The following is a 44754-nucleotide window of genomic DNA, read 5'->3' as shown; positions in this document are numbered from 1 at the left end:
CCGGGCACGCCCACCCACCCCACCTCACCGGGCACCTCGCCGGTCAAGGGCGGTCAGACGCCGATCGGTTCCGTGCACGTGAACCAGCCCGGTGCGCGGTCCGGCGTCCAGTCCCAGGGCGGCGCCCAGCTCGCGCACACCGGCAGCGAACTGCCGCTCGGCCTCGCCCTGCCGGTCGGCGCGGGCGCGCTGCTCGCGGGCGCGGTGCTGTACCGCAAGGCGCGGGCCTCGGTGTGACTCCCGGGCACATGTGACCCGGACCATGTGATCTGCGCAACGGAGGGGCCCCGCACTGTCGGGGCCCGCTCCGTTTCGCCCGGCTCAGCTCACCACGTGGCGCGCACCTGGCGGATGATCCGCCGGCGCAGCCGCACCCTGCGACTGCCGTCGCGCAGCAGGCTCAGTCGGTCCAATTCCCAGTGTCCGTACTCGGCATGGTCCGTCAGCAGACGTGTGGCGTCCTTGCGGGAGACCCCGCGCGGCACGTACACGTCGACAAATTCGTATTCCGGCATCGCATCTATTGTGCGGGCAGAGCCCCGGTACGGATAGCGTCTGCACTATGTCTGATGCTGCGCAGCCCACCGCTGCCGAGGTACGCGCCGCCGCCGAGGCGGTCAAGACCGCGCTCGACCGCCACCTGGCCGCGGTCGAAGCCCGGTCGGGGGAGGACGACCCGGCCGTCTACGAGGCGTTCAACCAGCTCGCCGCGGCCGCCGAGGTCTACGACGAGCTGCTCTACGACCGTTATGACGAGGTCACGCCTTTCGAGATCCCCGGTACGGACGACTCCCTGCCGCCGTACACCGGCCCGGAGGAGCCGAACGCGGTGAGCGTGCTGATCCGCCGTGACTACGCCGTGGCGGAGCCGCAGCGGCTGCTGGCCCAGGCGCAGCGGGTCGAGGCGGCGGTCGGCGACGGCACGGGCACGGAGGCCTCCGGCACGATCCACGGTGCGCTCGGCATCCTCTTCGACGAGTTCGAGGCGGACGAGATCGCCTCCCGGCCCAAGGAGTTCGGCCTCGAAGAGGGCGACTCCACGCTGTGGGTGACCGCCGCTGACGAGACGGCCGAACCCGGCGCCTGGCTGGAGGCCCCCTTCGAGGGCGTCGACCCGCAGCGGGTGGTGTGCCGCTTCGACGTCAGCGCGGTCTTCGACGACGAGATCAACGACGAGTTGGACGACATCGACGAGGTGGACGAGGCCGAGGACGAACTCGATCCCGACCTGGACGCCGATCTCGACGAGGACGAGGACCTGGAGGCGCTGGAAGCGGACCGCTGATCCGCACCGCGCCCAGCTTTTGGGACGCTGATCCGCACCGCGCCCAGCTGTCGGGACAACGACGGCGGCGGTCGTCGAGGGACTCCCTCGGTGACGGCCGCCGTCTGTCGTCCGCTGCCGTCCGGGCTCAGGCCTCCGCCGGGACCTGCGGCCGCAGCAGGACCGGCAACCGGGTCGTACGCGGCTTGGCCGGGACCTCGGCGACGGCCCGGGGCAGTGCCCGGTCCACGCCGTGCACCACGGAGAGGTGACGGTCGGCCCGGCTGAACGCCGTGTACACCCACGGCCGGCTGAGCGCCTGCGCCGCGTCCCCGGGCAGCACCACGACCACCGCGGGCCACCGCACCCCCACGGCCTGGTGCGCGGTCAGCGCCCACCCGTGCCGCACGGACTGCTCGACCCGCTCCTTCGGTACGACGACGGGGCCGCCGGCGCACGCCAGGTGCAGCCCCTCGGCGTCGGCGTTCACCACCCGGCCGGGAACCGTACGGCCCGGGGCGGGGGAGTACGCGATCCGGTCGCCGGGGTCGAAGCCGCCGAAGCGGCCGGGGCCGGGGTTGAGCCTCTCCTTCAGCGCCACGTTGAGGGCACGGGTGCCGGCCGCGCCGCCGTGGCCCGGCGTGATCACCACCGTCTGCTCGGCCGGGACACCGATCACGCGAGGTACTGAGTCGGCGACGAGCTGCACGGTCCGGTGCACGGCCTCACCGGCGTCGCGCACCGGCACGATCACGACTTCCTTGCCGGGAGCCTCCACCTGGTTCAGCTCACCGATGCCGATGCCCGAGACCAGCTCGCCCACGGGACCGGGATCAGGCCGCCGCGAGACGACCTGGGGGCAGGCCTTCGACGCGAGCAGATCCGCGAAGACCCGCCCAGGACCCGCCGACCACAACACTCCCGGATCCCCGGCCAGTACCAGCCGGGCCCCGTCCGGCAACGACTCACTGACCAACGCCGCCGTCTCGACGTCCAGTTGAGGCGCGTCGAGCACGACGAGCAGATCCAGATCGAGGGCACCGTCCGTGTCCCGCCCGGGGCCTTCGGCACCGGACAGCAGTCCGGCGACGGTGGCGGCACGGGGGCCGCCATCCGGGGCGGGGCTGTCCGACTCGGCGGAGGACGGGCTTTCCGATTCCGTGTTCCGGGTCAGCAACGCGGCGAACCGGTCCCGCCCCACCGGGCTGTGGGCGGCGGCCCAGGCTCGCAGCCCGAACCCCGCCGCCGCGCGGAGCAGTGCCGCCGGTTCCTCCAGGGACGCCTCCCCGCCGGTGTGGAGCACCAGGCCGTGGCCCGCGACCGCGCGGATCAGCTCGCCGGTGGAGCTCTTGGCGGCGCCGGCCTGCTCCCAGTCCGCCGCCGAACCGTCCTCCTTCGGGACCGAGTTGATCAGCTTGGCGAGTCCGTCGGCGAGGCTCTCCTCGGCGAGCGCGTACCGCTCCAGGCCGATCAGCACGCGAACCGGACGCTCCTCGGCCTCCGTGTCCTCGTCGGACGCGTCGTCCGTGCGCTGCACCGGGACCGCGGGCTCGTCCAACGCGTCCTGGAAGCCCAGCACTTCACCCTCCGCGATGGCGCTCTGCGTCGCCGCGTCCGGGTCGGGCACCCCTTGCTTGGCCAGCGCGGCCGTCAACGCCGACGCCTCCAGGGCCGTATGCCCGGCCAGAGCCGCCTGTTCCAGGAGCCAGCCGACGAGCGCGCGGCCCCGCCGCTCGTCGTCCGGCGCGCACTCGGCGCCGAGCAGTGCCCGCGCGAACCCGTCGGCCTGCTCGGGCCGTACCCCCGGCACGCGCAGCAACTGCCAAGGATCCTCGCGGAGTTGATCGTCCCCGCCCTCGCCGAGCGCCGCCGCGACCTGGGCCGCGAGCGTCTCGGGCGCGCCGCCCTCGGCCAGCACGAGCCGTACGGACTCGACGGTCTCGGTCGCGGGGAGGCCGGGCTCGGTCGGGACAGGCTGTGGCCGGCGCGCCGCTTCGGGGTCGGCGGGCCGGCGCGGGGTGGGTTCCGGCTTGGCGAAGGGGGCGGTCACGGGCTTCTCGCCGCTCTCCACGGCGCGTACCGCCGCGAGCAGATCGGCGGCCGTGCCGCTGAGCTTGGTCCCGGCCACGATGGGCCCGGCCTTCTCCGCCTTCCGCCGCTCGATCCGCTCCCGCTCCAGCTTCTGGGCCAGCAACTCGGCGGCGGCCTCCGACAGTTCGGGGGCGGCGGCCTCGGCCTTGGCCTCACCGGTGCCGTCGGTGCCTTGCGCGGCCGTGTCCTCACCGATGCTTTCGGTGCCCTCAGGCTCCGTGCCCTCGGCGCCTGCCTCGGCCTCCGCGGTCACATCCTGCCCCGCGCCCTCGGCGCCCTCCCCGGCGTCCGTGCCCGTGTCCTCGGACGGCGAGGTCTCCGTGGTCTCCGGGTCCGTGCTCACAGCGTGCTCCAGTCGTGATCGGGATAGCGGTGCAGAGGCGCCGACACATCGTCGAGCGCTCGGCAGATCTCGTCAGGAAGACTAAGGGCCTCCACTGACAATGCGGCCGTGAGCTGCTGCGCGTTGCGCGCGCCGACGATCGGGGCGGCCACCCCGGGCCGGTCGCGGACCCAGGCGAGGGCGACCTGGAGGGACGTCACGGCGAGCCCGTCCGCTGCGATGGCCACCGCGTCGACGATGCGGGTCGCCGTGTCGTCGAGGTACGGCGCGACGAAGGGCGCCATGTGCTCCGAGGCGCCGCGCGAGTCGGCCGGGGTCGCGTGCCGGTACTTGCCGGTGAGGACCCCGCGCCCGAGCGGCGAGGAGGGCAGCAGCCCGATGCCCAGGTCGAGCGCGGCCGGCAGCACCTCGCGCTCCACGCCCCGCTGCAGCAGCGAGTACTCCAGCTGCGTGCTCGCCAGCCGCGTCCGCGTGCCCGGCGCCGCCAGCTGCCAGGTCGCCGCCTTGGCCAGCTGCCAGCCGCAGTAGTTCGAGACGCCCGCATAGCGCGCCCGCCCGCTGCTGACCGCCAGATCGAGGGCCTGGAGGGTCTCCTCCAGCGGGGTGTACGGGTCGAAGCCGTGGATGTGCCACACGTCGACGTAGTCCGTGCCCAGGCGGGCCAGCGAGGCGTCCAGCGCGGCGAGCAGATGGCCGCGCGAGCCGTCGAAGCGGCGGTCGGGGTCGGGTACGCTCCCCGCCTTCGTCGAGATGACCAGGTCCCGGCGCGGCACGAGCCCCTCTATGAGCTGTCCGAGCAGGTACTCGGCCTCCCCGTCGCCGTACACGTCCGCCGTGTCGACGAGGGTGCCGCCGGCCTCCCAGAACGCCTTCAAGAGGTCCGCGGCGTCATGCTCGTCGGTATCGCGCCCCCACGTGAGGGTGCCGAGTCCGATCCGGGACACACGAAGGCCGGTACGGCCGAGATGCCTCTGCTCCATGAACGCCGAGATTACTGGCCTGAACCTGCCCTGTGGTTGCCTGTGGATAACCGATTTCCACGATGATCCACAGTCCCTCGCACGGCACGCTCCGTGACCGCTCACCGGCACCCGTCCTGTCCGCCCGGACCACCTCGCGCTAGGGTCGGCACAACAGCGACGTTACTGATGGGTAAGGGGTCTGTCATGCAGCTCGGGATCAACCTCGGCTACTGGGGTGCCGGAATGGACGGCGACAATCTGGCCGTGGCCCAGGAGGCCGACCGGCTCGGCTACTCGGTGTGCTGGGCCGCCGAGGCCTACGGCTCCGACGCGGCCACGGTGCTCACCTGGGTCGCCGCGCAGACCGAGCGCATCGACGTCGGCTCGGCCATCTTCCAGATCCCGGCCCGCCAGCCCGCGATGACCGCGATGACCGCCGCGACCCTCGACTCCCTCTCCGGCGGTCGCTTCCGCCTCGGCATCGGCGTCTCGGGCCCGCAGGTCTCCGAAGGCTGGTACGGCGTCAAGTTCGACAAGCCGCTGGCACGCACGCGTGAGTACGTCGAGATCGTCCGCAAGGCGATGACGCGCGAGCGGCTGTCCTACGACGGCGAGCACTGGACGCTGCCGCTGCCCGGCGGCCCGGGCAAGCCCCTCAAGCTGACCGTGCACCCGGAGCGCGAGCACATCCCGCTCTACATCGCGGCGATCGGCCCGAAGAACCTGGAGCAGACCGGCGAGATCGCCGACGGCGCGCTGCTGATCTTCCCCTCCGCCGAGCATCTGGAGGACACCGCCATCAGGCACCTGCGGGCCGGGCGCGAGAAGGCCGGGAAGACCCTCGAAGGCTTCGACATCGTCCCGACGGTCCCGCTCGCCTTCGGCGAGGACAAGGACGTCGAGAAGCTCGCCGACACCTTCCGCCCGTACACCGCGCTGTACGTCGGCGGCATGGGCAGCCGGCAGCAGAACTTCTACAACAAACTGGCCCAGCGCATGGGCTTCGAGGCTGCCGCCGCCGAGATCCAGGACAAGTACCTGGCCGGCGACAAGGAAGGCGCCGCGGCCGCCATCCCGCACGACCTGATCGACAAGACGACCCTGCTGGGTTCCGTGGACCGCATCGCGGACCGGATGAAGGAGTACGCGGCGGCCGGTGTCACCACCCTGACGCTCTCCCCGGCGGGCTGGACCCTGGAGGAGCGGGTCGCCGCGCTCCGCGCCGGAACCGAGGCACTGGAGCGCGCGGGTCTCGCGTGACGCGGCTCTGCCGTACGGAAGTTTTCTACGGCCGTGGTGGGGGCTCGGGGGGTCTTCCCCGCCACGGCCGTCACGGGGAACAACGCGCGGCGGGCCGTGCGGTTACGCCCCCGACGGGACATCCGTGGTCCTCCTTTTGGCGGAGTTGTCCGACACTGCTGTTGCAGCACCTCTGACGTCGCATTTGACTCGTTCTTTGCGGAATGCGGCGGAATCCTGCATGGAGGTGCCTTCAGATGCTTTCGGCCAAGAGCTTGTTCCAGGAGATCCTCGACAACGACGAGTCGTTCCGGCTGTTCTGCTCCATCGCGGCCGGCGGCGAGTCCCAGGGCGGCTGGGAGAACGGGCGCATCGCCGTGCTCGTCCCGCCGAGCGCACGCGACCTCGCTCCCAAGATCAGCCGGCACGGCGCCGACGAGGACAAGCACGGGCGCATTTTCAACGCCCTTCTGAAGAAGCGCGGCCTCGAACCGGTCCAGGTGCCCGCCGACACCGACTACACGATGCTCCTGGAGCGGCACGGCATCGGTCTCGCGCACGAGAAGCTCAAGGGCGAGGCGGCACTGACCGTCCAGGACGTCGTCACCTACCTCGCGCACAGCCGGGTCACCGAACAGCGCGCCTCCGAGCAGATGGACCTGCTGCGCAGGCACTTCGCCGACCACCCCGACCTCGGTCGCGCGGTACGCATGATCTCGAACGACGAGGACAACCATCTCGCCTACTGCCACGAGGAGTTGCTGCGCTTCGCGGCCGCCGGACACGGCCGCGCCATCCAACGGACGCTGCGCGAGTGCGCGTTGGCGGAGATCCGCGTCTACCGGGACGTCAGCCTCGCGGTGATGGCCCACATGGGACGCGTCCTCGGCTGGCCGCGCGCCAAGTCGGCCGCGCTCGCCGCGGGCATCCACACCGTGTACGCGTACGAACGGCTCGGCGGCTGGCGGCGGATGGTGTCCCTGAGGATGCCGGAACGACGCGACGCCCTCGGCGGGCCGGCCACCGCGGCTCCCGAGTTCGCGTGAGCCCGAGCGGGGGCCGCTACAGCCAGCCGCGCCGCTTGAACGTCCGGTACAGCAGCACCTCCAGGGCGGCCATCAGCAGGATCACCGCCGGATATCCCCACAGCCAGTGCAGCTCCGGCATGTGGTCGAAGTTCATGCCGTAGATCCCGGCGATCATCGTGGGGACCGCGGCCATGGCGGCCCAGCCGGAGATCTTCCGCATGTCGTCGTTCTGCCGGACGCTGGTCTGCGCGAGATGCGCCGACAGGACGTCCGAGACCAGCCGGTCGAGGCCCTCCACGGACTCGTTGACCTTCATCAGGTGGTCGTTCACGTCACGGAAGAACGGCCGCGACTTGTCGTGCACGAACGGCACCCGGTCACCGGCGAAGCCGACGCCCGCGAGCCGGGCCAGCGGCTGCGCGAGCGGTCCGGTGGCACGGCGGAACTCCAGGATCTGCCGCTTGAAGGTGTAGATGCGCGACGCCGTCGTGCGCGAGCCGCCGCCGGTCGGCGAGAACACCGCCGCCTCCAGCTCCTCCAGGTCGGTCTGCAACTCGCCCGCCACGTCCACGTAGTGGTCGACGATGGCGTCCGCGATCGAGTACAGCACCGCCGTGGGCCCGTGCCGCAGCATCTCCGACTCCTCCTCCAGACGGTGCCGTACGGCCGCCAGCGGGGCCTCCTCACCGTGCCGGACGGTCACTACGAAGGAGTCGCCGACGAAGACCATGACCTCGCCGGAGGTGACCACGTCGCTGTCGGCCTCGTAGCCCACCGGCTTGAGGACCACGAAGAGCGAGTCGTCGTAGACCTCCAACTTGGGGCGCTGATGTGCGGTCAGGGCGTCCTCGACGGCCAGCGGGTGCAGCCCGAACTCCTCGGTGACCTTGTCGAACTCCTTCTCCGTGGGCTCGTAGAGGCCGATCCAGACGAAGGCGTCGCCCACGCGACGGCAGTGGTCCAGGCCGTCGGAGAAGTCGCCGGGCCCCTCCGTCCGGCGTCCGTCACGGTAGATGGCGTAGTCGACGATCACGGTGCGTATTCTCCCGCCGCCCGGCCACGGGCGCACGTTGACATTTTTCGCCTCCGGGCCGCCCAAGCCGGCGTCGAGGGGCCGACCGTGCGCAACCCTTCGGGCCTCCGCGCGCTCGGCCCCTCGACACCGGCGCGGCCCTTCGGCGGCGTACGCCTACCCTTGGCGGCATGCCCACGTTGATCCTTGTCCGGCACGGACGTTCGACCGCCAACACCGGGGGAGTGCTCGCCGGCTGGACGCCCGGTGTCGCCCTCGACGAGCGCGGCAACGCCCAGGCCGCCGCGCTCCCCGGACGGCTCGCCGCGCTGCCGATCGCCGAGGTCGTCACCAGCCCGCTGCAGCGCTGCCAGGAGACCCTCCAGCCCCTCATCGACGCCCGCTCCGACCTGCGACCGCACACCGAGGAGAGGATCGGGGAGTGCCACTACGGCGACTGGTCCGGCCGCAAGCTCGCCGAGCTCATGGACGAGCCCCTGATGGAGGTCGTCCAGACACACCCCTCGGCGGCGGCGTTCCCCGGCGGCGAGTCGATGCGGTCGATGCAGACCCGCGCGGCCGAGGCCGTACGCGAGTGGAACGCGCGCGTGGAGCGCGATCACGGCGCCGACGCCGTCTACCTCATGTGTTCGCACGGCGACATCATCAAGTCCCTTGTCGCGGACGCACTCGGACTTCATCTCGACCTCTTTCAGCGGATCTCCGTAGAACCGTGTTCCATCACCGCGATCCGTTACACGCGTCTCAGGCCATTTCTCGTACGGCTCGGGGACACGGGTGATCTCGCGTCCCTGGCGCCGCGCGAGGAGCCCGCGGGCGGCGACGCCACGGTCGGGGGCGGCGCGGGCGCACCGTGATCGTCGGCCGCAGTAGGGTGAAGCGGTCGCAGTAGCGCCGCACTTGTCAGCAGTCGATTCCCATGGAGACAGGACGTGTCCCGTCAGGTGTTCCTCTACGACCCGCCGGACCGCTTCGTAGCCGGCACGGTCGGACTGCCCGGGCGCCGTACGTTCTTCCTCCAGGCCGCCTCCGGTCCGCGAGTGACCAGCGTGGCCCTGGAGAAGACGCAGGTCGCCGCGCTCGCCGAGCGGATGGACGAGCTTCTGGACGAGGTCGTACGGCGCAGTGGCGGCATCGCGGCCGTCCCGGCCGTCACCCCCACCGAGATCTCCGACACCCGTCCGCTGGAGACGCCGGTCGAGGAGGAGTTCCGCGTCGGCACCATGGCGCTCGCCTGGGACGGTGAGGAGCAGCGCATGATCGTCGAGGCGCAGGCCCTCGTCGAGCTCGACGCCGACACCGACGAGGACCTCGCCGAGGCCGAGGAGCGCCTGCTCCAGGACGAGGAGAACGGACCCCCGATGCTGCGGGTCCGCCTCACGGGAGCCCAGGCCCGCGCCTTCGCCAAGCGGGCCCTGGACGTCGTCAACGCCGGCCGTCCGCCCTGCCCGCTGTGCAGCCTCCCGCTCGACCCGGAAGGACACGTATGTCCGCGCCAGAACGGATACCGCCGCGGAGCGTGACCACGGCCGAGCTGCTCGCCAAGGGTGAGCTGACAGTACGCGGACGCATCCGCGAGGCCTCGAACGCGGTGCTGTTCTGCTCCGTGACCTACGAGGGCCGCGAGGCGTCCTGCGTATACAAACCCGTCGCCGGGGAACGCCCCCTGTGGGACTTCCCCGACGGCAACCTCGCCCGGCGCGAGGTCGCCGCCTACGAGGTGTCCGAGGCGACCGGCTGGGGCCTCGTGCCGACCACCGTCCTGCGCGACGGGCCGTACGGCGAGGGCATGTGCCAGCTGTGGATCGAGACGGCGGCCGAGTCCGAACTGCTCGCCCTGGTGGACGCCGAGGAGCCCGAGGAGGGCTGGAAGGCCATCGGCTTCGCCGAGGTCGGCGAGGGGAAGACGGCCCTCCTGGTGCACGCCGACGACGAGCGGCTGCGGCGGCTCGCCGTCCTGGACGCCGTCATCAACAACGCCGACCGCAAGGGCGGTCATCTGCTGCCCGCCGACGAGGGGCGCCTTTACGGCATCGACCACGGTGTCACCTTCAACGCCGAGAACAAGCTGCGCACCCTCCTGTGGGGCTGGGCGGGCGAGCCGCTCACTCCGGAGGCGGTCGACGTCCTCCAGGCGCTCAGAGAGGCACTGAGGGACGGCGGAAGGCTCGCCGAGAAACTCGCCGAGCTGATCACCGACGTAGAACTCGACGCCACGCGCGCGCGTGTCGACGCGATGCTGGCGGACGGGAAGCATCCCGAGCCGAGTGGGGAGTGGCCGGCCATCCCGTGGCCACCGGTCTAGCAGCACGGGAACGGGAGGGCGCGCAAGAGCGTCTCACCGGCCATACGGCCTGGTCCGGTTCGTAAACGGATTATCCGTCCGGTTACGCTCATGACATGTATGCCTGGCCCGCTTCTGAGGTCCCCGCCCTGCCCGGCAAGGGCCGCGACCTCCGGATCCACGACACCGCGACCGGCGGTCTGGTCACCCCGGACACCGGTCCCGTCGCCCGTATCTACGTGTGCGGCATCACGCCGTACGACGCCACCCACATGGGGCACGCGGCGACCTACAACGCGTTCGACCTCGTGCAGCGCGTGTGGCTCGACACCAAGCGGCAGGTTCACTACGTCCAGAACGTGACCGACGTCGACGACCCGCTCCTGGAGCGCGCCGAGCGCGACGGCGTCGACTGGGTCGCCCTCGCCGAGAAGGAGACGGCGCTCTTCCGCGAGGACATGACCGCGCTGCGCATGCTGCCCCCGAAGCAGTACATCGGCGCGGTCGAGGCGATACCCGGCATCGTGCCGCTCGTCGAACGCCTCAGGGACGCCGGTGCCGCCTACGAACTCGAAGGCGACACCTACTTCTCCGTCGGGTCCGACCCCAACTTCGGCAAGGTCTCGGGCCTCGACGCCGCCGCGATGCGGCTGCTGTCCGCCGAGCGCGGCGGCGACCCGGACCGCCCGGGCAAGAAGAACCCGCTCGACCCGATGCTCTGGATGGCCGCCCGCGAGGGCGAACCGAGCTGGGACGGCGGCTCGTTGGGCCGCGGCCGCCCCGGCTGGCACATCGAGTGCGTGGCCATCGCCCTGGACCACCTCGGCATGGGCTTCGACGTGCAGGGCGGCGGCTCCGACCTCGCCTTCCCGCACCACGAGATGGGCGCCTCGCACGCCCAGGTCCTGACCGGCGAGTTCCCCATGGCCAAGGCGTACGTCCACGCCGGCATGGTCGGCCTCGACGGCGAGAAGATGTCGAAGTCCCGGGGCAACCTCGTCTTCGTCTCCGCGCTGCGCCGCGAGGGCGTCGACCCGGCCGCCATCCGGCTCGCCCTGCTCGCCCACCACTACCGCTCCGACTGGGAGTGGACCGACGGGGTACTGGCGGACGCGGTCGCCCGGCTCGGACGGTGGCGTGCCGCCGTCTCCCGGCCCGACGGCCCCTCCGCCGTGACGCTCGTCGAGGAGATGCGCGAAGCCCTCGCGAACGACCTGGACGCCCCGGCCGCGCTCGCCGCCGTCGACCGCTGGGCAGCTCTCCAGCGGGACCGGGGCGGCAGCGACGAGGGCGCCCCCGGCGTCGTGTCCCGCGCCGTGGACGCCCTGTTGGGCGTGGCCCTGTAGCAACAGCGCACAGAACAGGGGCGGTTCCTCCCACCCGGGAGGAACCGCCCCTGTTTCACGCTCTGTCGACCGCCGGACTCACTCCTCGGAGGAGTCCTCGTCGTCCGCGTCGGCCTCCGGCTCCGTGTCCGGTTTCGCCGGTCTCTGCGGCTTGGGACGGCCACCGGGGTTGTCGCGGAGATAGGTCGCGCTGTCGCTGCCGTCCGCCGTGGCGTGACCGCCGGGCGTCGGGTTGCCACCGCCGTCACGCCTCCGCAGATAGCGCTCGAACTCACGCGCGATGGCCTCGCCCGACGCCTCCGGCAGCTCCGCGGTGTCGCGGGCCTCCTCCAGCGTCTGCACGTACTCGGCGACCTCGCTGTCCTCAGCGGCCAGCTGGTCCACGCCGACCTGCCAGGCACGCGCGTCCTCAGGCAGCTCGCCCAGCGGGATGCGCACGTCGATCAGGTCCTCCAGGCGGTTGAGCAGTGCCAGGGTGGCCTTCGGGTTGGGCGGCTGCGACACGTAGTGCGGTACCGCCGCCCACAGCGACACGGCCGGTACGCCCGCGTGCGTGCACGCCTCCTGGAGGATGCCGACGATCCCGGTGGGACCCTCGTACTTGGTCTCCTCCAGGTCCATCCGCTGCGCCAGGTCCGAGTCCGACGTGGTGCCGCTGATCGGCACCGGACGTGTGTGCGGGGTGTCACCGAGCAGCGCGCCCAGGATCACCACCAGCTCCACGCCCAACTCGTGGGCGAAGCCCAGCAGTTCGTTGCAGAACGAGCGCCAGCGCATCGACGGTTCGATCCCTCGGACGAGCACGAGATCGCGCGGCTTCTCGCCGCCGACCCGGACCACCGAGAGGCGCGTCGTCGGCCATGTGATCTTTCGCACGCCGGCGTCCATCCACACGGTGGGCCGGTTGACCTGGAAGTCGTAGTAGTCCTCGGCGTCCAGCGCCGCGAACACCTCGCCCTTCCACTCTCTGTCCAAGTGCGCGACCGCGGTGGAGGCGGCGTCGCCGGCGTCGTTCCAGCCCTCGAACGCGGCCACCATCACTGGGTCGATCAGCTCGGGAACCCCCTCCAGCTCGATCACCCAGCGCCTCCTTCCGATCTGCCCTCGCCTACGCCCCAACCTTACGGCGTCCGACGGGGGCGCCCGCAGCCCCCTTGCACGGGGGAGTGAACCCATGCCTGCCCCGTCCGGGACGGTCGGACACACAAGATCGCCATCCTGTGCGGACCCGCCCCGGCCGGTCACTCCTCCGATGGATCAACGGGGCGTATCACTCGATCACAGGGTCGAACGCAGCCACTGCTCAACACTCGCGATGTGCACCGTCGCCCACGACCGCGCCGCCTCCGCGTCCCGGTCGCGCAGCGCGCCCAGGATCGCCCGGTGCTCGTGCAGCGTCCGGCTGACCGCGTCCTCCTGCGTCAGACCGCGCCAGATCCGGGCCCGCGTGGTGGGCCCGGACAGACCGTCGAGGAGCGAGCACAGCACCGAGTTGCCGGAGCTCTGCACGATGCCCCGGTGGAACTCCAGGTCGCACGCGACCAGTTCCTCCACCGAAGGGGCACCGCCCAGCGCGTCCAACTGGGCGGAGAGCGCGTCCAGTTGCTGCTCGCTGATCCGCAGCGCCGCCATCCCCGTGGCCGCCGGCTCCAGAATCCGCCGTACGGCCAGGAATTCGAGGACCGTGTCGTCGCGGTGGAAGTCGACGACGAAACTCAGCGCCTCCAGCAGGAGTTGAGGATCGAGGCTCGTGACGTACGTGCCGTCGCCCTGCCGCACGTCCAGGATGCGGATCAGCGACAGGGCGCGCACGGCCTCCCGCAGGGAGTTGCGGGACAGGCCCAGTTCGGCCGCGAGTTCGCTCTCCTTGGGCAGCCGGTCCCCGGGACGCAGCGCGCCGGAGACGATCATTCCCTTGATTTTCTCGATCGCCTCATCGGTGACTGCCATGGCCGGCCTCCCTGTTGCTCAGACATCCGATGTATCACGTGCATTATGGGGGTTCAGTGGGCTGAACGGGAGGGAAATCCACAGCTCAGACAAGTGCTTCGAGCTCCGCGAGCACGGCTTCCTCGTCCAGCGTGCCCAGTGTCCGGTTCCGCATCAGCACCCGGCCGTCGACGACCGTGTCCCGTACGTCCGCCCCGTGCGCGGCGTACGCTAGCGTCGACCACGGGTCGTGCAGCGGCCGCAGATGCGGCGCGTCCAGGTCGAGCACGACGAGATCGGCCCGCTTGCCGACCTCCAGCGAACCCAGGTGATCAGCCAGGCCCAGCGCCCGCGCGCCCTCGATCGTCGCCATCCGTACGGCCTGTTCGGCGCCGACCGCCGTGGGGTCGCCGCCCGCCTTGTGGACGAGAGCCGCCTGCCGTACGGCGCCCAGCACGTCCAGCGTGTTGGAGCTGACGGCGCCGTCCGTGCCCAGGCCGACGGTGACGCCCGCGCTCAACAGCCGTGGCACCGGCGCGATTCCGCAGCCCAACTTCAGGTTGGACACCGGACAGTGGGCGACCGACGTGCCCGTGCGGGCCAGCGCCGCGATCTCCGGGCCGGTCAGGTCCACGGCGTGCGCGAGCAGCAGATCGGGACCGAGCAGCCCGAGCGAGTCGAGCAACTCCACAGGGCGTTTCCCGTACTTGACCTCGACGGTCGCGACCTCGGTCGGATTCTCCGCCGCGTGGATGTGCAGCAGCGCCCCGAACTCCCGTGCCAGCGTGGCGATGTCGACGAGCTGGTCGGGGGCGAGGGTGTAGGTCGAGTGCGCGAACAGGACCGGGCGCAGGCCGGGACGTGTCTCGCTGCGGGCCGCCAAGTCCCTTCGCGCCCAGTCGAGTCGGTCCTCGTAGGCGATACGGTCCGGCGGTTCCGGTACGTCCATGAAGGTGGGGCCGGTGTGCAGTCGCCAGCCCGCCTCACGGGCCGCCTGCTCGGCCGCCTCGTGGAACCAGTACATGTCGAGCGCCGACGTCACCCCGGCCCGCAGGCTCTCGGCCACCGCGAGCCGCACCGCCGCCGCCACGTTCTTCGGCGTCAGCAGCTCGGCCTCCCACTTCAACACCCGCTCCAGGAAGCCCTGGAGCGTGACATCGTCGGCCCGGCCGCGCAGCAGCGTCATCGCGAGGTGGGTGTGCGTGTTGATCAGCCCGGGCAGCACGAGACAGCCCGAGGCGTCAACGGACTCCGCCGCTGTGAACCGAGTTGTCAGCTCCTCGGCCGGTCCCACGGCGACGATCTCACCGTCGTGGACGGCAACCGCCCCGTCCCGTACGACCGTTCCGGCCTCGTCCACGGTGAGGACGTCACCGCCGTGCACCAACAGGTCGATGTTCAAGGTGCTCACGCCGTCAACTCCTCGGCCTCCGCGAGCAGTCGGAGCGCCTCCAGCGAGACGACCGCGCCCCGCTCGACGCCCGCCGCGACGACCTCCCGGTGCGGGTCGTACCCGCCGGTGGTCTCCGCGTCGACGAGTTCGTCGGCGTTGGCGCCGTCGATGACGAGCACCCCGCCCGCGACAAGACCGCGCAGCGAGGCCGTCACCAGCAGCGCCGACAGCTCCATCTCGATCGCCGCGAGCCCGGCGCCGTCGTAGGAGAAGAGGGGGAGGAGGCCGGGCTGGAAGGCCGCGCGGGTCCAGACGATGCCGCGGTGGTGCGGGGCGTCGGCCTCGCGGGCCGCGCGCTGGAGGGCGAAGACGGCTTCGGGGGAGGAGACGGCCGGGTACTCCGGGGGGAGGAGCTGCTGGGTGACACCGTCGTCCCGTACGGCCGCCTCCGCGATGACGAGGTCGCCGTCGCCGATGCCGGGCTTCATCGCGCCCGCCGTGCCGAAGCGCAGGAAGGTGCGGACCCCCGCGTCCGCCAGTTCCTGGAACAGCAGGATCGCGCCCGGTCCGCCCACCCCGTGCGAGGCGACGGTGACCGGCAGGCCCTTCCAACTCCCGCTGAACACACGGTATTCGCGGTGGTACGACACCTCCTCGGCACCGTCCAGCAGCGCGGCGACGGCGGCGGCGCGCGCCGGGTCGCCCACGACGACCGCGTGCGCGGGAAGTCCCGTGCGGGGTATGCGGGTGATGGGCAGCAGGTCCTGCGTCATGTGGTGGCTCCGGAAGGGGAGTTGGCGGTACGGCGACGGCGACGGGCCGTCGAGAGGAAGAGGGCGACGAGCGTCACGACGTACGGCGCGGCATCCGTGGCCTGTTGGGGCAGGCCGACGCCCTGGAGGCGGAAGCCGGCGGCCTCGGCGAGACCGAAGAGGAGCGCCGCGAGCAGGACGCCGACGGGTGCCGCGCGGCCGAGCATGACCGCGACGACGGCGATCCAGCCCCGGCCCGCCGTCATGTTCTCGGAGAACAACGTGACGTTGCCGAGCGCGAGTTGGGCCCCGGCGAGCCCGCACAGGACACCCGAGATCAGCACGGCCGCGTACTTGTACTTCGCCGGACTCACCCCGAGCGTGGCCGCCGCGTCCGGCGCCTCGCCGACCCCGCGCAGCCGCAGCCCCCACACATGCCGGGACAGCATCAGCGCGGCCACCGCGACCGCGACGAACGCCAGATACGCGAGCGGGGTGAAGCCACCGACCAACGGCAGCCCGGCGAGTGACGGATCGTCGAAAGTGCCCTGCACACCGAAGACCGTACGCAGCAGGAAGCTGGTCAGGCCAACTGCCAGGAGATTCATGGCGATTCCGAGAACTACCGCGTCTCCGCGCAGAGTTACCGCACCCACGGCGAGGATCAACGAATACGCGGCCGCCGCGAGCGCCGCCGCCAGGACGCCGAGCCATGCGCTGCCCGTGAACCAGCTCGTGGCCACCGACGTGAAACAGCCCATCAGCATCATGCCTTCGAGGCCGATGTTGAAGACCCCCGCCCGCTCGCACAGGGCACCGCCGAGCGCGGCCAGCAGGATCGGGGTCAGCGCCCGCAGCGCCGACATCAGCAGATCGGAGTCGAAGAACATCACATGGCCCCGCTTTCCTGAGTACGCCTGCTGAACCACTTGGTCGGGAAGCGGAGTCGGGCCGCGAGGAACACGATCACGATGGCCTGGAGCACCTGCGTCAGCTCGCGCGGCACCTCGGTCGTCCGCTCCATCGCCAGGCCGCCGACCGCGAGGACGGCGAAGAAGAAGGAGGCGATGACCGTGCCGAGCGGCGCGGCGGCTGCCAACAGCGCCGCCGTAAGTCCCGTCCAGGTGTAGCCGGGTGCGGTGAGCGAGCCGTCGACGAAGCGGTACGGGAAGCTCAACACCCCGATCGCGCCCACGAGTCCGGCCAGTGCGCCCGAGACGGACATCAACTTGAGGGTGAGGCCCCGGCGTTCGACGCCCGCGTAGGCGGCGAAGCGGGAGTTGAGGCCGGTCATGCGGATCTCGTAGCCGAACGCCGTGCGCTTGTCGGTGAACCAGTAGGCGGCCGCCGCGAGGGCGACGAGGATGAGCCCGATGGTGACCGTCGAGTCGCCGAACGCGGGCAGTGCCACGCCGTCCGGCATCGCCCGGGTCTGGGGGAGGCTGGAGCCGGGTTCCTTGAGCGGGTAGCGCGCCAGGTAGGAGGCGAGGGACACCGCCGGGTAGCTCAGCAGCAGGCTGCTGACCAGCAGGGGAACGCCGAGGCGGTTCTCGCACAGGGCGGCCAGGGCAGCGTATGCGGCCCCTGCCGTCATGCCCGCGAGCAGCGCGAGTACGACGGTGAGCGGCGCGGGCAGCGGGGAGTACAGACCGGTCACGGCCGCCGTGATGCCGCCGAGGACCATCTGTCCGTCGCCGCCGAGGTTGATCAGCCCGGCGCGCAGCGGGATCGCCAGCGCGAGCGCCATGCCGAGCACGCTGGTGCCGGTGCTCAGCGTGGAGCCGATGCCGTCGGCGCCGAGCGAGCCGGTGAGGACGGCGCCGTACGCCGTGAACGGGTCCGCTCCGGTGCCGACGAGGAACAGGGCGCCGATGACCAGGCCCGCGAGCACGGAGAAGGTGATGGGGGAGCGCAACACCCCTGATATGCGCGGTATCTGAGTGTGCGTCATGTCAGTCGACGGCCTCCGTCGGCACTACGGCTCCGCCCGCCATGGCGAGTCCCAGTGCCCGTTCGTCCGCCTCGTCCTTCGTGTACGTCGCCGTGACCCGGCCCTCGTACATCACGAGGACGCGGTCCGCGAGGCCCCGGATCTCGCTCAGTTCGGCGGAGACGAGGAGGACGGCGTGACCGGCGTCGCGGTAGGCGACGATCTGGTCGTGGATGTTCTGGATGGCGCCGATGTCGACCCCGCGTGTGGGCTGCTCGACGAGCAACAGCGGTGCCTCATGGGCGAGTTCGCGGCCGATCAGCAGCTTCTGCAGATTGCCGCCGGACAGCGCGGACGCGGGCACCTCGGGGGTGGCCGCCTTGATGCCGAATCGCTCGATCAGCCGCCCGGCGTGGGCGCGTACGGCCGCGGGCGGCAGAAGTCCCTTGCTGGACAAGGACGTTCGGTGGTGGCCCATCGCGAGGTTGTCCGCGACGGAGGCCGCCGGTGCCGTACCGACCGCGTGCCGGTCCTCGGGGACGTAGGCGAGGCCCTGGGCCCGGCGCTCGGTGGCCGAGGCGTGGGTGATGTCCTGCCCCTTGAGGCTGACCTGTCCGGACGCAACTGGCCGTAGCCCGGCCAGGGCCTCGATCAGCTCGCTCTGGCCGTTGCCGGCGACGCCCGCGATCCCGACGATCTCCCCGGCGCGGACGGTGAGTCCCACATCGTGGACGGCGTCCGTGGTGAGGTCTCTCACGTCCAGGACCACGTCACCGGGTCTCCCGGGCGCGTGCACACGGTCCAGGTCGACCGCGCGGCCGGTCATCGCGGCGGCGATCTCGTCGGCGGAGGTGTCCGCGGTGACCAGGCGGGCGACCACCCGGCCGTCCCGCAGCACGGTCACGTTGTCGCTGCCTTCGAGGACCTCGCGCAGCTTGTGGGTGACAAGGATCACCGTACGACCCTGCGCGGCCAGCGACTTGAGGACCGCGAACAGGGCGTCGGCCTCGGCAGGCGTGAGCACGGCGGTCGGCTCGTCCAGGATCAGTGTGCGGGCACCGCGATGCAGCAGCTTCAGGATCTCCACGCGCTGCCGCAGCCCGACCGGCAGCTCGCCGACCCGGGCGTCCGGATCCACGGCCAGCCCGTGTTCCTCCGCCAGCTCCCGCACCCGGCGGCGGGCCGCGGCCCGGTCCGCCAGACCGAAGCGGCGCGGCTCGGCGGCGTAGACGACGTTCTCGGCGACCGTCAGCGAGTCGAACAGCTTGAAACTCTGGTGGACCATGCCGAGCCCGGCGGCCATCGCGGCGCTCGGGTCGCCGAACGTCACCTCGCGTCCGTCGATCCGGATGGACCCGGCGTCGGCGCGCTCCATGCCGTAGAGGACCGACATGAGGGTGGACTTGCCGGCGCCGTTCTCGCCCATGAGGGCGTGGATCTCGCCGCGGTGGACGGTCAGGTCGACGGAGTCGTTGGCGAGGGTGCCGGGGAACCGCTTGGTGATTCCCCGGAGCTCGACCGCCGGGTCAACTGGCGGCCGGGTCATCGACCTTGAGCTTTCCGGAGACGATCTGGTCGCGCAGCGCCTTCACCTTCGTGAGGACGTCCTTGTGCTGGGCGATCACGCACTTCGACGAGTCGACGCCCGCTTCGAGGCCGGTGAGGCTGATGCCGCCCTCCTTCAGGCCGTACGACACCGAGGTGCCCGTCCTGCCCGCGAGGACCTGCTCGACGCCCTTCTCCACGGCGACGTCCGTCTTCTTGATCACGTTGTCGACGACCGTGCCGGGGGAGGAGACGCACTGGTTGACGTCGACGCCGTACGCGAACGCGCCCTTGGCCTTCGCGGCCTCGAAGACACCGTAGTTGCCGGCCGCCGCGGCCGCCATGATCTGGTCGGCGCCCTTGGAGAGAAGGGAGTTGGCCTGCTCCTTGGCGCGCGCCGAGTCGTCGAAGGGGGACTGGCCACCGACGAAGCGCGTCGACGCGGACGTCTTGGCGGCGACCTTCTTGGCACCGGCCGCGAACGGGTCGCTGTAGCGCCGGAATTGAGGAGTGTCGAGCACGTCCACCGCGCCGACCTCGCCGCTCTTGCTGAGCAACCCGGCCTCGGCGCCCGCGAGATAGACACCCTCGTGCTCACGGAACACGGCGCAGGTGACGTTCTTGTACGTCTTCGTCGTGCACGCGTCGATCATCAGGAACTGCTGCTTGGGATGCGCCTTCGCCTGCTGCGCCACGAGGTCCGCGAACTCGAAGCCGACCAGCACGATGACGCTCGGGCCGGCGTCCACGGCGGCCTGCACGTTCTGCTGCTGGGACGCGGTGTCCGTCGACTCGTAGACCTTCTCCGTACCGTCGTGCGTCTTCGCCGCGGCCTTCACACCGGTCACGGCGAGCTTCAGGAACTCGTTCTGTCCCACGGCGTCCGGCGTGACCAGCGTGAACGACTTGCCGCTGCCGCCGCTCGCGCTGTCCGAGGCGTCGGTCTTCGCGGCGGCGTTGCAGGCGGTGGCGGCGGTGACCACGAGCGTGGTGGCGGCGACGAGCTGCAGGGTGCGACGTGATCTGCGGAGCATGAGGACCTTCCGGGGTACGGCAAGGCGCGCTCCGGCGGGAGCGCGTGCGACCAGATGGTGAGACAGGATGAGACGAGGGGTGGACGCGAGAGGGACAGGTCAGCGTCGACAGCAGTCGCTCGCGCAGCGGCCGTGATCGAGGAAGCGGCGCATGGTCAGCAGCACACGCCCTCCTTCGTCTCGGCCTACGGGCTGCGGGTGCTGGACTTTAACATTCGTTTTGAGACACCTGCTCGACTGTCTCGAACTGTGGTTCTTCCAGGTCATGTACGGTGACCGACACCATCGGAACAGCAGGAGTGTCCCGTTATGTCCCAGGAACTGCGCGCGGTCGACTGGACCGGAACCGGTCTCGCGCTCATCGACCAGACCCTGCTCCCGCATCGCAACGAGACGGTGGATGTCCACGATGTGGACACTCTGGTCGACGCGATCCAGCGCCTCGTGGTGCGCGGCGCACCCGCGATCGGAGCGGCGGGCGGGTACGGCGTCGCGATCGCGCTCATCGAGGGCGAGCGGAAGGGCTGGACCGAGGGCGAGACCCGTGCGGCCGTCGCCCGCGTCCGCGAGGCCCGCCCCACCGCGGTCAACCTCATGGTGTGCGTGGACCGGGTCATGACCCGCTTCGACGAGGGCCTCGACGCGGTGCTGGAAGAGGCCGCCGCAGTTCAGCGCGAAGACGTCGCGGCCAACCGCGCGATGGGCGCGTTCGGCGCGGACTGGCTGCTCGAAAGGCTCCAACAGGTGGGCGTGGAGCGGCCGTTGAGGCTCCTGACGCACTGCAACACGGGCGCGCTGGCGACCGCCGGCTGGGGCACCGCGCTCGGCGTCATCCGCGAACTGCACGCGCGCGGGCTGGTGGAGGTCGTCTACGCCGACGAGACGCGCCCCCTGCTCCAGGGATCACGCCTGACCGCTTGGGAGTTGGTCCAGGAGGGCATCCCGCACTACGTCCAGGCCGACGGCGCCGCCGCCGGCACGATCCTGCGCGGCGAGGTCGACGCGGCCATCGTCGGCGCGGACCGCATCGCGGCCAACGGCGACACCGCGAACAAGGTCGGCACGGTCGGCGTCGCCCTCGCCTGCGCCGACGCCGGCATCCCGTTCCTGGTGGCGGCCCCGACGACCACGGTGGACCTCTCCACCAAGACCGGCAACGAGATCCACATCGAACTCCGGGGCGAGACCGAGGTGTTGGAGTGGTCGGGAGTGCGTACGGCTCCCGCCGAGTCCCGCGGCCACAACCCCGCCTTCGACGTAACCCCGGGCCGCTTGGTGACCGGACTGGTCACGGAACGGGGCGTGTTGGAAGTGTCGGCAGGCGAACTCCCGGGCGACCGCCTGAAGTAGCAGTGCTGGCGAGCCTTCGCGCCCCTGCTTTTGGCTTTTAGGGGCGCGGGGCTGTGTCGATTTGCGGCTCCGCCGCGGGGCGCGACCAGCCCCCACCGGCCGCCACTGTGACTACAACGCTCAACGCTGCGTCAGTTCCAACTCCAGCAACCACTCCACCACTTCAGTGTGATGCCGCGCCTGCCTCGCATCCGTACCCCACACGTACAACCCATGCCCGGCCACAACCACCGCCGGCATCCGAGAATCCCGCGCCGCCTCCAGGCGATCCCCAAGCACCTTCATATCCTGGCTGTTGGCGATAACAGGCAGCGTCACCTCGACATCATGCGCAGGCTGCCCAACACCCTTGAGCATCTCGACATCCTTGAACACGATCCCACCCGGCTCCCGCCGCCCCATGGCAACGGACGCCACGGTGTGCACATGGACGACAGCCCCCGCACCCGTCAACGCAGCGACGCGCGCATGCAGTTCGGCCTCGGCAGACGGCTTGCCACCCCGGACGGCCGCACCACCCGCGTCCACCAACACCACATCGTCAGGCGTCAGTTCACCCTTGTCATGCCCGCTGGCCGTCACCGCCAGCCGCAGGGGATCCCGACCCACCACCACGGACAGGTTCCCGGAGGTCCCCCTCATCCAGCCGAACGAGGCGAACCGGGCGGACTCGGCGGCGAGTTGAGCCCCCGCCTCCCTCAGGTCGAGGTCACTGATCTCGGTGGTCACGTGGTGCTCCTTGAACTGGTGATGCCGATCTCGTCGAACGCCCCCGCCTGCGCGTGGTCGCCGACACCTTGCTCGAAATACGGTTCGCCGGGCCGCCGTACGCCCACCGCGTGCCAGCCCGCGGCCACGGCCGCGTCCAACTCGCCGGGGCGGTCGGAGAGAAAGAGCAGCCGGGACGGTTCGACGTCGGTCGCGTCCGCGATGCGGCGGTACGACTCCGGGTCCTGCTTGGGGCCGGCGTTCTCCGTGTCGTAGAGACCGGAGACCAGCGGCAGGAGGTCGCCCTCCGGGCTGGACGTGAACCACGCGCGCTGCGCGGCCACCGAGCCGGAGGAGTAGACGTACAGCCGCAGGCCCGCCGTGTGCCAGGTGCGCAGGGCCGGTACGACGTCGTCGTAGAAGTGCGAGACCAGGTCGCCGCGGGCGAAGCCCTCCGACCAGATGATGCCCTGGAGGGTCTTGAGGGGCGTGGCCTTGCGGTCCTCGTCCAACCAGGTGTTGAGCGTTTTCTCGATCTGTACGGCGTCGGCGTGCGGGTCGCCGGTCAGCTCGCGCACCTGCGCGACCGCCCGGGCCACCGCCGGATCCTCGCCCCGCTCGGCGAGCAGGGCGGCGAAGCGCGAGCGGGAGTACGGGTAGAGCACGTCGACGACGAAACCCGTGGCGCTCGTGGTGCCCTCGATGTCGAGCACCACGGCGTCCACGTCGTACCGCAAGGTCACGCGGCGGCCTTGTCCTGCTGGAAGCCCGCGTGGATCGTGTCGTAGTCGGGGAAGCGCGAGGCGATGGTCGAGCCGGTGAAGTTGCCGATCCAGCCGTCCTCCTCGTGGAAGAAGCGGATCGCGGTGAAGGCCGGCTTGGTCCCCATGTCGAACCAGTGGGTGGTGCCGCGCGGGACGCCGATGAGGTCGCCCTTCTCGCAGTAGACGGCGTTCACTTCACCGTTGACGTGCAGGTAGAAGATGCCCGAGCCGGAGACGAAGAAGCGGACCTCGTCATCGTCGTCGTGCGTGTGCTCCTGGAGGAACTTCGCGCGGGCGCCCGCCGCCTTCGCCGGGTACTCCGGGTCGTCGCTGGGGTGCAGGCCGAGGACGTCGACGGTGGTGAAGCCCTCTTCGGCGTTGAGCTTGTCGATCTCCGGGCCGTAGGCGGCGAAGACGGTGTCGCTGTCGGCGTCGGCCGGGACGTCCTCGCGGATCGGCCACTGCTCGAAGCGCACACCGATCGGGGCGAGCGCGGCGGCGATCTCGGCGGGGTCGGCGGTGCGGCGCACGAGGGTCTCGGGGCCGGACTCGGCCCAGGTGGTGAGCAGCGTCATGGAACAACTCCGAAAGGTGGGAGGGATGTCCGGATGCTGGGACGAGCGCCGGACGGGTGGGGGAGAGAAAGAACGGGCGGCGGGGCGATGACGGCGGACAGTCGGTCAGCCCGGACAGCGCGCGTCGGGACAGCACCGCGTGCAGCTCATGGGGGGTGTCGTCGCGCGAAGTGTCTTCATCGGGGCCTCACTGTGCCGGGTCGGGAGCCGGTCCCGTGATGGTAACCGCCGCCGGTGAACGGACCGGGTGTGACGTAGTCGTTGTCTCATCTGTTGAGAAACCGCTTCCATCCCTTTGACCAATGGCCGAAAACGTTCTCATGATCTCCTTATGAAGACGCTGCTGCTCGTGCGGCGGCTGTACGTGGACTTGCTCCGGTCGACCACATCCAGCTGTCGCTGACCACACCCGGAGCCATTGGCGCGCCCCGCATCGCGGGCCGTCCGCCGCCTGTCCCGCCGCTCGTGCGGTGGCGCACGCCTCGTGCGATGGCGCGTTTTCGCCCCCTGCTCCGGGTGAGCACTCCGTCCTTCTCTCATCTCGCTCTCATCTCGGCAGTACCCCGCACCTGGAGCCCCTCATGTCCCGTATCCGCGTCCCCCTCGCCGCGCTCTCGCTGGCCTCCGTCTCCGCGCTTCTGCTGGCGGGCTGCTCGCAGTCCACGGACGCCTCGAAGAGCGGCGACGACACCGCGGCCTCGGCCTCGGCCGCCACGGGCAAGAAGCCGGCCCCCTTCAGCAAGGGCGCGGTCAAGGTGGCCCTGGTGCGGCAGAGCGGTGCCGGCGACTACTTCGAGCAGTGGGGCAACGGTGCGAAGGCGCAGGCCAAGGCGCTCGGCATCGACCTGACGGTGTACGACGCGCAGGCCGACAACGCCAAGCAGGCCACCGACCTGTCCTCGGCGATCAACTCCGGCGCGCAGGCGATCATCGTCGACCACGGCTTCCCCTCGACGATCCAGCCCGAGATCGACCAGGCCGTGAAGAAGGGCATCAAGGTCGTCGTCTACGACGTCGACCAGACCAACAAGTCCGTGATCAGCACCGAGCAGGACGACGCCAGCATGGCGAAGGCCGTCCTCGACGTGATGGCCAAGACGGTCGGCAAGAACGCCAAGGTCGGTTACGTCAATGTCGCCGGTTACGCGGCCCTCGACAAGCGCGACTCCGTCTGGAAGACCGCGGTCGACGCCAACGGCTGGAAGCAGCAGTTCAAGGTCGGCAAGGTCACCGACTCCACGGCAACGGACAACGTTCCCCTCGTCTCCGCCGCGCTGACCCAGCACTCCGATGTGGCGGGCGTGTTCGCCCCCTACGACGAGCTGGCCAAGGGCACCGTCCTCGCCGTGCAGAACAAGAAGCTGCAGAGCAAGGTGAAGGTCTTCGGCGCGGACGTCTCCAACGCCGACATCCAGAACATGACCGCCGCGAACAGCCCGTGGGTCGCCACGGCAGGCACCGACCCGTCGGCGGTCGGCGCGGCCGTCGTCCGTACGGCCGCCCTTGAGCTGGCAGGACAGTTGAACAAGACCTCGGTCGACTTCCCGGCCGTCGCCATCACCCAGGACTTCCTGCGCAAGAACAAGATCGAGAACATGGACCAGCTGCGCGCGGCCCTGCCCGCCCTGAACCTCTCCAAGGTGAGCACCGCGGACTGGATCCCCAATGTCGCCCACTGACAAGGCGGTTGACGTGGCGGCCGCTGACGCCGCGGTCTCCCTCCGCGACGTCAGCATGGCCTTCGGCGGCAAGACGGTGCTGGCCTCCGTCTCGCTCGACATCGCACCGGGCAGCGTGGTCGCGCTGCTCGGCGCGAACGGCGCGGGCAAGTCCACGCTGATCAAGATCCTGTCGGGCGTGCACACGGACCACGGCGGGGAGGTGCGGGTCGCCGGGGAACCCGCAGCTCTCCAATCCCCGTCGGCCGCCCGGCAGTTGGGCATCCAGACGGTCCACCAGCGGATCGGCGAGGGCATCGTGCCCGGCCTCACGGTCGCCGAGAACCTGGTCTTCGAGGAACTGGCCCAGCGCCGCGGCAACCCGTTCCTCAACGGCCGCCGCGTCCTGGCCCGCGCCCGCGAGATCCAGGCCGGTCTCGAACTGGACTGGAGCGACGCCGTGTTGCGCCGGGACGTCACCGAACTGGGCATCTCCGACCGCCAGTTGCTCATCCTGGCCCGCGCCCTCGCCACCCGCCCCCGGCTGCTCATCCTCGACGAACCGACCTCCGCGCTCTCCGCCGCCGAGGCCGAGAGGCTCTTCGCCCTCGTCGAGAAGATGCGCGACGACGGCATCGCGGTCCTCTACGTCTCCCACCGCCTCGGCGAGATAGACGCGCTCGCCGACCGCCTGGTCGTCCTGCGGGACGGCGGCCTCACCGACGACCAGGTCAAGCCCTTCGACTGGGACAGCGCCCTGCGCGCGATGCTCGCCCAGGCCCACGAGGCGACCAGCGCCCGCCCGCAGCGCAGCGGCGAGCACGGGGACGTCGCCCTCGCCCTGCACGGCGTCCACCTCTTCGAGGGCCGCGCACCCCTCGACCTGGACCTGCGCGCCGGTGAAGTCACCGGCGTCGTAGGCCTGTTGGGTGCGGGCAAGACGGAACTGGCCCGGGGCCTGTTCGGCGCCGAGCCCTTCCCCACCGGCAAGGTCGAACTCGACGGCAAGCCGTACGCACCCCGCCGCCCGTCCGACGCGATCCGCGCCGGCGTCCACCTCGTGCCCGAGGACCGGCACGCCGACGCGCTCGTTCCCGGCTGGTCGGTGGCCCAGAACATCTCGCTGCCGTTCCTCAAGTCCCTGTCCCGGGCCGGGCTCGTGAACACGACGAAGGAGGACGCCCTCGGCCGCGAGACCATCGACGCCCTCGGTGTCGTAGCCCGCGACGAACACAGCACGGTGGAGGAGCTCTCCGGCGGCAACCAGCAGAAGGTCGTCGTCGGCCGCTGGCTGGCTGAGACACCCCGCGTCCTCATCCTGGACGAGCCGTTCCGAGGCGTGGACATCGGCGCCCGCCGAGACATCGGCCGCCGGGCCCGCTCGCTGGCCGCCGAGGGCGCCGCAGTCCTCGTCCTCTCGGCCGACGTGGACGAGGTCCTGGAGATCGCCGACCGGGTCGTCGTACTGGCGGCCGGCGAGGTCCACCTCGACGCGTACGGCGAAGACGCGGAACGCGACCGCGTGATCCAGACCATCTCGGCGTCCGTGTGATGCCGGCCCCTTCAGGAAGCACCCGATGACCACCACCCAGAGCTCCGAGGCCGCACCGAAGGCACTGGCCCCGCCCGCCGTCTCCACCGCCGTGCTCGTCCAGAACGCCGTCATCAAGTACGGGTTCATCTTCGTCACGGTCGCGCTCTTCCTGTACTTCGCGCTGAGCGAGGGCTCCTTCCGGGAGTCGGCGACGATGCTCGACACCCTCCGGTACGTCTCCGTCGCCGCGATCCTCGGTCTCGGCGTCACCCTCACCATGGCCGTCGGCGGGATGGACATGTCCGTCGGCGCGGTCGCCGGGCTCGGGGTCACCGTCGCCGCGAAGACGATGGTGACGTACAACCAGGTCGGCACGGTCGCGATCCTCGCCGTGATCGCGGCGGGCGCGCTCGCCGGACTCCTGAACGCCCTGCTCATCGTCGTGATGAAGATCCCGGACATGCTGGCCACCCTCGGCACCATGTTCGTCATCCAGGGCACCAAACTCATCCTGGTCGACGGCCAGTCCATCTCCGCCGGCATGACCGAGTCCGACGGCAGCACGGCCCCCGGCAAGTTCACCGACGGCTTCCTGCGCATCGACCGCGGCACCCTCCTCGGTATCCCGATCTCCGTGCTGATCTTCGGCGCGCTGACCGTCGTGGCATGGGTCTTCCTGGCCCGCACCCGCTGGGGCCGCATCCTGTACGCGATCGGCGCCAACCCCGAGGCCTCCCGCCTGGCGGGCATCCGCGTCGGCGCGTACCGGGCCCTCGCCTACGTCCTCTCCGGCGTCCTCGCCTCGATCGGCGGCCTGATCCTGGCGTCCCGCATCGGCCAGGGTGACGTGTCCGCCGGAACTTCGCAGCTGCTGGAGGCGGTCGCCGTCGCCCTGGTCGGCACGTCGGTGTTGGGCCGTGGCCGCCCGAACGTCTGGGGCACGGCCCTCGGAGCGGTGTTGATCGGCATCATCACCACCGGCCTGACCATCAAGGGTCTGCCTTACTACACGCAGGACGTAGTCGAGGGCGCGGTCCTCATCCTCGCCCTGGTCTTCAGCTTCACCCTGTCCAAGCGCCGCACCGCATAAGGAAGTTCGAGGAGTTCGTACGATGGGCTACCGCATCCTGGAGACCGAGGACATCCCGGCCTACCTGCACGAGCGCGGCCACTGGGCGGACGTGACCGACATCCACGTCCGTGAGGTGTCGGACGGCAACATGAACCGGGTGTTCCTCGCGTCGAACGCCGACGGCAGTCACAGCCTCGCCGTCAAGCAGGCGCTGCCCTGGGTGCGGGTCGCCGGTCCCTCCTGGCCGATGAGCCCCGAGCGTGCCGACGCCGAGGCGCGGGCGTACGAGCAGGTTGCGCGGGTCGCCCCCGACAAGATCCCGGCGATCCACGGCTACGACGCCGACAACTACGCCCTCGTCATGGAGGACATGTCCGACTTGGAGGTCCTCCGCACGGTCCTCAACGAGGGCGCGTCCTACGGCCCGGACACCTCGGCCCGGATCGGCGAGTTCGTGGCCCAACTCGCCTTCGCGACCAGCGACTTCGGCATGTCCTCCGCCGACCGCAAGGCGCTGATCGCGACCTCGGTGAGCCCCGAGCTGTGCAAGATCACCGAGGACGTGGTCCTCTCCGAGCCGTACATCGAGCACGAACACAACCACTGGCTCCCGGAGTTGACGGACCTGGCCGCTTCCTTCCGCGCGGATGCCCATCTGCGCACGGAGGTCGCCGATCTCCGGTACACCTTCATGACCAGCGCGCAGGCCCTGCTCCACGGCGACCTGCACACCGGCAGCGTCATGGTCGGCGAGCGCGAAGGCGCCCCGGTAGTACGGGTCTTCGACCCCGAGTTCTCCTTCGTCGGCCCGATCGGCTACGACCTCGGCCTGTACTGGGCCAACGTGCTGGTGTCGGAGCAACGGGCCCGCGAGCTGGGCACGTTGTCCGACCACGCCGACCAACTCCGCCTCTCCTGGGCGGCGTTCGAGACCGAGTTCCGCCGCCTGTGGCCAACGCGCGTCGACACCTTCTTCGACGACACCTACCTCGACCGCTTCCTCTCCCGCGTCTGGACCGACTCCGTCGGCTACGCGGGCACGGAGATCGTCCGCCGCATCATCGGCTTCGCCCACCTGACCGACCTGACGACGCTGCCGGATCCGGTTCCGGCGTCGAGGCGGGCGTTGCTGCTGGGCCGTGAACTGATCGTGCGGCGGGAGGAGTTGGCGTCACCGGACCACATCAGGGCGCTTGTCTGAGAGGCGTCACTCTGCTGAGCCTCGTCATTCCGCGTCGAACCACTCCTTGCCTGCGGCCCAGTGAGACACCCAGCCGGCGAACCCCGGCGCGGAGGTCGTGAACCCGAACTCCGCGCCGAACGGCATGGCGCCCACGTCGGTGACGTGCCAGATGTGCCCCCGCTGGGGGCCGGTGACGACCAGGTGCCAGTTCATCGCGCAGCCGTCGGTCCCGAGCACGACCGAGCCGTGGTTGAGGACCTGCCCGACGACCGCGTCGGGGTCCTCGTAGGGCCCGTCGTCCTCCTCCCACAACCACCCCACGGCGAGCGGGAACGGCTTGCCCAGGTCCCGGTCCTCCTCGCCGTCGCCCCAGTCGTCCGGCAACTCGGCCAGCCCCACCAGCCCGTACTCCGGCGGCCCTTGGAACGACCCGTCGGACATCTCCGCCACGAACGTCCGGTACGGCTCCGGCAGCACCACCCCGTGCTCCGCCTCGAACGCGCGCACCGCGTCCCAGCCGAGCGCCGACTCCCCGCCGTCGTCCACGCCGAACGCCGCCCGCAGCGCGGCGAGTTCATCGGCGGAGGCTTGATCGTTGTTCATAGGCCCATGTAAGCACCCGGCACTGACAACCGGGCACGCCGAAGGGGCGGCTCCCTCGATGAGGAACCGCCCCTTTCACGCTGTGGCAGAAGCAGCCGTAGCGACCGGCGTGTTAGCCGTACCGCCTACTTCTTGTCGAGCAGGTCCTGGACCTTCGCGCGGATCTCGTCCGTGGCCAGGCCGCGGATCGTCAGGGTGGTGCGGCGGCGGAGGACGTCGTCCTGGGTCTCGGCCCACTCGTGGTCGCGGGCGTAGACGACCTGGGCCCAGATCTCGGGGGCGTCGGGGTGCACGCGCTGGCCCAACTCGGGGTTCTCGTTGGCGAGTCGGGCGATGTCGAAGGCCAACGAGCCGTAGTGCGTGGCCAGGTGCTTCGCCGTGTCGGCCGCCATGCGCGGGCCCGGCGCCGGGTTGTCGACCAGGAGGCGGTGGGCGACCGCGCGCGGGTTGGCGACGCCCGGGAGCGGGAGCTTCTTCGGGAGGGAGGAGATCGGCTCGAAGTCCTCGCCGAGCGGGCGGCCCGGGAGAGCCTCCAGCTTCTGCATGACCGTACGGCCGATGTGCCGGAACGTCGTCCACTTGCCGCCCGCGACGGACAGCATGCCGCCCTTGCCCTCGGTCACCACCGTCTCGCGCTTGGCCTTGGCCGTGCTGCCCGGGCCGCCCGGCAGCACGCGGAGACCGGCGAAGGAGTACGTGATCAGGTCACGGGAGAGCTGCTGGTCGCGGACCGAGAACGCGGCCTCGTCCAGGATCTGGGATATGTCCTTCTCGGTGACCGAGACGTCCGCCGGGTCGCCGTCGTACTCCTCGTCGGTCGTGCCGAGCAGGAGCATGTCCTCCCAGGGGAGGGCGAAGGTGATGCGGTACTTGTCGATGGGGGTCGCGAGTGCGGCCTTCCACGGAGCCGTCCGCTTCAGGACCAGGTGCGCGCCCTTGGACAGGCGGATGGACGGGGCCGAGTTCGGGTCCTCCATCTTGCGCAGGTGGTCGACCCACGGGCCGGTCGCGTTGAGCACCAGGCGGGCGCTCACGCCGAACTCGTCGCCGGAGGTGGTGTCGCGCAGCTCCGCTCCGGTCACCCGGCCCTGGGTGAAGCGCAGGCCCGTGACCTCGGCGTGGTTGAGGACGACCGCGCCCGCCTCGACGGCCGCGCGGACCGTCATCAGCGCCATGCGGGCGTCGTTCATCTGGTCGTCTCCGTACACGGCGACGGCCTTGAGGTTCTGGGTGCGCAGCTCCGGCACGTCCTGCGCCGCCTTGGCGGGGGACAGGAGGTGGCCGACGCCGTCGCCGAACGCGGAGAGCGCGGAGTAGGCGAAGACGCCCGCCCCGAGCTTCGCCGCACCGTGCGGACCGCCCTTGTACACGGGGAGGTAGAACGTGAGCGGGTTCGCCAGGTGGGGGGCCACCTGGCGGGAGACCGCGCGGCGCTCGAAGTGGTTCTCCGCCACCAGCTTCACCGCGCCGGTCTGCAGGTAGCGCAGACCGCCGTGGAGGAGCTTGGAGGAGGCGGAAGAGGTGGCGCCGGCGAAGTCGCCGGCGTCGACCAGGGCCACCCGCAGCCCGGACTGCGCGGCATGCCAGGCGGTGGAGATGCCCAGGATGCCGCCGCCGATGACGAGGAGGTCGTACGTCGCCTTGGAGAGCTGCTCCCGGGTCTCGGCCCGGCTCGGGTTCGAGCCGGAGGCCGGGTGCGTACCGAGGGCAGGCACGGACTGCAGGGTGGACTGACTGGTCATGTGGGGTTCTTACTCCTCGTCGTCGAGCCAGCCCATGGTCCGCTCCACGGCCTTGAGCCAGCTCTTGTACTCACGGTCGCGCTTCTCCGCGGCCATGTTGGGGGTCCACTCGGCGGCCCGGCGCCAGTTGGCACGCAGGTCGTCGGTGCTGGTCCAGAAGCCGACGGCCAGGCCGGCGGCGTAGGCGGCGCCGAGGCAGGTGGTCTCGGCGACCATCGGGCGCACCACGGGGGCGTCCACGAAGTCCGAGAGCGTCTGCATCAGCAGGTTGTTGGAGGTCATGCCGCCGTCGACCTTGAGCGCGGCGAGCTCGACACCGGAGTCCTTCGTCATGGCGTCCGTGATCTCACGGGTCTGCCAGGCGGTGGCCTCCAGGACGGCACGCGCGAGGTGCGCCTTGGTGACGTACCGGGTCAGACCGGCGATCACACCGCGGGCGTCGGAGCGCCAGTACGGGGCGAACAGACCGGAGAAGGCCGGTACGAAGTAGGCGCCGCCGTTGTCCTCGACCGAGAGCGCGAGCGTCTCGATCTCGGCGGCGGTGGAGATCAGGCCCATCTGGTCGCGCATCCACTGCACCAGCGAACCGGTGACGGCGATCGAGCCCTCCAGGGCGTAGACCGGCGCTTCGTCGCCGATCCGGTAGCCGACCGTGGTCAGCAGGCCCGAGTAGGAGTTGATGATCTTCTCGCCGGTGTTCATCAGCATGAAGGTGCCGGTGCCGTACGTGGACTTGGCCTCGCCCTCGGCGAAACAGGTCTGGCCGAACAGGGCCGCCTGCTGGTCGCCGAGCGCGGAGGCGACCGGGATGCCGCCGAGCAGCTCGCCGAGACGGCCGCCGGTGACCTCGCCGTAGACCTCGGCGGAGGAGCGGATCTCCGGGAGCATGTTCATCGGGACGCCGATGGACTCGGCGATCTTCTCGTCCCACGCCAGGGTGTGCAGGTTCATCAGCATGGTGCGGGAGGCGTTGGTGACGTCGGTGTAGTGCTTGCCGCCGTTCACACCGCCCGTCAGGTTCCAGATGACCCAGCTGTCCATGGTGCCGAAGAGGATGTCGCCCGCCTCGGCGCGCTCGCGCAGGCCCTCGACGTTGTCCAGCAGCCAGCGGGCCTTGGGTCCGGCGAAGTACGAGGCGAGCGGGAGGCCCGTCTCGCGGCGGAAGCGGTCCTGGCCGACGTTGCGCCCCAGCTCCTTGCAGAGCGCGTCGGTGCGGGTGTCCTGCCAGACGATGGCGTTGTGGACGGGCTCACCGGTGTTCTTGTCCCAGAGGAGAGTCGTCTCGCGCTGGTTGGTGATGCCGATGGCCTTGATGTCGTCGCGGGTGATGCCGGCCTTCTCGATGGCGGAGGCGACGACCTCCTGGACGTTGGTCCAGATCTCGGTGGCGTTGTGCTCGACCCAGCCCGGCTTCGGGAAGATCTGCTCGTGCTCCTTCTGGTCGACGGAGACGATACGGCCGTCCCGGTCGAAGACGATGCAGCGGCTGGAGGTCGTGCCCTGGTCGATGGCCGCGATGAACGGGCCGGCGGTGTGCGCGTCGGTCACTGTGTGCTCCTGAGGGGTTCCGTGGTCATGAGGACTGGTTCTACTGCTGCTTCAGTGCTCGGAGTTCCGGTTCTCATCCGGTTCTAAGCAAAGGCGAGGTTGTAGATACCCGCAGCGATCGCGCCGCCGATCAGCGGACCGACGACCGGGATCCAGGCGTAGCTCCAGTCGGAGCCGCCCTTGTTCGGCAGCGGCAGGAGCGCGTGCACGATGCGCGGGCCCAGGTCACGGGCCGGGTTGATGGCGTAACCGGTCGGGCCGCCGAGCGACAGACCGATGGAGACGACCACGAACGCGGTGATCAGGGCGCCCAGGGTGCCGAGGCCGTTGCCCTTGTCGTTCAGACCCTGCGTCAGGATGGCGAGGATCAGGACGACGGTGCCGATGATCTCCGTGGCGAGGTTCTGCACCACGTTGCGGACCTCAGGACCGGTGGAGAAGATGCCCAGGACAGGTCCGGCGCCCTTCTCCTGGGCCTCCACGGACTTGGCCGCCGGCTCGCCGACGATCTCCTTGTCCGTGAGGTGGGCCTGGAACTGGCCGTAGTAGGCCACCCAGACCAGAGTCGCGCCGATCATGGCGCCGAGCAGCTGCCCGGCCCAGTAGATCGGGACGTTGTCCCAGCCACCGTCCTTGATCGCGAGTGCGAGCGTCACGGCCGGGTTGAGGTGGGCACCGGAGAGCGGTGCCGAGATGTACACGGCCGTCATGACGGCGAAACCCCACCCGAAGGCGATGGCCAGCCAGCCGGCGTTACGGGCCTTGGAGGCCTTCAGCGTGACGGCGGCGCAGACGCCGCCGCCGAGCAGGATGAGTACGGCGGTACCTATGGTCTCGCCGATGAAGATGTCGGAGCTGGACACCCGCGACTCCTTTGTCCTTCGTCCAGGGAAGCCGAACCCCGGGTCCCGCCGGGGGTTCGTGCGCCCTCGGGGGTGAGAGCGATGCCGGCCTTTGGCGTTGCCACACTCTAGCGCGTATTGCCGGTAGGTGTTCGACAATGCCGACCGATGGACGGGAGTCTTGCTCCGGCGTTACGGGCGCGTCAAGAGTGCTGTTATCGAAAACACGATCGTTATTGATTGCTGTGGGCTATCGATCGCGCGATCGATGCGGACGGCTATCAAGTGGACACCGTGTGTGGTGATTTGGCGTTTTGGCCGACTTTGTCGTCCAGAGTACGACTGAAACCGGAACGTCCTCATGACGTTCCGGTTCTTTTTCGCTGTGAATCGAGGATGAATCCGGGCTGGTCAGAACCGCCCGGCGCCCAGATCCCGCGACACCGCGCGGGCGCAGTCCCGTACCGCGGCGATCAGCTCGGGGCGCAGCGCGCCGTCCTCGTCGGGCCGGCACAGCCGCTCCACCGCGCCCGTGATGCCGACCGCGCCGACCGGCATGCGCCGCCGGTCGTGGATGGGCGCGGCGATGGACGCGACGCCCTCCCAGGTCTCCTCGACGTCGGCCGCGTACCCACGCGCGCGCGTGACGTCCAGAACGTGCTCGAAGTCGGCCAGCTCGGACACCGTGCGCTCGGTGAAGGGCTTGCGGTCGGCCTCCAGGACCTCGCTGTGCGCGACCGGGTCGTAGGCCGACAGAACCTTGCCCAGGGCCGTGGAGTGCAGCGGCTGCATGGCGCCGATCTCCAGGACCTGCCGGCTGTCGTCGGGGCGGAAGACGTGGTGCACGATCAGGACGCCGTGCTGATGCAGCACCCCCAGGTGCACGCTTTCGCCGCTGGAGCGGGCCAGGTCGTCCGTCCAGACCAGAGCACGTGCCCGCAGTTCGTGGACGTCGAGGTAGGTGGTGCCCAGGCGCAGCAGTTCGGCGCCGAGCTGATAGCGCCCGGAGACGTCGTCCTGCTCGACGAAGCCCTCCTGCTGGAGGGTGCGCAGGATGCCGTGCGCCGTGCCCTTGGCGAGACCGAGCGACGAGGCGATGTCCGAGAGGCCGAGCCGTCGCTCGCCGCCCGCGAGCAGGCGCAGCATCGCGGCCGCCCGTTCGAGCGACTGGATGTTCCGTGCCATCGCCGTACTGCCTCCGTCCCGTTCGACCGTCGACGCGCGACGTCGCTGCCGCCGTTCGGCAATGTCGAACACTACCGGTCCATGCCGACCTCCCGCTAATGGTCGGCCGATTCCGGTCACGTCTCCTGTTGCGTCTCCTGTTGCGTCACTCGTCGCGAGAACCTAGACGGCGTTGACCCGCACGTCACCCCGGTCCGCGTCCCGTTCACCCCGGTCCGCCTCCCCGCCGACCCGGTCCGCCCCATGGACGCATCGAGCATCTCCCGGCCCGACCCCGTTACCCTGGCGGCGTGCATGCTCCCGGGGGAGTTCCGTGAGAGGTTCCCAGGGAAGCCGCAAAGCCGACAGCCGTCGCACTCCAGGGAGCCCCTTCATGGCCTCGTCGCCACTGACCCCTTCTGCCGACAGCCGGACCCGTGTGTCCGCGCTCCGAGAGGCACTCGCCACCCGCGTGGTGGTCGCCGACGGAGCCATGGGCACCATGCTCCAGGCACAGGACCCCACCCTTGAGGACTTCGAGAACCTCGAAGGCTGCAACGAGATCCTGAACATCACCCGCCCGGACATCGTCCGCTCGGTCCACGAGGAGTACTTCGGCGTCGGCGTGGACTGCGTCGAGACGAACACCTTCGGCGCGAACCACTCCGCCATGGCCGAGTACGACATCCCCGAGCGCGTCCACGAACTCTCCGAGGCCGGCGCCCGCATCGCCCGCGAGACCGCCGACGACTTCACCGCCCGCGACGGCCGCCAGCGCTGGGTCCTCGGCTCGATCGGCCCCGGCACCAAGCTGCCCACCCTCGGCCACATCGCCTACGGCACGCTCCGCGACGGCTTCCAGGCCAACGCCGAGGGCCTGCTCGCCGGCGGGGCCGACGCCCTGATCGTGGAGACCACCCAGGACCTCCTCCAGACCAAGTCGTCGATCCTGGGCGCCCGCCGCGCCATGGAGGCGACCGGCGTCGACGTACCGCTGCTCGTCTCGATGGCCTTCGAGACCACCGGCACCATGCTCCTGGGCTCCGAGATCGGCGCCGCGCTCACCGCGCTCGAACCCCTCGGCATCGACATGATCGGCCTGAACTGCTCGACGGGCCCGGCCGAGATGAGCGAGCACCTGCGCTATCTCGCCCGCCACTCCCGCACCCCGCTGCTCTGCATGCCGAACGCGGGCCTGCCCATCCTCACCAAGGACGGCGCCCACTTCCCGCTCGACCCCGAGGGCCTGGCGGAGGCGCAGGAGCACTTCGTCCACGACTACGGCCTGAACCTGGTCGGCGGCTGCTGCGGTACGACCCCCGAGCACCTGCGCCAGCTCGTCGAGCGCGTCCGCGAGACCGCCCCCACCGAGCGCCACCCCCAGCCCGAGCCCGGCGCCGCCTCCCTTTACCAGACGGTTCCGTTCCGCCAGGACACCGCCTACCTGGCGATCGGCGAGCGCACCAACGCCAACGGCTCGAAGAAGTTCCGCGAGGCCATGCTGGACGGCCGCTGGGACGACTGCGTGGAGATGGCCCGCGACCAGATCCGCGAGGGCGCCCACATGCTTGACCTCTGCGTGGACTACGTCGGCCGCGACGGCGTCGCCGACATGGAGGAACTGGCCGGCCGCTTCGCCACCGCCTCCACCCTGCCGATCGTCCTCGACTCCACCGAAGTCCCGGTCATCCGGGCCGGGTTGGAGAAGCTCGGCGGCCGCGCGGTCATCAACTCCGTCAACTACGAGGACGGCGACGGCCCCGAGTCCCGCTTCGCGAAGGTCACCCAGCTCGCCCAGGAGCACGGCGCCGCCCTCATCGCGCTGACCATCGACGAGCAGGGCCAGGCCCGCACCCCGGAGCACAAGGTCGCCATCGCCGAGCGGCTGATCGAGGACCTCACGACGAACTGGGGCATCCACGAGTCGGACATCCTCATCGACACCCTGACCTTCACCATCTGCACCGGCCAGGAGGAGTCCCGCGGCGACGGCATCGCCACCATCGAGGCGATCCGCCGCCTCAAGGCCGCCCACCCCGACGTCCAGACCACGCTGGGCCTCTCGAACATCTCCTTCGGCCTCAACCCGGCCGCCCGCATGCTGCTCAACTCGGTCTTCCTCGACGAGTGCGTCAAGGCGGGCCTCGACTCGGCGATCGTGCACGCCTCGAAGATCCTCCCGATCGCCCGCTTCACCGAGGAGGAGGTGCAGACGGCCCTCGACCTCATCTACGACCGCCGCGCCGAGGGCTACGACCCGCTGCAGAAGCTGATGGCCCTCTTCGAGGGCGCCACCACCAAGTCCCTGAAGGCAGGCAGGGCCGAGGAGTTGGCAGCCCTCCCGCTGGACGAGCGGCTCAAGCGCCGCATCATCGACGGCGAGAAGAACGGCCTGGAGGCCGACCTCGCCGAGGCGTTGCAGACCCGCCCCGCCCTCGACATCGTCAACGAGACGCTCCTGGACGGCATGAAGGTCGTCGGCGAGCTGTTCGGCTCCGGCCAGATGCAGCTGCCGTTCGTGCTCCAGTCCGCCGAGGTCATGAAGACCGCGGTCGCTTATCTCGAACCGCACATGGAGAAGTCGGACGCCGAGGGCAAGGGCACCATCGTGCTCGCCACGGTGCGCGGCGACGTCCACGACATCGGCAAGAACCTCGTCGACATCATCCTGTCCAACAACGGCTACAACGTCGTCAACCTCGGCATCAAGCAGCCGGTCTCCGCGATCCTGGAAGCCGCCGAGGAACACCGCGCCGACGTCATCGGCATGTCGGGCCTCCTGGTCAAGTCCACGGTGATCATGAAGGAGAACCTCCAGGAGCTCAACCAGCGCAAGATGGCCGCCGACTACCCGGTCATCCTGGGCGGTGCCGCGCTGACGAGGGCGTACGTCGAGCAGGACCTGCACGAGATCTACGAGGGCGAAGTCCGTTACGCCCGCGACGCGTTCGAGGGACTGCGCCTGATGGACGCCCTGATCGGCGTCAAGCGGGGCGTGCCCGGCGCGAAGCTGCCCGAGCTCAAGCAGCGCCGGGTCCGGGCGAGCGCGGCCGTGGAGGTCGAGGAGCGCCCCGAGGAGGGTCACGTCCGCTCCGACGTCGCCGTCGACAACCCGATCCCCCAGGCGCCGTTCCGCGGCACCCGGGTCATCAAGGGCATCCAGCTCAAGGAGTACGCGTCCTGGCTGGACGAGGGCGCCCTCTTCAAGGGCCAGTGGGGCCTCAAGCAGGCGCGTACGGGCGACGGACCGACGTACGAGGAACTGGTGGAGACCGAGGGCCGCCCCCGCCTGCGCGGCCTCCTGGACAAGCTCCAGACCGAGAACCTCCTCGAAGCGGCCGTCGTCTACGGCTACTTCCCCTGTGTGTCCAAGGACGACGACCTGATCATCCTGGACGACGAGGGCAACGAGCGGACCCGCTTCACCTTCCCGCGCCAGCGCCGCGGCCGCCGCCTCTGCCTGGCCGACTTCTTCCGGCCGGAGGAGTCCGGCGAGACCGACGTCGTCGGCTTCCAGATCGTCACCATGGGCAACCGCATCGGCGAGGAGACCGCGAAGCTCTTCGAGGCGAACTCCTACCGCGACTACCTCGAACTGCACGGCCTGTCCGTCCAGTTGGCCGAGGCGCTCGCCGAGTACTGGCACGCGCGCGTGCGCTCCGAACTCGGCTTCGCCGGCGAGGACCCCACCGACGTCGAGGACATGTTCGCCCTCAAGTACCGGGGCGCCCGCTTCTCCCTCGGCTACGGCGCCTGCCCCGAACTGGAGGACCGCGCGAAGATCGCCGCCCTGTTGGAGCCGGAGCGCATCGGCGTCCACCTCTCGGAGGAGTTCCAGCTGCACCCGGAGCAGTCCACGGACGCGATCGTCATCCACCACCCCGAGGCGAAATACTTCAACGCACGTTGATCGGATAAGTCGTACACTGGTCGGTCCACCGCAGGCCGGTCGCCCTTGTGTGTATCAGGGGTGGCCGGCCTGATCGCCCCTCAAGGAGGTGCGCCAGGATGACCAGCACGGTCCCCGCGCTCGGAACCCGTACGGCCGAAGGCTCAGCACTCCAGGCCGTACTGCTCGACATGGACGGAACCCTGGTGGACACCGAGGGCTTCTGGTGGGACGTAGAGGTCGAGGTGTTCGCCGCCCTCGGACACACCCTCGACGACTCCTGGCGTCATGTCGTGGTCGGCGGCCCCATGACCCGCAGCGCCGGCTTCCTGATCGAGGCCACCGGCGCCGACATCACCCTCACCGAGCTGTCCGTCCTGCTCAACGCGGGCTTCGAGGACCGCATCGGGCGGAGCCTGCCGCTGATGCCGGGCGCCGCCAGACTCCTGGCCGAGCTGGCGGAGTACGAGATCCCGACGGCCCTGGTCTCCGCCTCGCACCGGCGCATCATCGACCGCGTCCTGACCGCGCTCGGCCCCCAGCACTTCGCGCTGACGGTCGCCGGCGACGAGGTCACGCGCACCAAGCCGTACCCCGACCCGTATCTGCTCGCCGCCGCCGGACTCGGCGTGGACCCGGCCCGCTGTGCGGTCGTGGAGGACACCGCGACCGGTGTCGCGGCGGCGGAGGCGGCGGGCTGCCTGGTGGTGGCCGTGCCGTCCGTGGCGCCCATCGCCCCGGCCGCCCGGCGCACCGTCGTGACCTCGCTGGAAGTCGTCGACCTGGCATTTCTGCACGGACTGATGGCCGACTGATGACGGAAATGCGCCAGCTGTTCACCGAGCGTGCAAAGTCCAATGGGGCCAATGGGGAAAAGAATTCGAACTCGGCCGACCGGTCGAATTCCGTTGCTCTCCAACCGAGTTGACGCGTGTGAGGTTCCCCACGCGCCGGAGGGTCGACATCGTCGTCGCCGTGTGCTGTTCACCCCATTTCTGAGGCCGATCACGCACCCTTGTGTCCCGATTGGTGAAACCCTGCACTAATCCTTCCCTCGGCGGGTTTTCGGTCTGTCCGCAGCCGGTTCCGCTGCGTGATGGGAACTCAACTACGGTGACCGTGAACCCCCGTGCGGGTCCGGACTAATCTCAACGCGAGAACATCGCCCTTACCCCCGTGATCGACATCACCACCCCATGTATGTCGGGTACACGGACTCGAACAGCTCTGGAGAAACTCCCGCATGAACCGCAAGACTTTGGTGCTGCCGGCCGTCGTCGGCCTGCTCGCGCCGGTGCTCGCCGCGTGTGGCGGCTCCGGCAGCGGGAGTTCCAGTGACGATGCGATCATCGTCGGCACCACGGACCGGTTCGAGGCGACGAAGGACGCTCCGGCGCCGCTCGACCCCGCCTACGCCTACGACGTCGGCACCTGGAACATCCTGCGCCAGACCGTGCAGACCCTCATGATCCAGCCCAAGGGCGAGGGCGACCCGGTGCCCGAGGCCGCCGAGAAGTGCGGCTTCACCGACACCGGCAACGAGCGCTACGCCTGCACGCTGCGCGAGGGTCTGAAGTTCGCCAACGGCGACAAGATCACCGCGGAAGATGTGAAGTACTCCATCGACCGCGCGATGCGCATCAAGGCCGACAGCGGCGTGTTCGCCCTCTTGTCGACCGTCGACACCATCGAGACCCAGGGCGACCGCGAGGTCATCTTCCACCTGAAGACGGCCGACGCCACGTTCCCGTACAAGCTGTCCACTCCCGTCGCCGGCATCGTGAATCCGGACGACTACCAGAAGGACAAGCTGCGCGACGGCTTCGACATCGACGGCTCCGGCCCGTACACGCTCTCGGTGTCCACGAAGGGCGACGCGATCACCACGGCCACGTTCACCAAGAACCCCAATTACAAGGGTGCTCTGAAGGTGAACAACAGCAAGGTCGAGATGCGTTCCTTCGACGACGCCGACGCCATGGGCAGTGCGATCAGCAAGGGCGACATCGACGTCATGACGCGCACCATGTCGCCGGAGCAGATCCAGAAGCTCAGCGACGACACGGACGGCGACGTCGACCTCGTCGAGATGCCCGGCCTCGAAATCCGCTACCTGGGCTTCAACACCGACGCCCCGACGGTGAAGACGAAGGCCGTCCGCGAGGCGATGGCCCAGATCATCGACCGCGGCGAACTCGTCTCCAAGGTCTACGGCACCGAGGCCGAGCCGCTGTACTCCATGGTCCCGGCGACCATCACGGGCCACTCGAACTCGTTCTTCAACAAGTACGGCGACCCGAGCGTCACCAAGGCCAAGGCGATGATGGCGGCCGCCAACATCACCACCCCGGTGAAGCTGACCCTCAACTACACGACGGACCACTACGGCCCGGCGACCAAGGACGAGTTCGTCCAGCTGCAGAAGCAGCTCAACGACAGCGGCCTGTTCGACGTCAGCATCAAGGGCACCCCCTGGGCGACGTTCCGGCCGGCCGAGCAGAAGGGCAAGTACGACGTCTACGGGATGGGCTGGTTCCCCGACTTCCCCGACGCCGACAACTACCTCGCGCCCTTCCTCGACAAGGACAACACCCTCGGCTCGCCGTACGCCAACACCAAGATCAGGAGCACGCTGATCCCGGAGTCGCGTCGCGAGGCCGACCGGCTCGCCGCGTCCAAGAGCCTCACGGCCATCCAGGACATCGTCGCCGCCGACGTCCCGCTGATCCCGCTGTGGCAGGGCAAGCAGTACGTCGCCGCCCGCGACGACGTCACGGGCACCGCGTACGCCCTCAACTCCTCCTCGACCCTCCAGCTCTGGGAGCTGGGCCGAGGCGTGGGCAACTAGCAGCCCCGACCGCACGGTGAACAAGCTCGACCGGTGGCCAGTACCGCCGAACACGGCGGGACTGGCCACCGGCCTGTCGGCGGTGTTCCGGTTCTGGGAACTCGCCGATTGCTGACCGGTCCCGTACATACGGAGAGGGCGCCCCTGTCAGGAAGGGGCGCCCTCTCCGTATGCACGGCTGCCTGCCGCGACTGTGACGGCTACTGCGCGCCGGGGCGCACCAGCCCGCTCTCGTACGCGTACACCGCGGCCTGGACCCGGTCGCGCAGGCCCAGCTTGGTGAGGACGTGCCCCACATGCGTCTTGACGGTGGTCTCGCTGACGAACAGGTCGGCGGCGATCTCCGCGTTCGACAGCCCGCGTGCCACCAGCTTCAGCACCTCGACCTCACGCTCGGTCAACGTGTGCAGGGCGTCCGGGACGGGCTCGTCACCGGACGGCAGATGCCCGGCGTACTTGTCGAGCAGCCGCCGCGTGATGCTCGGCGCGAGCATGGCCTCACCGGCGGCCACCACCCGGATCGCCTGCACGAGTTCATTGGCCGGCGCGTCCTTGAGCAGGAAGCCACTGGCTCCGGCCCGCAGCGCCTCCACCACGTACTCGTCGAGATCGAAGGTGGTCAGCACCAGCACCTTCGCCGGACCGTCCCGCCCGGGACCGGTGATCTGCCGGGTCGCCTCCACCCCGTCCATCCGCGGCATACGGATGTCCATCAGCACCACATCGGGCTGCAGAGCCCGCACCTGGTCGAGCGCCTGCAGTCCGTCACCGGCCTCACCGACGACCGCGAGATCCTGCTCCGCCTCCAGAATCATCCGGAACCCGGTTCGCAGCAGCGGCTGGTCATCAACCAGTAGGACGCGGATGGCCACGTGAATCTCCTTCGCTAGCCCGGGCCCATTCTGCCCTGCGCACGGCCGGGCGACTCGACCGCCCTTGGGGGCGGCTGTCGGGTCTTGGCGGGAGTGGGTGTGGGGACGCGGTGTGCTGTGTCCGGGCTTGCGGCGGGAGCGCCGAACGGACCCTTGGAGGAAGGGTTGGTACGGCGCTTATGCCCCCTTGGCGGAGAGACCGCCCGAGGACTCCGGACCCGAGGCACCTTCAGCGGAAACACCGCCCACGGCCTCAACCCGCCCGCCAGAACCGCCGTCGGCCCTCCGCACCGGCAACGGATACGGCGGGGGAGTGCCGCCGAACTCCGGGCACACCTCCTGGTGGTCGCACCAGCCGCACAGCTTGGTCGGGCGTGGGCGCCAGTCGCCCGTCTCCGTGGCCAGCCGGATCGCCTCCCACAGGGCGAGCAGCTTGCGCTCCACCCGCTCCAGGTCGGCGATGACGGGGTCGTACGTCACCACGTCCCCGCTGCCCAGGTACACCAGCTGGAGCCGGCGCGGGACGACCTGCTTCAGCCGCCAGACCACCAGGGCGTAGAACTTCATCTGGAACAGCGCACCCTCGGCATACTCGGGCCGCGGCGCCTTGCCCGTCTTGTAGTCGACGATCCGCACATCGCCCGTGGGCGCCACATCGACCCGGTCGATGATCCCGCGCAGCTTCAGCCCTGAATCCAGCTCGGCCTCGACGAACATCTCCCGCTCGGCGGGCTCCAGCCGCGTCGGATCCTCAAGGGAGAACCACCGCTCGACCAGCCGCTCCGCCTCCCCGAGCCAGCGCGCCAGCCGCTCCCCCTCGGGATCATCGGCGAACAGCTCCACGACCTCCGGCCGGGACTCCCGCAGCCGGTCCCACTGCCCCGGGATCAGCGACTTGGCCCGCGGCGCCGTGCGCTCGGCCGCCGGCGCGTCGAAGAGCCGCTCCAGCACCGAGTGCACCAGAGTCCCCCTGGTCGCCGCCTCGCTGGGCTTCTCCGGCAGCCGGTCGATCACCCGGAACCGGTACAGCAACGGGCACTGCATGAAGTCACTGGCGCGCGAGGGCGACAAAGAGGCCGGCGCTATGGCGACGCGCTCGACCACGCCCACCGTCCCCGTCTCCACCGTCACCGCCGCGGTCGGCTCCGCCGCCGCGCCCTCGTCGCCGACTGTCCCCGCGACGCCCTCCGCACTGGTCTCCATGCCCACAGACCTTACGGCCCGCCACTGACAGTGACCCGATCCCGCCCCACACACCCGCGACGGCCGGGGAAACGCGGGGGGTGCCGGGGCGGAACGCGTCGCGACCGCCGCATACCATCGACCCGAGACCCCTCCGCCCGGCTGGCGCGGAGGATGCTTCGAACGAGGGGACACCGTGGACGAGAGCGGCGGGAGCGGGCAGCCGCGGTCCGGCACCAACGAGCCGACCGAACACGCCCCGGGTGCCACGCCCCCGGCCACCGCCGAACCGAAACCTGACGACGCCACCCACCAGAAGCCCGAGACTTCCGCCCAGGAGCACGGGGACGCGAACACGTCGTCCGCGGAGCACGGGAGCGCGGTGCAGTCGCCCGAGCACCGGACAGACGCGAACACGTCGTCCGGCGAAACCAGGTCCACGGGTACGTCGTCCGGAGAGCACGGGGACACGGGCACGTCTTCCGGAGACGGCAAGGACGCGAGTACGCCATCCCAGCTCCGCGGCGACGGGAGCACCTCGTCCGGGGAGCGTGGGCCCACGGACGCGACCTCACAGGACCGCGGGGCCGCGACCACCTCGTCCGGAGAGGGCAGGGGTACGGGAACGTCGTGGGAGGAACACAAGGACGGGAACACGTCGTCCGGGGAACGTGAGGCCGCAGCCGCGTCGCCCCAGGACCGCGAGCACGTGCGCTCATCGTCCGAGCCCCGAGAGGGCGCCGGCACGCCGTCAGAGACCCGAGGGGACGTGAACACTTCGCCCGAGGACCGCGAGGAGGCGACCGCGTCGCTCGAACACGCCACGCGTGACGGCGACTTGGAGCCGGGCCCGTCGTCCGGGCCGGCCGCGGAGGGCCGTACGGAGCAGGGATCACCGTCCGGGTCCGCCGCGAACGGCGCCGCGGAGACGGAGACTCCCGCAGGTTCCTCCGGCCCCGCCACGACCCACCGCACGGCGCCCGGGGCGACCGGCACATCGTCCGGGCCCGCGGCCCAGGACCCCAACATGTCGCCCGCCCCGACTCC

General features: G+C 70.3%; 37 protein-coding genes and 2 pseudogenes. 17 read left to right on the top strand and 22 right to left on the bottom strand.

The features are described from left to right. Positions 1-237: pseudogene (locus AC31A1_RS08055) on the top strand (Tat pathway signal protein); the annotation flags it as partial. 89 nt (positions 238-326) lie between these two features. Here AC31A1_RS08055 and AC31A1_RS08050 read toward each other — a convergent pair. Continuing rightward, positions 327-515 carry a DUF5703 family protein gene (locus tag AC31A1_RS08050; RefSeq protein WP_005485166.1) on the bottom strand — a complete coding sequence of 63 codons (189 nt, stop codon included), beginning with the start codon at positions 513-515 and terminating at the stop codon, positions 327-329. A gap of 47 nt (positions 516-562) precedes the next feature. On the opposite strand from AC31A1_RS08050, the gene AC31A1_RS08045 reads away from it, so the two are divergent. Continuing rightward, the gene (locus AC31A1_RS08045) at positions 563-1285 is read left to right on the top strand and encodes a hypothetical protein (protein WP_489652561.1); all 723 of its coding nucleotides are present in this window, start codon (positions 563-565) and stop codon (positions 1283-1285) included. A gap of 127 nt (positions 1286-1412) precedes the next feature. On the opposite strand, the gene AC31A1_RS08040 is transcribed toward AC31A1_RS08045, so the two are convergent. Continuing rightward, positions 1413-3698 carry a helix-hairpin-helix domain-containing protein gene (locus AC31A1_RS08040; RefSeq protein ID WP_489652560.1) on the bottom strand — a complete coding sequence of 762 codons (2286 nt, stop codon included), beginning with the start codon at positions 3696-3698 and terminating at the stop codon, positions 1413-1415. Further along, positions 3695-4678 (bottom strand): aldo/keto reductase, encoded by a 984-nt coding sequence (locus AC31A1_RS08035; RefSeq protein WP_489652559.1) that lies wholly within the window; start codon positions 4676-4678, stop codon positions 3695-3697. Before AC31A1_RS08035 ends, AC31A1_RS08040 begins: the two co-directional genes overlap by 4 nt. A gap of 186 nt (positions 4679-4864) precedes the next feature. On the opposite strand from AC31A1_RS08035, the gene AC31A1_RS08030 reads away from it, so the two are divergent. Both AC31A1_RS08030 and AC31A1_RS08025 read left to right on the top strand, forming a co-directional pair. Next, positions 4865-5920: an LLM class F420-dependent oxidoreductase gene (locus tag AC31A1_RS08030; RefSeq protein ID WP_489652558.1), complete on the top strand. Its 1056-nt coding sequence runs from the start codon at positions 4865-4867 to the stop codon at positions 5918-5920. Positions 5921-6156: 236 nt separating this feature from the next. Beyond that, positions 6157-6945 (top strand): ferritin-like domain-containing protein, encoded by a 789-nt coding sequence (locus AC31A1_RS08025; protein WP_489652557.1) that lies wholly within the window; start codon positions 6157-6159, stop codon positions 6943-6945. A 16-nt stretch (positions 6946-6961) separates the two neighbouring features. Here AC31A1_RS08025 and corA read toward each other — a convergent pair whose 3' ends face one another. Next, positions 6962-7960, bottom strand: coding sequence for a magnesium/cobalt transporter CorA (gene corA / locus AC31A1_RS08020; protein ID WP_489652556.1), 999 nt, complete (start codon positions 7958-7960; stop codon positions 6962-6964). 170 nt (positions 7961-8130) lie between these two features. Between corA and AC31A1_RS08015 the strand changes: the two genes are divergently transcribed. The 4 genes from AC31A1_RS08015 (at position 8131) to mshC (ending at position 11590) form a co-directional block, all read left to right on the top strand. Continuing rightward, on the top strand, positions 8131-8817 hold the full coding sequence (locus AC31A1_RS08015; RefSeq protein WP_489652555.1) for a histidine phosphatase family protein: 687 nt from the start codon (positions 8131-8133) through the stop codon (positions 8815-8817). Between the two features lie 75 nt (positions 8818-8892). Next, positions 8893-9483, top strand: a complete 591-nt coding sequence (locus tag AC31A1_RS08010) for a DUF3090 domain-containing protein (RefSeq protein WP_489652554.1) — start codon at positions 8893-8895, stop codon at positions 9481-9483. After that, entirely contained in the window at positions 9447-10265 is an 819-nt protein-coding gene (locus AC31A1_RS08005; RefSeq protein WP_489652553.1) for an SCO1664 family protein, read from the top strand. Before AC31A1_RS08010 ends, AC31A1_RS08005 begins: the two co-directional genes overlap by 37 nt. Positions 10266-10360: 95 nt before the next feature. Next, positions 10361-11590: a cysteine--1-D-myo-inosityl 2-amino-2-deoxy-alpha-D-glucopyranoside ligase gene (mshC, locus tag AC31A1_RS08000; protein WP_489652552.1), complete on the top strand. Its 1230-nt coding sequence runs from the start codon at positions 10361-10363 to the stop codon at positions 11588-11590. 78 nt (positions 11591-11668) lie between these two features. Here the strand turns inward: mshC and AC31A1_RS07995 are convergent, their stop codons facing one another. The 8 genes from AC31A1_RS07995 to AC31A1_RS07960 all read right to left on the bottom strand — a co-directional run bounded on the left by AC31A1_RS07995 (position 11669) and on the right by AC31A1_RS07960 (position 20173). Beyond that, on the bottom strand, positions 11669-12670 hold the full coding sequence (locus tag AC31A1_RS07995; RefSeq protein WP_489652551.1) for a PAC2 family protein: 1002 nt from the start codon (positions 12668-12670) through the stop codon (positions 11669-11671). A gap of 198 nt (positions 12671-12868) precedes the next feature. Next, entirely contained in the window at positions 12869-13540 is a 672-nt protein-coding gene (locus tag AC31A1_RS07990; protein ID WP_033283704.1) for a FadR/GntR family transcriptional regulator, read from the bottom strand. 85 nt (positions 13541-13625) lie between these two features. Further along, entirely contained in the window at positions 13626-14921 is a 1296-nt protein-coding gene (locus AC31A1_RS07985; protein WP_489652562.1) for an amidohydrolase, read from the bottom strand. Positions 14922-14926: 5 nt separating this feature from the next. Next, complete coding sequence (locus tag AC31A1_RS07980) at positions 14927-15685, bottom strand: nucleoside phosphorylase (RefSeq protein ID WP_489652550.1); 759 nt, start codon at positions 15683-15685, stop codon at positions 14927-14929. Continuing rightward, positions 15682-16554: an ABC transporter permease gene (locus AC31A1_RS07975; protein WP_019059137.1), complete on the bottom strand. Its 873-nt coding sequence runs from the start codon at positions 16552-16554 to the stop codon at positions 15682-15684. Before AC31A1_RS07975 ends, AC31A1_RS07980 begins: the two co-directional genes overlap by 4 nt. After that, entirely contained in the window at positions 16554-17615 is a 1062-nt protein-coding gene (locus tag AC31A1_RS07970) for an ABC transporter permease (RefSeq protein WP_489652549.1), read from the bottom strand. Before AC31A1_RS07970 ends, AC31A1_RS07975 begins: the two co-directional genes overlap by 1 nt. A 1-nt stretch (position 17616) precedes the next feature. Then, positions 17617-19140 carry an ABC transporter ATP-binding protein gene (locus AC31A1_RS07965; protein ID WP_489652548.1) on the bottom strand — a complete coding sequence of 508 codons (1524 nt, stop codon included), beginning with the start codon at positions 19138-19140 and terminating at the stop codon, positions 17617-17619. Further along, a complete protein-coding gene (locus AC31A1_RS07960) occupies positions 19121-20173 on the bottom strand; it encodes a BMP family ABC transporter substrate-binding protein (RefSeq protein WP_489652547.1) in 1053 nt (350 codons plus the stop codon). Before AC31A1_RS07960 ends, AC31A1_RS07965 begins: the two co-directional genes overlap by 20 nt. A gap of 309 nt (positions 20174-20482) precedes the next feature. Here AC31A1_RS07960 and mtnA point away from each other — a divergent pair, with 309 nt between their 5' ends. Then, positions 20483-21523, top strand: a complete 1041-nt coding sequence (mtnA, locus tag AC31A1_RS07955; RefSeq protein WP_489652546.1) for an S-methyl-5-thioribose-1-phosphate isomerase — start codon at positions 20483-20485, stop codon at positions 21521-21523. Between the two features lie 120 nt (positions 21524-21643). On the opposite strand, the gene mtnB is transcribed toward mtnA, so the two are convergent. The 3 genes from mtnB to AC31A1_RS07940 are packed head-to-tail and all read right to left on the bottom strand — an operon-like array spanning position 21644 to position 23570. Continuing rightward, complete coding sequence (mtnB, locus tag AC31A1_RS07950) at positions 21644-22252, bottom strand: methylthioribulose 1-phosphate dehydratase (RefSeq protein ID WP_489652545.1); 609 nt, start codon at positions 22250-22252, stop codon at positions 21644-21646. Beyond that, the gene (gene mtnC / locus AC31A1_RS07945; protein WP_489652544.1) at positions 22249-22974 is read right to left on the bottom strand and encodes an acireductone synthase; all 726 of its coding nucleotides are present in this window, start codon (positions 22972-22974) and stop codon (positions 22249-22251) included. The genes mtnB and mtnC overlap by 4 nt, the downstream gene beginning before the upstream one ends. Then, the gene (locus tag AC31A1_RS07940) at positions 22971-23570 is read right to left on the bottom strand and encodes a 1,2-dihydroxy-3-keto-5-methylthiopentene dioxygenase (protein WP_489652543.1); all 600 of its coding nucleotides are present in this window, start codon (positions 23568-23570) and stop codon (positions 22971-22973) included. The genes mtnC and AC31A1_RS07940 overlap by 4 nt, the downstream gene beginning before the upstream one ends. A gap of 581 nt (positions 23571-24151) precedes the next feature. On the opposite strand from AC31A1_RS07940, the gene AC31A1_RS07935 reads away from it, so the two are divergent. From AC31A1_RS07935 to mtnK, 4 genes are read left to right on the top strand one after another with little or no spacing between them, the layout of a single operon-like run. Further along, positions 24152-25249 (top strand): substrate-binding domain-containing protein, encoded by a 1098-nt coding sequence (locus tag AC31A1_RS07935; RefSeq protein ID WP_489652542.1) that lies wholly within the window; start codon positions 24152-24154, stop codon positions 25247-25249. Then, positions 25236-26780 carry a sugar ABC transporter ATP-binding protein gene (locus tag AC31A1_RS07930; protein WP_489652541.1) on the top strand — a complete coding sequence of 515 codons (1545 nt, stop codon included), beginning with the start codon at positions 25236-25238 and terminating at the stop codon, positions 26778-26780. Before AC31A1_RS07935 ends, AC31A1_RS07930 begins: the two co-directional genes overlap by 14 nt. A gap of 25 nt (positions 26781-26805) precedes the next feature. Further along, positions 26806-27852, top strand: a complete 1047-nt coding sequence (locus tag AC31A1_RS07925; RefSeq protein WP_366495643.1) for an ABC transporter permease — start codon at positions 26806-26808, stop codon at positions 27850-27852. Positions 27853-27874: 22 nt separating this feature from the next. Then, complete coding sequence (mtnK, locus tag AC31A1_RS07920) at positions 27875-29035, top strand: S-methyl-5-thioribose kinase (protein ID WP_489652540.1); 1161 nt, start codon at positions 27875-27877, stop codon at positions 29033-29035. A gap of 24 nt (positions 29036-29059) precedes the next feature. Here the strand turns inward: mtnK and AC31A1_RS07915 are convergent, their stop codons facing one another. From AC31A1_RS07915 to AC31A1_RS07895, 5 genes are all read right to left on the bottom strand, one after another. Next, the gene (locus AC31A1_RS07915; RefSeq protein WP_489652539.1) at positions 29060-29620 is read right to left on the bottom strand and encodes an SMI1/KNR4 family protein; all 561 of its coding nucleotides are present in this window, start codon (positions 29618-29620) and stop codon (positions 29060-29062) included. Positions 29621-29745: 125 nt separating this feature from the next. Beyond that, positions 29746-31362, bottom strand: a complete 1617-nt coding sequence (locus AC31A1_RS07910) for a glycerol-3-phosphate dehydrogenase/oxidase (protein WP_489652538.1) — start codon at positions 31360-31362, stop codon at positions 29746-29748. A 9-nt stretch (positions 31363-31371) separates the two neighbouring features. After that, entirely contained in the window at positions 31372-32910 is a 1539-nt protein-coding gene (gene glpK / locus AC31A1_RS07905; RefSeq protein WP_318015313.1) for a glycerol kinase GlpK, read from the bottom strand. Between the two features lie 83 nt (positions 32911-32993). After that, positions 32994-33773: an MIP/aquaporin family protein gene (locus tag AC31A1_RS07900; RefSeq protein ID WP_489652537.1), complete on the bottom strand. Its 780-nt coding sequence runs from the start codon at positions 33771-33773 to the stop codon at positions 32994-32996. A gap of 390 nt (positions 33774-34163) precedes the next feature. Then, positions 34164-34937 (bottom strand): IclR family transcriptional regulator, encoded by a 774-nt coding sequence (locus AC31A1_RS07895; protein ID WP_318015312.1) that lies wholly within the window; start codon positions 34935-34937, stop codon positions 34164-34166. A 373-nt stretch (positions 34938-35310) separates the two neighbouring features. On the opposite strand from AC31A1_RS07895, the gene metH reads away from it, so the two are divergent. The 3 genes from metH to AC31A1_RS07880 all read left to right on the top strand — a co-directional run bounded on the left by metH (position 35311) and on the right by AC31A1_RS07880 (position 41653). Next, complete coding sequence (gene metH, locus AC31A1_RS07890; RefSeq protein ID WP_489652536.1) at positions 35311-38826, top strand: methionine synthase; 3516 nt, start codon at positions 35311-35313, stop codon at positions 38824-38826. 98 nt (positions 38827-38924) lie between these two features. After that, positions 38925-39620 carry an HAD family hydrolase gene (locus AC31A1_RS07885; protein ID WP_489652535.1) on the top strand — a complete coding sequence of 232 codons (696 nt, stop codon included), beginning with the start codon at positions 38925-38927 and terminating at the stop codon, positions 39618-39620. Positions 39621-40048: 428 nt separating this feature from the next. Then, entirely contained in the window at positions 40049-41653 is a 1605-nt protein-coding gene (locus AC31A1_RS07880) for an ABC transporter substrate-binding protein (RefSeq protein ID WP_489652534.1), read from the top strand. 200 nt (positions 41654-41853) lie between these two features. On the opposite strand, the gene AC31A1_RS07875 is transcribed toward AC31A1_RS07880, so the two are convergent. Beyond that, the gene (locus tag AC31A1_RS07875) at positions 41854-42525 is read right to left on the bottom strand and encodes a response regulator (protein WP_019066105.1); all 672 of its coding nucleotides are present in this window, start codon (positions 42523-42525) and stop codon (positions 41854-41856) included. A 177-nt stretch (positions 42526-42702) separates the two neighbouring features. Further along, the gene (locus AC31A1_RS07870; RefSeq protein ID WP_489652533.1) at positions 42703-43728 is read right to left on the bottom strand and encodes a RecB family exonuclease; all 1026 of its coding nucleotides are present in this window, start codon (positions 43726-43728) and stop codon (positions 42703-42705) included. 748 nt (positions 43729-44476) lie between these two features. Between AC31A1_RS07870 and AC31A1_RS07865 the strand changes: the two are divergent. Further along, a pseudogene (locus AC31A1_RS07865) lies at positions 44477-44754 on the top strand (hypothetical protein); the annotation flags it as partial.

It is taken from the genome of Streptomyces sp. P5F9 (genome assembly GCF_057961495.1).
Note: the sequence above shows the minus strand (reverse complement) of the source record. Positions and strands in the feature narration are given on the sequence as shown.

Coding starts and splice junctions, on each gene's coding strand:
- AC31A1_RS08050 (WP_005485166.1), bottom strand. CDS start 515: ATGCCGGAATACGAATTTGTCGACGTGTACGTGCCGCGCGGGGTCTCC.
- AC31A1_RS08045 (WP_489652561.1), top strand. CDS start 563: ATGTCTGATGCTGCGCAGCCCACCGCTGCCGAGGTACGCGCCGCCGCC.
- AC31A1_RS08035 (WP_489652559.1), bottom strand. CDS start 4,678: ATGGAGCAGAGGCATCTCGGCCGTACCGGCCTTCGTGTGTCCCGGATC.
- AC31A1_RS08030 (WP_489652558.1), top strand. CDS start 4,865: ATGCAGCTCGGGATCAACCTCGGCTACTGGGGTGCCGGAATGGACGGC.
- AC31A1_RS08025 (WP_489652557.1), top strand. CDS start 6,157: ATGCTTTCGGCCAAGAGCTTGTTCCAGGAGATCCTCGACAACGACGAG.
- AC31A1_RS08015 (WP_489652555.1), top strand. CDS start 8,131: ATGCCCACGTTGATCCTTGTCCGGCACGGACGTTCGACCGCCAACACC.
- AC31A1_RS08005 (WP_489652553.1), top strand. CDS start 9,447: ATGTCCGCGCCAGAACGGATACCGCCGCGGAGCGTGACCACGGCCGAG.
- mshC (WP_489652552.1), top strand. CDS start 10,361: ATGTATGCCTGGCCCGCTTCTGAGGTCCCCGCCCTGCCCGGCAAGGGC.
- AC31A1_RS07990 (WP_033283704.1), bottom strand. CDS start 13,540: ATGGCAGTCACCGATGAGGCGATCGAGAAAATCAAGGGAATGATCGTC.
- AC31A1_RS07980 (WP_489652550.1), bottom strand. CDS start 15,685: ATGACGCAGGACCTGCTGCCCATCACCCGCATACCCCGCACGGGACTT.
- AC31A1_RS07975 (WP_019059137.1), bottom strand. CDS start 16,554: ATGTTCTTCGACTCCGATCTGCTGATGTCGGCGCTGCGGGCGCTGACC.
- AC31A1_RS07970 (WP_489652549.1), bottom strand. CDS start 17,615: ATGACGCACACTCAGATACCGCGCATATCAGGGGTGTTGCGCTCCCCC.
- AC31A1_RS07965 (WP_489652548.1), bottom strand. CDS start 19,140: ATGACCCGGCCGCCAGTTGACCCGGCGGTCGAGCTCCGGGGAATCACC.
- AC31A1_RS07960 (WP_489652547.1), bottom strand. CDS start 20,173: ATGCTCCGCAGATCACGTCGCACCCTGCAGCTCGTCGCCGCCACCACG.
- mtnA (WP_489652546.1), top strand. CDS start 20,483: ATGTCCCAGGAACTGCGCGCGGTCGACTGGACCGGAACCGGTCTCGCG.
- AC31A1_RS07940 (WP_489652543.1), bottom strand. CDS start 23,570: ATGACGCTGCTCACCACCTGGGCCGAGTCCGGCCCCGAGACCCTCGTG.
- AC31A1_RS07935 (WP_489652542.1), top strand. CDS start 24,152: ATGTCCCGTATCCGCGTCCCCCTCGCCGCGCTCTCGCTGGCCTCCGTC.
- AC31A1_RS07930 (WP_489652541.1), top strand. CDS start 25,236: ATGTCGCCCACTGACAAGGCGGTTGACGTGGCGGCCGCTGACGCCGCG.
- AC31A1_RS07925 (WP_366495643.1), top strand. CDS start 26,806: ATGACCACCACCCAGAGCTCCGAGGCCGCACCGAAGGCACTGGCCCCG.
- mtnK (WP_489652540.1), top strand. CDS start 27,875: ATGGGCTACCGCATCCTGGAGACCGAGGACATCCCGGCCTACCTGCAC.
- AC31A1_RS07915 (WP_489652539.1), bottom strand. CDS start 29,620: ATGAACAACGATCAAGCCTCCGCCGATGAACTCGCCGCGCTGCGGGCG.
- AC31A1_RS07910 (WP_489652538.1), bottom strand. CDS start 31,362: ATGACCAGTCAGTCCACCCTGCAGTCCGTGCCTGCCCTCGGTACGCAC.
- AC31A1_RS07895 (WP_318015312.1), bottom strand. CDS start 34,937: ATGGCACGGAACATCCAGTCGCTCGAACGGGCGGCCGCGATGCTGCGC.
- metH (WP_489652536.1), top strand. CDS start 35,311: ATGGCCTCGTCGCCACTGACCCCTTCTGCCGACAGCCGGACCCGTGTG.
- AC31A1_RS07885 (WP_489652535.1), top strand. CDS start 38,925: ATGACCAGCACGGTCCCCGCGCTCGGAACCCGTACGGCCGAAGGCTCA.
- AC31A1_RS07880 (WP_489652534.1), top strand. CDS start 40,049: ATGAACCGCAAGACTTTGGTGCTGCCGGCCGTCGTCGGCCTGCTCGCG.
- AC31A1_RS07870 (WP_489652533.1), bottom strand. CDS start 43,728: ATGGAGACCAGTGCGGAGGGCGTCGCGGGGACAGTCGGCGACGAGGGC.